At 70.8% G+C, this 56324-nt stretch carries 55 protein-coding genes (2 of these 55 running past the window's edge); 24 read left to right on the forward strand and 31 right to left on the reverse strand.

Annotated elements, in window-relative coordinates; all coding sequences use genetic code 11:
* The 3 genes in view from ACWF7A_RS21840 to ACWF7A_RS21850 are tightly spaced (at most 12 nt apart) and all read left to right on the forward strand, a layout consistent with a single transcriptional unit that may run on beyond the window.
* Nucleotides 1-561, forward strand: the 3' portion of a protein-coding gene (locus tag ACWF7A_RS21840; RefSeq protein WP_452252300.1) for an NADPH:quinone reductase. 414 nt of this gene lie to the left of the window's left edge; 561 of the gene's 975 nt are visible here — the last part of the coding sequence; the start codon falls outside the window, past its left edge; the stop codon is at nt 559-561.
* Nucleotides 562-565: 4 nt separating this feature from the next.
* On the forward strand, nt 566-1792 hold the full coding sequence (locus tag ACWF7A_RS21845) for an FAD-dependent oxidoreductase (RefSeq protein WP_452252301.1): 1227 nt from the start codon (nt 566-568) through the stop codon (nt 1790-1792).
* Nucleotides 1793-1804: 12 nt separating this feature from the next.
* Entirely contained in the window at nt 1805-2350 is a 546-nt protein-coding gene (locus ACWF7A_RS21850; protein ID WP_452252302.1) for an SRPBCC family protein, read from the forward strand.
* A 71-nt stretch (nt 2351-2421) separates the two neighbouring features.
* Here the strand turns inward: ACWF7A_RS21850 and ACWF7A_RS21855 are convergent, their stop codons facing one another.
* The 6 genes from ACWF7A_RS21855 to ACWF7A_RS21880 form a co-directional block, all read right to left on the reverse strand.
* On the reverse strand, nt 2422-3444 hold the full coding sequence (locus ACWF7A_RS21855; RefSeq protein WP_452252303.1) for a Gfo/Idh/MocA family protein: 1023 nt from the start codon (nt 3442-3444) through the stop codon (nt 2422-2424).
* A gap of 1 nt (nt 3445) precedes the next feature.
* Entirely contained in the window at nt 3446-5032 is a 1587-nt protein-coding gene (locus tag ACWF7A_RS21860; RefSeq protein WP_452252304.1) for a carboxylesterase family protein, read from the reverse strand.
* The gene (locus ACWF7A_RS21865; protein WP_452252305.1) at nt 5029-6597 is read right to left on the reverse strand and encodes an FAD-dependent monooxygenase; all 1569 of its coding nucleotides are present in this window, start codon (nt 6595-6597) and stop codon (nt 5029-5031) included. The genes ACWF7A_RS21860 and ACWF7A_RS21865 overlap by 4 nt, the downstream gene beginning before the upstream one ends.
* 26 nt (nt 6598-6623) lie before the next feature.
* On the reverse strand, nt 6624-7409 hold the full coding sequence (locus tag ACWF7A_RS21870) for an arylamine N-acetyltransferase family protein (protein ID WP_452252306.1): 786 nt from the start codon (nt 7407-7409) through the stop codon (nt 6624-6626).
* Nucleotides 7410-7455: 46 nt separating this feature from the next.
* The gene (locus tag ACWF7A_RS21875; RefSeq protein ID WP_452252307.1) at nt 7456-8436 is read right to left on the reverse strand and encodes a 3-oxoacyl-ACP synthase III family protein; all 981 of its coding nucleotides are present in this window, start codon (nt 8434-8436) and stop codon (nt 7456-7458) included.
* Between the two features lie 169 nt (nt 8437-8605).
* The gene (locus ACWF7A_RS21880; protein ID WP_452252308.1) at nt 8606-9163 is read right to left on the reverse strand and encodes an NADPH-dependent FMN reductase; all 558 of its coding nucleotides are present in this window, start codon (nt 9161-9163) and stop codon (nt 8606-8608) included.
* A 194-nt stretch (nt 9164-9357) separates the two neighbouring features.
* Between ACWF7A_RS21880 and ACWF7A_RS21885 the strand changes: the two genes are divergently transcribed.
* Complete coding sequence (locus ACWF7A_RS21885; RefSeq protein ID WP_452252309.1) at nt 9358-9861, forward strand: MarR family winged helix-turn-helix transcriptional regulator; 504 nt, start codon at nt 9358-9360, stop codon at nt 9859-9861.
* A 6-nt stretch (nt 9862-9867) separates the two neighbouring features.
* Here ACWF7A_RS21885 and ACWF7A_RS21890 read toward each other — a convergent pair whose 3' ends face one another.
* The gene (locus ACWF7A_RS21890; RefSeq protein ID WP_452252310.1) at nt 9868-10524 is read right to left on the reverse strand and encodes a TetR/AcrR family transcriptional regulator; all 657 of its coding nucleotides are present in this window, start codon (nt 10522-10524) and stop codon (nt 9868-9870) included.
* Nucleotides 10525-10656: 132 nt separating this feature from the next.
* On the opposite strand from ACWF7A_RS21890, the gene ACWF7A_RS21895 reads away from it, so the two are divergent.
* From ACWF7A_RS21895 to ACWF7A_RS21905, 3 genes are read left to right on the forward strand one after another with little or no spacing between them, the layout of a single operon-like run.
* On the forward strand, nt 10657-11868 hold the full coding sequence (locus ACWF7A_RS21895; protein WP_452252311.1) for an MFS transporter: 1212 nt from the start codon (nt 10657-10659) through the stop codon (nt 11866-11868).
* A gap of 55 nt (nt 11869-11923) precedes the next feature.
* On the forward strand, nt 11924-12772 hold the full coding sequence (locus tag ACWF7A_RS21900; protein ID WP_452252312.1) for an arylamine N-acetyltransferase family protein: 849 nt from the start codon (nt 11924-11926) through the stop codon (nt 12770-12772).
* The gene (locus tag ACWF7A_RS21905) at nt 12772-14334 is read left to right on the forward strand and encodes a class I adenylate-forming enzyme family protein (protein WP_452252313.1); all 1563 of its coding nucleotides are present in this window, start codon (nt 12772-12774) and stop codon (nt 14332-14334) included. Before ACWF7A_RS21900 ends, ACWF7A_RS21905 begins: the two co-directional genes overlap by 1 nt.
* A gap of 4 nt (nt 14335-14338) precedes the next feature.
* Here the strand turns inward: ACWF7A_RS21905 and ACWF7A_RS21910 are convergent, their stop codons facing one another.
* Entirely contained in the window at nt 14339-14989 is a 651-nt protein-coding gene (locus ACWF7A_RS21910) for a hypothetical protein (protein WP_452252314.1), read from the reverse strand.
* A 241-nt stretch (nt 14990-15230) separates the two neighbouring features.
* Here ACWF7A_RS21910 and ACWF7A_RS21915 point away from each other — a divergent pair, with 241 nt between their 5' ends.
* Both ACWF7A_RS21915 and ACWF7A_RS21920 read left to right on the forward strand, forming a co-directional pair.
* Complete coding sequence (locus tag ACWF7A_RS21915; protein WP_452252315.1) at nt 15231-16307, forward strand: helix-turn-helix domain-containing protein; 1077 nt, start codon at nt 15231-15233, stop codon at nt 16305-16307.
* Nucleotides 16304-17425: a hypothetical protein gene (locus ACWF7A_RS21920; protein ID WP_452252316.1), complete on the forward strand. Its 1122-nt coding sequence runs from the start codon at nt 16304-16306 to the stop codon at nt 17423-17425. Before ACWF7A_RS21915 ends, ACWF7A_RS21920 begins: the two co-directional genes overlap by 4 nt.
* Here the strand turns inward: ACWF7A_RS21920 and ACWF7A_RS21925 are convergent.
* Complete coding sequence (locus ACWF7A_RS21925) at nt 17382-17903, reverse strand: GNAT family N-acetyltransferase (RefSeq protein ID WP_452252317.1); 522 nt, start codon at nt 17901-17903, stop codon at nt 17382-17384. The two genes, ACWF7A_RS21920 and ACWF7A_RS21925, sit on opposite strands and share 44 nt — an antisense overlap.
* A gap of 116 nt (nt 17904-18019) precedes the next feature.
* Here ACWF7A_RS21925 and ACWF7A_RS21930 point away from each other — a divergent pair, with 116 nt between their 5' ends.
* The 5 genes from ACWF7A_RS21930 to ACWF7A_RS21950 all read left to right on the forward strand — a co-directional run bounded on the left by ACWF7A_RS21930 (nt 18020) and on the right by ACWF7A_RS21950 (nt 22116).
* Complete coding sequence (locus tag ACWF7A_RS21930) at nt 18020-19126, forward strand: TIR domain-containing protein (RefSeq protein ID WP_452252318.1); 1107 nt, start codon at nt 18020-18022, stop codon at nt 19124-19126.
* Nucleotides 19127-19206: 80 nt separating this feature from the next.
* Nucleotides 19207-20622, forward strand: a complete 1416-nt coding sequence (locus ACWF7A_RS21935; protein ID WP_452252319.1) for a 5'-methylthioadenosine/S-adenosylhomocysteine nucleosidase family protein — start codon at nt 19207-19209, stop codon at nt 20620-20622.
* Nucleotides 20623-20824: 202 nt separating this feature from the next.
* Nucleotides 20825-21349, forward strand: a complete 525-nt coding sequence (locus tag ACWF7A_RS21940; RefSeq protein ID WP_452252320.1) for an RNA polymerase sigma factor — start codon at nt 20825-20827, stop codon at nt 21347-21349.
* A gap of 21 nt (nt 21350-21370) precedes the next feature.
* The gene (locus ACWF7A_RS21945; protein WP_452252321.1) at nt 21371-21721 is read left to right on the forward strand and encodes a hypothetical protein; all 351 of its coding nucleotides are present in this window, start codon (nt 21371-21373) and stop codon (nt 21719-21721) included.
* 116 nt (nt 21722-21837) lie between these two features.
* Nucleotides 21838-22116 (forward strand): hypothetical protein, encoded by a 279-nt coding sequence (locus tag ACWF7A_RS21950; protein ID WP_452252322.1) that lies wholly within the window; start codon nt 21838-21840, stop codon nt 22114-22116.
* Nucleotide 22117: 1 nt separating this feature from the next.
* Here the strand turns inward: ACWF7A_RS21950 and ACWF7A_RS21955 are convergent, their stop codons facing one another.
* Complete coding sequence (locus ACWF7A_RS21955) at nt 22118-22879, reverse strand: SDR family NAD(P)-dependent oxidoreductase (RefSeq protein WP_452252323.1); 762 nt, start codon at nt 22877-22879, stop codon at nt 22118-22120.
* A gap of 85 nt (nt 22880-22964) precedes the next feature.
* Between ACWF7A_RS21955 and ACWF7A_RS21960 the strand changes: the two genes are divergently transcribed.
* Complete coding sequence (locus ACWF7A_RS21960) at nt 22965-23807, forward strand: helix-turn-helix transcriptional regulator (protein WP_452252324.1); 843 nt, start codon at nt 22965-22967, stop codon at nt 23805-23807.
* Between the two features lie 40 nt (nt 23808-23847).
* Here the strand turns inward: ACWF7A_RS21960 and ACWF7A_RS21965 are convergent, their stop codons facing one another.
* The 10 genes from ACWF7A_RS21965 to ACWF7A_RS22010 form a co-directional block, all read right to left on the reverse strand.
* Nucleotides 23848-24876, reverse strand: a complete 1029-nt coding sequence (locus ACWF7A_RS21965) for a hypothetical protein (RefSeq protein WP_452252325.1) — start codon at nt 24874-24876, stop codon at nt 23848-23850.
* 11 nt (nt 24877-24887) lie between these two features.
* Complete coding sequence (locus tag ACWF7A_RS21970; protein WP_452252326.1) at nt 24888-25442, reverse strand: RNA polymerase sigma factor; 555 nt, start codon at nt 25440-25442, stop codon at nt 24888-24890.
* A 126-nt stretch (nt 25443-25568) separates the two neighbouring features.
* A complete protein-coding gene (locus ACWF7A_RS21975; RefSeq protein ID WP_452252327.1) occupies nt 25569-26231 on the reverse strand; it encodes a GntR family transcriptional regulator in 663 nt (220 codons plus the stop codon).
* Between the two features lie 4 nt (nt 26232-26235).
* Nucleotides 26236-27462, reverse strand: coding sequence for an MFS transporter (locus tag ACWF7A_RS21980; protein ID WP_452252328.1), 1227 nt, complete (start codon nt 27460-27462; stop codon nt 26236-26238).
* 11 nt (nt 27463-27473) lie between these two features.
* Nucleotides 27474-28232 (reverse strand): DeoR/GlpR family DNA-binding transcription regulator, encoded by a 759-nt coding sequence (locus ACWF7A_RS21985; RefSeq protein ID WP_452252329.1) that lies wholly within the window; start codon nt 28230-28232, stop codon nt 27474-27476.
* A gap of 73 nt (nt 28233-28305) precedes the next feature.
* On the reverse strand, nt 28306-29586 hold the full coding sequence (gene melA, locus ACWF7A_RS21990) for an alpha-galactosidase (protein ID WP_452252330.1): 1281 nt from the start codon (nt 29584-29586) through the stop codon (nt 28306-28308).
* 11 nt (nt 29587-29597) lie between these two features.
* The gene (locus tag ACWF7A_RS21995) at nt 29598-30488 is read right to left on the reverse strand and encodes an SIS domain-containing protein (RefSeq protein ID WP_452252331.1); all 891 of its coding nucleotides are present in this window, start codon (nt 30486-30488) and stop codon (nt 29598-29600) included.
* Nucleotides 30489-30511: 23 nt separating this feature from the next.
* The gene (locus tag ACWF7A_RS22000) at nt 30512-31318 is read right to left on the reverse strand and encodes a carbohydrate ABC transporter permease (protein WP_452252332.1); all 807 of its coding nucleotides are present in this window, start codon (nt 31316-31318) and stop codon (nt 30512-30514) included.
* Nucleotides 31315-32202 carry a carbohydrate ABC transporter permease gene (locus ACWF7A_RS22005; RefSeq protein ID WP_452252333.1) on the reverse strand — a complete coding sequence of 296 codons (888 nt, stop codon included), beginning with the start codon at nt 32200-32202 and terminating at the stop codon, nt 31315-31317. Before ACWF7A_RS22005 ends, ACWF7A_RS22000 begins: the two co-directional genes overlap by 4 nt.
* Complete coding sequence (locus ACWF7A_RS22010) at nt 32199-33467, reverse strand: ABC transporter substrate-binding protein (RefSeq protein WP_452252334.1); 1269 nt, start codon at nt 33465-33467, stop codon at nt 32199-32201. Before ACWF7A_RS22010 ends, ACWF7A_RS22005 begins: the two co-directional genes overlap by 4 nt.
* A gap of 173 nt (nt 33468-33640) precedes the next feature.
* Between ACWF7A_RS22010 and ACWF7A_RS22015 the strand changes: the two genes are divergently transcribed.
* Nucleotides 33641-34483 carry an endo alpha-1,4 polygalactosaminidase gene (locus ACWF7A_RS22015; protein ID WP_452252335.1) on the forward strand — a complete coding sequence of 281 codons (843 nt, stop codon included), beginning with the start codon at nt 33641-33643 and terminating at the stop codon, nt 34481-34483.
* Between the two features lie 49 nt (nt 34484-34532).
* Here ACWF7A_RS22015 and ACWF7A_RS22020 read toward each other — a convergent pair whose 3' ends face one another.
* A complete protein-coding gene (locus ACWF7A_RS22020) occupies nt 34533-35768 on the reverse strand; it encodes an extracellular catalytic domain type 2 short-chain-length polyhydroxyalkanoate depolymerase (protein ID WP_452252336.1) in 1236 nt (411 codons plus the stop codon).
* Between the two features lie 222 nt (nt 35769-35990).
* Between ACWF7A_RS22020 and ACWF7A_RS22025 the strand changes: the two genes are divergently transcribed.
* The 4 genes from ACWF7A_RS22025 (at nt 35991) to ACWF7A_RS22040 (ending at nt 40251) form a co-directional block, all read left to right on the forward strand.
* Nucleotides 35991-36821 carry a PhzF family phenazine biosynthesis protein gene (locus ACWF7A_RS22025; protein ID WP_452252337.1) on the forward strand — a complete coding sequence of 277 codons (831 nt, stop codon included), beginning with the start codon at nt 35991-35993 and terminating at the stop codon, nt 36819-36821.
* Nucleotides 36822-36922: 101 nt separating this feature from the next.
* The gene (locus ACWF7A_RS22030; RefSeq protein WP_452252338.1) at nt 36923-38359 is read left to right on the forward strand and encodes a PP2C family protein-serine/threonine phosphatase; all 1437 of its coding nucleotides are present in this window, start codon (nt 36923-36925) and stop codon (nt 38357-38359) included.
* Nucleotides 38356-39369 (forward strand): cobalamin B12-binding domain-containing protein, encoded by a 1014-nt coding sequence (locus ACWF7A_RS22035; protein WP_452252339.1) that lies wholly within the window; start codon nt 38356-38358, stop codon nt 39367-39369. The genes ACWF7A_RS22030 and ACWF7A_RS22035 overlap by 4 nt, the downstream gene beginning before the upstream one ends.
* A gap of 111 nt (nt 39370-39480) precedes the next feature.
* Entirely contained in the window at nt 39481-40251 is a 771-nt protein-coding gene (locus ACWF7A_RS22040; RefSeq protein WP_452252340.1) for an MHYT domain-containing protein, read from the forward strand.
* Between the two features lie 3 nt (nt 40252-40254).
* Here ACWF7A_RS22040 and ACWF7A_RS22045 read toward each other — a convergent pair whose 3' ends face one another.
* Nucleotides 40255-40509, reverse strand: coding sequence for a Smr/MutS family protein (locus tag ACWF7A_RS22045; RefSeq protein ID WP_452252341.1), 255 nt, complete (start codon nt 40507-40509; stop codon nt 40255-40257).
* A 100-nt stretch (nt 40510-40609) separates the two neighbouring features.
* Here ACWF7A_RS22045 and ACWF7A_RS22050 point away from each other — a divergent pair, with 100 nt between their 5' ends.
* The 3 genes from ACWF7A_RS22050 to ACWF7A_RS22060 are packed head-to-tail and all read left to right on the forward strand — an operon-like array spanning nt 40610 to nt 42849.
* On the forward strand, nt 40610-40906 hold the full coding sequence (locus tag ACWF7A_RS22050; protein WP_452252342.1) for a hypothetical protein: 297 nt from the start codon (nt 40610-40612) through the stop codon (nt 40904-40906).
* Nucleotides 40903-42261: a hypothetical protein gene (locus ACWF7A_RS22055; protein ID WP_452252343.1), complete on the forward strand. Its 1359-nt coding sequence runs from the start codon at nt 40903-40905 to the stop codon at nt 42259-42261. The genes ACWF7A_RS22050 and ACWF7A_RS22055 overlap by 4 nt, the downstream gene beginning before the upstream one ends.
* Before the next feature lie 9 nt (nt 42262-42270).
* Nucleotides 42271-42849 (forward strand): hypothetical protein, encoded by a 579-nt coding sequence (locus tag ACWF7A_RS22060; protein ID WP_452252344.1) that lies wholly within the window; start codon nt 42271-42273, stop codon nt 42847-42849.
* Here the strand turns inward: ACWF7A_RS22060 and ACWF7A_RS22065 are convergent.
* A complete protein-coding gene (locus tag ACWF7A_RS22065; protein WP_452252345.1) occupies nt 42846-46925 on the reverse strand; it encodes an FtsK/SpoIIIE domain-containing protein in 4080 nt (1359 codons plus the stop codon). The two genes, ACWF7A_RS22060 and ACWF7A_RS22065, sit on opposite strands and share 4 nt — an antisense overlap.
* 74 nt (nt 46926-46999) lie before the next feature.
* Between ACWF7A_RS22065 and ACWF7A_RS22070 the strand changes: the two genes are divergently transcribed.
* Nucleotides 47000-48343: a serine/threonine-protein kinase gene (locus tag ACWF7A_RS22070; RefSeq protein ID WP_452252346.1), complete on the forward strand. Its 1344-nt coding sequence runs from the start codon at nt 47000-47002 to the stop codon at nt 48341-48343.
* Between the two features lie 3 nt (nt 48344-48346).
* On the opposite strand, the gene ACWF7A_RS22075 is transcribed toward ACWF7A_RS22070, so the two are convergent.
* The 8 genes from ACWF7A_RS22075 to ACWF7A_RS22110 all read right to left on the reverse strand — a co-directional run.
* Nucleotides 48347-50404, reverse strand: coding sequence for a DUF3488 and transglutaminase-like domain-containing protein (locus tag ACWF7A_RS22075; protein ID WP_452252347.1), 2058 nt, complete (start codon nt 50402-50404; stop codon nt 48347-48349).
* Nucleotides 50401-51525 (reverse strand): DUF58 domain-containing protein, encoded by a 1125-nt coding sequence (locus ACWF7A_RS22080; RefSeq protein ID WP_452252348.1) that lies wholly within the window; start codon nt 51523-51525, stop codon nt 50401-50403. The genes ACWF7A_RS22075 and ACWF7A_RS22080 overlap by 4 nt, the downstream gene beginning before the upstream one ends.
* Nucleotides 51522-52475 carry an AAA family ATPase gene (locus tag ACWF7A_RS22085; protein WP_452252349.1) on the reverse strand — a complete coding sequence of 318 codons (954 nt, stop codon included), beginning with the start codon at nt 52473-52475 and terminating at the stop codon, nt 51522-51524. The genes ACWF7A_RS22080 and ACWF7A_RS22085 overlap by 4 nt, the downstream gene beginning before the upstream one ends.
* Before the next feature lie 27 nt (nt 52476-52502).
* A complete protein-coding gene (locus ACWF7A_RS22090) occupies nt 52503-55097 on the reverse strand; it encodes a fibronectin type III domain-containing protein (RefSeq protein ID WP_452252350.1) in 2595 nt (864 codons plus the stop codon).
* A 181-nt stretch (nt 55098-55278) separates the two neighbouring features.
* Complete coding sequence (locus tag ACWF7A_RS22095) at nt 55279-55443, reverse strand: hypothetical protein (protein WP_452252351.1); 165 nt, start codon at nt 55441-55443, stop codon at nt 55279-55281.
* Nucleotides 55425-55586: a hypothetical protein gene (locus ACWF7A_RS22100; protein WP_452252352.1), complete on the reverse strand. Its 162-nt coding sequence runs from the start codon at nt 55584-55586 to the stop codon at nt 55425-55427. Before ACWF7A_RS22100 ends, ACWF7A_RS22095 begins: the two co-directional genes overlap by 19 nt.
* A 70-nt stretch (nt 55587-55656) precedes the next feature.
* Nucleotides 55657-56322 (reverse strand): DUF1345 domain-containing protein, encoded by a 666-nt coding sequence (locus ACWF7A_RS22105; RefSeq protein WP_452252353.1) that lies wholly within the window; start codon nt 56320-56322, stop codon nt 55657-55659.
* Nucleotides 56315-56324 carry the 3' portion of an STAS domain-containing protein gene (locus ACWF7A_RS22110; protein ID WP_452252354.1) on the reverse strand. It continues 332 nt past the right edge of the window, so only the last 10 of its 342 coding nucleotides appear in the window; its start codon lies beyond the right edge, outside the window; the stop codon is at nt 56315-56317. Before ACWF7A_RS22110 ends, ACWF7A_RS22105 begins: the two co-directional genes overlap by 8 nt.

Consider the following 56324-nt stretch of genomic DNA (forward strand, 5'->3'; position numbering starts at 1 on the left):
TCCGCGCGGATCCGGCCGACGGAGACGGTCTTCGTCGCGGGCGCGGCGGGCAACGTCGGCAGCGCGCTGGTCACGCTCGCCGTCGCGGCGGGGGCCAGGGTCGTCGCCAGTGCCGCCGCCCGCGACTCGGCGCACGTGCACGAGCTGGGCGCCGCCGAGGTGCTCGACTACCGCGACCCGGCGTTGGCGGAGAAGCTCGCCGGCGCGTGTCCCGAAGGTGTCGACGTGTACGTGGACTCCTTCGGCACCAACGATCTCAGCCTCGCCGTGCCCACCCTGGCGGCACGCGGCCGGATCGTGCTGCTGGCCGGGGTCGCCTCGCGTCCGCAGCTGCCGGTCGGCCCGTTCTACATGAAGGACGCGACGATCCACGGCTTCGTCATCTCGCACGCCACGACGGACGAGCTGGCCGGCGCGGCGTCGGCGATCAACCGGCTGCTGGCCGCGGGCGCACTCGCCTCCCGGCGGACCGAGACGGTCCCGTTGAGCGCGATGGCCGCCGCGCACCGCCGCATGGAGAAGGGCGACCTGCGCGGCTCCCGGCTCGTCGTGCGTCCCTGACCCCTTGCGCTTCAAGGAATCCGAGGAGATCTCAATGGCACACTTCGCGGTTGTCGGGGGTGGCATCGGCGGGCTCGCGGCCGCGGTGGCGCTGGCCGACCGCGGGCACCGGGTGACCGTCCTGGAACGGCGCCCGGAGTTCACCGAGCTCGGCGCGGGGATCCAGCTGGCGCCCAACGCCTACCACGCCCTGGACCGCCTCGGGGTCGGTGACGCGGTGCAGGCCCGGTCGGTGTTCGTGGACGCGTTGCGGCTCTACGACGGGACGACCGACCGGCTGATCACGAGCATGGACCTGACCGGCGACTACCGCGACCGGTTCGGCAAGCCGTACGCCGTGGTGCACCGCACGGACCTCTACCACCCGTTGCTCGAGGCGTGCCTGGCGCAGCCGCGCATCGACCTCGTCACCGGCATCGCGGTCACCGGCTACGCCCAGGACGAGGCCGGACCGGCCGTCCTGCTCGCGAACGGCACGGCGTTCCTGACCGACGGGATCATCGGCGCGGACGGCCTGCGGTCGGTGATCCGGGCCCAGCTGGTCGGCGACGGCGAGCCCAGGGTCTCCGGGCACACCATCTACCGCTCGGTCATCCCCATGGACCAGGTGCCGAAGGGGTTGCGGGCCAACGCCGTCTGCCTGTGGGCCGGGCCGAAGTGGCACTTCGTGCACTACCCGATCAGCGGTGGTGAGGCGCTGAACCTGGCCGTCACCAAGGACGACGGCGCCACCGAGGCCGTCGCCGGGGTCGTCGCCGACCGCGACCACGTGCTGGGCGAGTTCCCCGGTCTCGGCGACGTCGCGGGGCGGCTGCTGCGGCTCGGCACGCACTGGCGGCGCTGGGTGCTGTGCGACCGCGACCCGGTGGAGACCTGGGTCGACGGCCGGGTCGCGCTGCTCGGCGACGCGGCGCACCCGATGCTGCAGTACGCGGCGCAGGGGGCCTGCCAGGCACTGGAGGACGCGGTGCGGCTGGCCGAGGCCGTGGGTCCGGCGGGGTCGTTCGACCGGGACGAGCTGCCGCGGCGGTTCGCCGAGTACAACGCGTCCCGGCGCGGCCGTGCGGGCCAGGCCCAGCTGGTGGCGCGCGAGATGGGCAGGCAGGTCTACCACGCGGCCGGGCACGAGGCCGCCGAACGCAACGAGGTCCTCGGTGCCCTGAGCGCCCGGGACCTGCACGACAAGGTCGAGTGGCTCCACGGCGACGCCGAGTTCAGCCGGACCGCGTGAGGAAAGGGAATCGTGGAAGAGTACGAGGCAGAGGGCGTCACCACCTTCGAGGTGCGCGCCGAGGTCCAGCTGGACGCCACCCCCGACGAGGTCTACGCCGTCGTCAGCGACCTGCCGCGGTGCGGGCAATGGAGCGAGGAGTGCACCGGCGGCGCGTGGATCTCCGGTGAGCCTGCGGCGGTGGGTTCGGTCTTCCGGGGCACCAACTTCCGCCTGCCCGACCCGGTGGCGTGGGCACCGGTGATCCGCGGTGACTGGACGACGGACGCCGAGGTGGTCGAGGCGGTGCCGGGCAAGGCGTTCCGCTGGGTGATCCTGAGCTCCGCCGGGGAGCGGCAGGAAAGCACGTGGTCGTACGAGATCGAGCCGCGCGACGGCGGCACCCGGCTCGTGCACCACTACCGCCTGGGAAGGCTCACGGAGGGTCTGTCGAAGATCTTCCGCGCCGGTCTGGACGTGGACGGCCGGCGCCGCTTCGTGAAGGAGTGGAACGCGAAGCTCGCGGTCGACGTGGAGCACACCCTCGAACGGCTGAAGAAGGTCGTCGAACAACACTGATCCGCCAACGGAATCCGCCCCGGACGCGAGTGCGTCCGGGGCGGATTCCGTTCGGGGCGGATTCCGTTCGGTCAGGCCAGTTCCACCGGCACGTGCTTCGCGCTCGACTCGAACAACGCCGCCACCGCACGGGCCTGGGCCACCGCGTCGGCACGGCCGAACGGCGGACGGGCACCCTCCATGATCGCCTCGGACACCGCGTCGAACTGCAGCCGGGACCCGGCGTAGGGCTCCGCGCACCGGGCAAGACCCTCGGGGTCGACCGGCAGGTGCTCGGACACCGGGTCCAGGTGCGGCGGCGGTCCCTGCCGTTGCAGCTCGACGGTGCTGACGTCGCGGCAGAACCACGGGTCGCGCAGCACCAGCCGGCCGGTGGTGCCGACGACCTCGAGCGCGTCGCCGCGGCAGACCTCCTGGCCCACCTCGAACTGCGCCAGCACGTCACCGGGCATCCGCAGGGTCGCGCAGAAGTTGTGGTCCGCGGCGGCGCCGTGCCGCACCTCCTCCGCGTACACGCGCCGCGGTTCCCCGGCGAAGTACCGGATCGCCGCGAGCGCGAAGACCCCGAGATCGAGCATCCCGCCGCCACCGAGCTCACGGCTGCGGCGGAAGTAGTCCGGCGGCAGCGACGCGGTGCAGGCCGCGTAGACGTACCGCAGGTCGCCGATCTCGCCGTCGTCGACCATCCGGCGAGCGAGCTCGAACTGCGGGTGGTGGCGGTACATCATGCCCTCGGCGCAGATCCTGCCGGCCGCCTCGGCGGCGGCGAAGACCCGTTCGGCGTCGACCACGTCGAGCGCCAGCGGTTTCTCGACCAGAACGTGCTTTCCCGCGGTGAGGGCCTGGATCGCGCGGTGGGCGTGGTCGGCCGGGTGCACGGCCACGAAGACCGCGTCGACGTCCGGATCGGCCAGCAGTTCGGCGTAGCTCCCGTGCGACCGCGCGATCCCGTGTCTGCCGGCGTACTCCTGCGCGGACGTGCTGTCGTCACAGGCGACCGCGGTGAACTCGCCCGCGGCGGCGGTCTTGCCGGCCTTCACGGCGACGTCGGCGTACCCGCCCGTCACCAGAAGACCCCAGCGCACCTTGCTCATCTCAGTTCTCCTCTCCCGCTCCGGGAACCCACGCGAGGTCGTCCCAGAAGCGCAGCTGGCCGAGTTTCGAGGCGGTGCCGACCCGTGCCGTACCGGGACCGCCGAGGATCAACGTGCTGGGCCGGTCCGGTGAGAACTCCGGCCAGGCGGGGGTGAGCGCGCTGCACGGCGCCGACCCGTGGGCGAACGACGCCACCAGGTCGACGAAGGCGTCCGACACCTTCCGTTCCTGCGGGCCGTCGCCGAACTGCGCGACGAAGTCCGGGTGCGCGTGCGAGCCGAAGAGGAACTTCGACGTCGCGTCGTGCGGTGTGCCGAGGTACGGCGGCCGCACGGGATGCGCGAACTCCATCACGTACTGCGGTGTGCGGCCCTCCCGCGCGTGCCGTTCGGCGAGCCGCACGATCCGGTGGCGGAACAGCAGATCGCCCCAGACCTCCGTCCACAACGACAGCGGGTCGGCGGGCAGACCTTCGTCCGCCGCCGCTTGCCGGTACGCCGCGAGGCAGTCCGTGACGACCTCGGCGGGCACCTCGCGCACGCACTTGGCCAGCACGTCGTGCACCGCGCGGCGCAGCTGCTCCTCGGTCGCCGGAGCCGGTGGAGCGGGCGGGAACGACAGGGTGCGCGGGTCGGTGAAGAACGCGCCCTCCGTGCTGTTGTGCACGGACATGACCGGTACCGGAGGCAGCGGTGACCAGGTGTCCGGCAGCAGCACCGGATCCGCGATCGGACCGCGGTACTCGAGGCCGGTGGCGAGCCTGCGGTCCGCGGGCGGCCCGGAGAAGAGCCGCGTCCAGGCCTCCTGCAACAACTCCGCGGGGACGTCCCGCAGCCCGGTGACCGTGGTGCCGAACTCCGCCGCGAGGTGCTCGTGCGCGACGGTGGCGTCGTCCGGGCTCAGGCAGAACGCGGGCACCCACGGGAGTGCGGCGCTGATGGTGATCAGCCGCCGCACCGCGCCCTCGGTGTAGCCCGCGCAGGCCAGCACGCGCGCGGTGACGGCGCCGGCCGACGTGCCGCACAGGGTGATGGCGTCCGGGTCGCCCCCGAACACCTCGGCGTTCTCCCGGACCCAGCGCAGCGCCGCGACCTGGTCCTGCAGCCCCCAGTTGCCCGCGAGACCCGTCTCCGCGTCGGTGAGGTCGTCGTGCCGTCCCCAGCCGAACACCCCGAGCCGGTAGTTGAAGTTGACGACCACCAGGTCGCCGCGTGCGGCGGGCTTGGCGCCGTTGAACGTGGGCACACTGCCCGCGCCGACCTGCCAGCCGCCGCCGTGGACGTAGAGCAGCACCGGCCGCCGGCCGCCGACGTCCGGGGTCCAGACGTTCGCGTACAGCCCGTCCTCGCGGCTCGCCGGGGTGCGGGGCTGCAGGAACGGCGGCCCGAACGCGGTGGCGTCGCGCACTCCCGTCCAGGGCTCGGCGGGTGTGGGAGAGGCGAACCTCCGCGCTCCGACCGGTGGACCGGCGTACGGGATCCCGCGGAACACGTGCAGCGCGCGATCTCCGTGGCGCTCCAGGGTTCCGCGCACCAGTCCGCCGCTGGTGCGCACCACCGGGTCGGCGGCAACGATCCCGCGCGTCACCGTTGTCCCTTCAGCAGCACCGCGGCCAGTTCCTGTTCGAGCCGGCCGAGGTCGTTCTCGTGCCCGTGCGCGGCGATGTGCCCGTCCGGCCGCACGAGGTGATAGCCGGGCCTGCCACAACCGGTCGCGGCGGACGCGTCCTTGCGGCCGAGCTTGACGACCCGCACCGCCGGGTACCGGTCCGTGACACCGCGGACGTTCGCGAGCCTGCCGACGCCCTGCGAGCCGACCGCGACGACCGTCCACGTCAGAGGTTCGGTGGCGGCGCGCACGATGCCGTGGCGCAGTGCCGCCTCGCGCGGGACGAGCCCGCCGACGCCGGGGACCCCGGGCAGCCGGCGCACGACCTGGCAGCGGGACCACCCGGACGGCAGCTGGGTCTCGCGTTGCGGCGCGTAGAACTGACGGCGTCCGGCGAGAACCGGTGCGTAGAACCGGGCGACGGCGCCGGTGCGGTCGCCGAGCCGGAAGCCCGCGTCCCGCACTCGGGTCCTGGCCCTGCCCTTGGTCATCCACGCCTTCGTCTGCAGGTCCGTGTCGCGCACGCTGCGCCGCGTCGCCGCGACCCGTTCCGCGCTGTAGGTCGCGAGCAGCGAGGACGGGGACAGGCCGCGGAGCACCGACGCGAGCTTCCAGCCGAGGTTGTGCGCGTCCTGCATGCCGTTGTTCATGCCCTGCCCACCGGCGGGACTGTGCACGTGGGCGGCGTCGCCGATCAGGAAGACCCGGCCCAGCTGGAAGTCCGCGGCCATCCGGGCGTGCACCCGGAACACCGAGGTCCACACCGGTTCGCCGATCCGGACGCCACGCGGTCCGCGTTCGTCCACGATGGACTGCATCAGGTCCACGCCCGCCGACTGCGAGCCACGGGGCAGCACCGACAGGAACCGGAACACACCGCCGGGCTGGGGAACGACGGCGAGCGTGCCCGCCTGTCCCTGGTAGTAGAGGATCTGCTCCGGGTCCAGGTCGCCCTGCACCCGTGCGTCGACGAGCGCGAACTCCAGCCCGTAGGTGGAGCCGGTGAACCCGATGCCCAGCTGGCCGCGCACCGCGCTGCCCGCGCCGTCGGCACCGACGACGAACGGGGCGAAGGTCCGTTCGATCACCCCGTCCTGGCCCTCCAGCACGGCCGTCACACCGTCGGTCGCGTCGATCACGCCGGAGAAGTCGACGCCTTCGAGACACAGCAGCCGGACACCGCGTTCGACCTTGCCGCCCAACGCCTCCAGCCGTTCGACGAGGATGCGCTCGGTCTCGTACTGCGGGAGCGTGCGGGCGGCGTGCTCGGCGGGGACGCGGAACGACGCGAGGTGCTCGCGTTCGGAGAAGTAGCTCAGCGTGCGGATGGTGCCCGAGACCTCGAGCACGGCCTCGCGCAGTCCCTGGTCCTCCAGGACGTCCAGGGCGCGCGGGTAGATGGACAGGGCCTTCGGCACGTCCATCGGTTCGAGGGCGCGGTCGATGATGCGGACCCTGGTCCCCCGGCTCAGCAGCTCGCACGCGAGGAGCAGTCCGGACGGACCCGCGCCGACCACGAGCACGTCATAGCCCGACTCGGTCATCGCCTTTCCTTTCTGGTAACGGGCTTTCAGGCCGTGGCGGGCATCGGGGGAAGCTCGGGCAGCTCCGGCAGGTCGATGCCGAACCACTTGCGGCACGCGGGCAGGAACGCGTCGTCGTCGAGGACCTCCTTGACGCGCTCGCCGTTCTCGACCCTGCTCAACGTGCGGTCCAGCAACGTGATCCGGCCTTCCGGGGTGACGATCGACGCCCACACCGAGCCACCGGTCACCGGCGAGTCCGGGGAGCTCGAGAACCACCAGAGCGTCGGGCCGAAGTCGCCGACCTCGCGGGCGCGGGTCTCGAGCCGCAGCCGGGGCACGCCGTCGTGCACCAGCTCCACGTCGCCGTTCGCCACCGGGACGACGCGGTAGACGCCGTTGCGGTCGGTCTGCTCGCCGGTGTCGGCGAACCGCAGCGGGCGCTGGCTCGCCCAGCGGAAGCCGACGTCGACGAGCCAGGCCTCGCCGTCGATGCGGACCCGGAGCACCATGTGCCCGGAGTGGATGCCCAGCAACGCTTCCTTGCCGTTGTGCAGGGTCCGGCCGGGCAGCAGCTCGACGTCGAAGCCGAGTCGTCGCAGCAGCACGGCGAACGCCGTGTTGAGCTCGTAGCAGCCGCCACCGCGGCGGCGGTCGACGATCTTCTCCAGGACGTCCTCGCCCATCAGGATCGGGACGCCGGTGTTGAAGTCGATGGTCTCGAACGGCACGGTCAGCAGGTGCCGCTCCTGCAGGTGCGTCAGCGCCGCGAGGTCCGTCCTCTCCGGACGCGCGGCGCCGATCCGGGCCAGGTAGGAGTCAACGTCGGTCATCTTCACTGCTCTCCTCGTGGGACAACGACTTCGGCGGGGCTCGGCGTCACCAGCCGAGCAGGGCGTAGCCGAAGGAGAAGCCGCCCCCGAACGCGGCGAGCAGCACCTTCTCCCCCGGCAGCAGGGCGTTCGCGCGTGCGGCCTCGTCCAGCGTGATCGGGATCGACGCGGCGCTGGTGTTGCCGTAGCGGCTGACCGTGGTGTGCAGGACGGCGCGGGGCAGTGCGAGCTCCGCCTCCAGCTCGGCGAGCATCACGCCGTTGCCCTGGTGCGGGATCACGTGCGCGATCTCGTCGTGGCCGACCCCGGCGGAGGCGAGGAAGTCCGCGATCGTCGACGGCAGGTGCGCGCCGACGATCTCCTTGACCCCGCGCCCGTTCATGGCGAAGTGGTGCAGGCCGCCGGCGATGGTCTCGTCCGTGGTGCCGAGCCGGGAGCCGCCGGCGGGGACGCCGACCAGGTCGCGTCCGTCGCTGTAGGTCAACAACCTGGTGTGCAGCACCTCGCGGCCGCCGGGACCGAGCACGACCGCGCCCGCGCCGTCACCGAACAGCACGCGCGTGCGCCGGTCCTGGGGGTCGGTGATGCGGCTGTACATGTCCGCGCCGACGACGAGCGCGTACCCGCCTCCGACGACCATGCGTTCGGCCACCGCGAGTGCGTAGACGAACCCGCTGCAGACGGCGTTGAGGTCGAACGCGGCCGCGGAGGGCGGAGCTTCGAGCGCGTGGGCGACGTACGCGGCGGTGGGTGGCTGGGGCGCGTCGGGCGTCGAGGTGGCCACGACGATCACCGACAGGTCGCCCGCGGACACCCCGGCGTCGCGCAGCGCGGCCCTCGCGGCGAAGGTGGCCAGGTCGGACGTGGCCTCGTCGTGCTTGCCGAACCGCCGCTGCCGGATCCCCGTCTTGCGGACGATCCACTCGTCGTCGACCCCGGCCGGCCTGCCGACCTCGTCGTTGGTCACCACGTGCGACGGCAGGTAGGAACCCGTGCCGAGCACACCCACAGCCGTTTCGCGCGTCATGTGCGCCCCCTTCTCCGATTCGCCGGGCCTGCGGTCACACCGCTCTGCCCTGAATGCTCATCGGAATCACCAGCGAGAACAACGAATCGAGCGCGAGTTCGTCATGTCGCTCCACGCAAAAAACGACCGGCCATCCGAAAATGGCCGGTCGTCTATTCTTTCGAATGCGTCAGGCGGCTGCCTTCACGCGGTTCGAGAGCGCGACGACGAGGTCGTCGAGCAGCTTGAGCGTGAACGCGTCGGTCACGTCGCCGGTCTCGTCGATGCGGTCGTGGCAGTGGAACACGGCCACCTCGGGCTTGCTCAGCGTGTCGGCGCCGATGGACGCGAGGATGCTCCGCAGCATCGTCTGCGCCCGCGCGGAGCCGAACGCGCCCGGTGAGCCACCGGCGATCGCCACCGGCTTGTGCACCAGGATCCCGCCGGCCTGCTGGGTGCTCACCCAGTCGATCGCGTTCTTGAGCGCCGCCGGGACGCACGCGTTGTGCTCCGGCGTGACGATGAGGAGCCCGCCCGCGGCCGCGACCCGGCGGCGCAGGTCCGCGACGACGGCCGGCGGCTCGTCGGTGTCGAGGTCCTGGTTGTAGAGCGGCAGGTCCCCCAGTTCCTCGTAGACGTCGAAATCAACGACCCCGGAGGAGTTCTTGACCGCCGCGCGCATCAATGCGGTGTTGAAAGAATTCGCCCGCAGACTGCCAGAAAGGGCAAGGATCGTTACCTCGGCCATGATGAATCGAATCTCCCTCGGTTCCGGATCAGCACGGACCACCCAGGTCACGACGGAGTCACCGGGTCCCGCCCTCGCGAACCGGTGCCGTCTCCTGCACTGTATCTTCCGGTAACCCATAGAACTACACTAGTCTCTGAGTGTCAAGTATCTGAGCGCTCAACGACTTACGTGCACGCCAGAGGGAGCACCCGTTGCCCGACGCCATCGACCTGATCAGAGAACTGTGGGAGCACGAGCGCCCCGACCTCGACACCGAGCCGGTCGCGGTGCTCGGGCGGGTCCAGCGACTGGCCCGGCTGATCGACCGCGAGCTCAAGGCGTTCGACACCCGGCACAGCCTGGAGGCGGGCGAGTTCGACGTCCTCACGACGCTGCGGCGGTCCGGTGCGCCCTACCAGATGTCGGCGGGCGCGTTCATCAAGGCGTCCATGGTCACGTCCGGCGCGATCACCCGGCGGATCGACCGGATGGAGGCGAAAGGCCTGGTCGAACGGGTGCGCGTGCCCGGAGGCGACCGCCGCGCCGTGCTGATCCGGCTCACCGACAAGGGCATCGAGCTCGTCGACGACCTCTTCGCCAAACACCTCGACAACGAGGCGCGCCTGGTGGCGCCGCTGACGGCCGAGGAGATCACCCAGCTCAGCGACCTGTTGCGCAGGCTGCTGGAGTCGCTCGGCGACACCACCCTGACCTGAGCCGCGTCACTTCCCGGCGGGAACCCCGTAGAGCCGCAGGAAGGTGTGGACACCGGAGGAGACGATGGCCGCCACCTCGGCCTCCGGCAGGGGCAGCGCGCCGTAGAACGTGCGCTGGTTGACGTCGGTGATCGTCAGCAGGTTGAAGTGGTTGGCCGCCTGCTCGGCGTCGTCGAGGACGAGCAGGCCCCGCTCGGCGATGCGCCGCAGGTAGGGGGCGAGCTTCAGGTGCGACGACAGCGGGCCGACCTCGCGCCAGACCTCGAGCACGGCCGGCGGGATCCAGGAGACCTCCGCCTCGATCGTGCGGACGAGCGCGAAGTGGTCGGGGAACTCGTTGACCGCCGCGGCCCGTTCCATGCCGAACGCCGTGAGGTCCTCGCGCAGGTCGACGATCTTGCGCAGGTGCCGTTCGAGGATCGCCGCGATGGCGTCGGTGACCTGCTGGGCACCCTCGATCGCGACCGACTGGAACAGCTCGTCCTTGTCGGTGAAGTGGTTGTAGATCGTCCGCTTCGACACCCCGGCCTCGACCGCGATGGCGTCGAGACTGGCGCGGCTGTAGCCCTCCCGGCCGAACAGCACCCGCGCGGCCTTCGTGATGGCGGCGCGCTTCTCCGGCATGCCGCGGCGCACGCCACCGGCGACGGTCCCCGCGGACATGGTGCCTCCCTGACTGCCGATGCTGGGTCCGAAGCCTACCGAAGAGCCAGTTTGCACTCACTAGTGCAATCACTGCCCTGCACGGTGTAGTGTCGATCGGGTCTGGTAGACCGGCCGACCCTGGGGGTACCGATGAGCCGAAGTTCTTCCACCGCAACGGAAACCACCTCCCCGGCCCGGCCTGCCGCCGCCGTGCTCGGGCTGCTGGCCACACCGACGGCGCTCAGCGCGAACGCCACCGCGATGACCTTGCCCGGCATCGCGCGGGACGTCGGGGTCTCGGTGCCGACGGTCACGTGGATCGCGACCGCGTTCGGGCTCGCCGTCGCGGTCAGCACTCCCCTGATGGCGAACCTGTTACGCCGCAACGGTCCTCGGCTCGTGTTGCTGAGCAGTGCCGCGTTCGTGGCCCTCGGCACGGTCGTCGTCGCGTTCGGCGAGTCGATGCCGTTGCTGATCGCGGGCCGCGGCCTGCAGGCATTCGGCGGTGGCGGTCTCGTCACGCTCGCGATCAACCTCGCCGGCACGCCGAAGCGCATGGGCGTGGTGACGGCGGGCAGCGGGTTCTGCGGCGCGCTCGGGCCGCTGGCCGGCTCGTTGCTCGCGGACCACTTCTCCTGGCACGCGGCGCTTTCCCTGTCCGCGTTGAGCCTGCTCGCCGTGCCGGCCGCGTTGCGCAGCCTGCCTACCTTCGCCGGACCGCGGGCCCAGCCGCCGTTCGACGTCCTGGGCGCCGTGACGCTGGTGGCCCTGATCAGCGCTCTCGTGTTCCTGCCGCGGTTCCCGGTGCCGGCGTTGCTGATCGCCGCCGCGCTGGCAGCTCTGCTCGCGGTGCGGGTGCGGATGCGCCCCGACGGGTTCGTGCCGGCCGTGGTCCTGCGCACGCCCACGTTCCTGCTGGTGAGCCTGCTGGTGTGCGTGCTGTCGACGTCCTACTTCTCCCTGCTGTACTCGGTTCCGCGACTGCTGGGCCACCACCCCGGCTGGAGCACCGGGCAGATCGGTGTGGGCACGATGGTCGTGCTGCTGGCGGGCTCGGCGGCGTCGTGGCTGCTGGCGGCCTACTCCGCGCGGCTGAGCCGTCCGGTGGTGCTCACGATCCTGCTCGTGCTCGGGGTGGCGGCCCCGCTCTCCGTGCTCGTGTCGCCGTTCGCGCTGGTGCTGCTGGCGGCCGCCGGTGTCGCGGTGTTCGTCGCCGCGGCCGGTCAGGCGACCCTGTCGTTGATCGCCGGGGGGTCCGTTCCCGCCGAGCAGCGGCCGACCGCGCTCGGCCTGTTCACCCTGTGCTACCAGCTCGGCGGTGCGTTCGGACCGGCGATCGCGGCGTTGCTCGTGACGACCTGACGGAGTCCGTCCGCGTCGATTGCCCGGACCTCCTTCTCCGGCCGAGGATTCCGGCATGGCACCGAACAGGCCGGTCACGGCGGCCGATCCACAGTGGAACGTCGACCTGCTGGACCCCGTCGCGTACCTCGGCCGGATCGGTCACCCCGCGCCCGGCCCGGACGCGCTGGCCTCCGTGCACCGCGCGCACAAGGCCGCCATCCCGTTCGAGAACGTCGACGTGGCCCTGGAACGAGGCGTCTCGCTCGATCTGGCGGACGTCCAGGCCAAGCTCGTGCACGCCCGCCGCGGCGGTTACTGCTTCGAGCACAACCTGTTGTTCGCCGCGGCACTGGAGCACTTCGGTTTCACCGTCACCCGGCTGCTCGGCCGGGTGCGGCTGAACCGGCCGGTCGTCCGCTACCGCGCGCACACCGTGCTGCTCGTCGAGGCCGAGGGGACGCGTTTTCTCTGCGACGTCGGCTTCGGCGCACAGGGCCTGCTCGTGCCGATCCCGTTCGAGGACGGAGCGATCGTCACCGCGGGCGGTTTCCGGTGGCGCCTGGTGCGGGAAGCCGGCCAGTGGGTGCTGCAGATCCGGCAGGACGGCGCGTGGTTCGAGCTCTACTCGTTCGCGCTGGAGCAGCACCACGCGGTCGACTTCGAGGTCTCGAACTACTACACCTCGCACCACCCCCGTTCGACGTTCACCGGCAGGCTCGTCGTGATGCGCGGCGACGAACAGGTCCAGCAGACCCTCACCGGCACCGAGCTCTCGACCCGTCACGCGGACGGGCGCACGGACCACAGCACGTTCGCCCCGGCCGACGTCCCGGCGGTGCTGCGCGAGGTCTTCGACCTCTCACTGTCCTCTTCGGACAGCACGCGGCTGGTCCGGTTCCTCGACCCCTACCAGGAGGCATGATGGTGCTCCACCTGCCCGCCAGCAAGCGACCCCTGCGACTGGGGCTGATCGCGGACCGGGCGGCGGCCCGGCACCCCGGCGTCCCGGTCACCCTCGACCACGACCTCGACGTGGCCCCGGAGGCAGGGCGCGACCTCACCGTCGGCAGCCTGGCCGAACTCGTCGACGACATGTCGGCCCGCCTCTGGGCCGCCGGTGTCCGCGCGGGCGAGCACCTGGCCCTGTACAAGGCCCACAACTTCGACATCTGGGTGCTGGCGAGCGCCGCGTCCCGCCTCGGCGCCGTACCGGTGCTGCTCTCCCCCGCCCTCGACGGCCGGACCGTGGCCGCGCTGCTGAACCGGCTGGAACGCCCGCACCTCCTCACCGACGAGGGCAAGCTCGCCGCGGAACTGGCCGGCCTCCCGCTGGTCGACATCGCGGCCACGGTGATCGTCCCGTCCGGCGGCCGCCTCGGCACGACCGCGCTGGACTCCCTGGCGGGCTCACCGCGCCGCGCCCCGATGAAGCTCGCGGGCGACCAGGCGGCCCTGATGACGCACACGTCCGGCACCACCGGCGTGCCGAAGCTGGTGGTGCACACGGCGTTGTCCCTGCGCGGCAGGTACCGCCCGCAGGAACAGCTGGTGAAACTCATCCGCCGCAAGGAAACCTATGCCGTGCATGTGTCCTTTGTGCACTCACGGATGTTCATGGCCATGGCCGTGATGCTGGAACACGGCATGCCGGTGGTCGTCATCGAACACGGCGAGCCGGAGAAGGTGGCCCCGCTCCTCGCGCGCACCCGTCCCGGCATCATCGAGACGCACCCCAACTCGTTCGTGGAGTGGGAGGTCCTCGCCGAGCACGAGCTGCGCCCGTTGTCGAGCGTGCGGTTCTTCAGCGGCACCTTCGACGCGATCCACCCGCAGACCATCCACCGACTGCTCTCCGCCTCGCTGCGCCACAAGCCGCTGTTCTTCCAGTTCTACGGCCAGAGCGAGTGTGGTCCGCTGGTAGCCCGCTGGTACACCCCGAAGACGGCGCTGACCGCGAACGGCCGCTGCCTCGGCTACCCGTTGCCGGGCATGACCCACGTCCGGGTCGTCCCCCGCAACGGCCGGCGCCCGTCGAAGAGGACACCGGGCTTCATCGAGGTGATGAGCGACGGCCGCGCCGTCACGTACTACGCCGAGGACGAGCGCTACCAGCAGGAGGTCTCCGGCAAGTGGTGGCGCACCGGCGACGTGGGCTACCGCGACCGCTTCGGCCGCGTGCACGTGCTCGACCGCGCGGTGGACGTGATCGAGAACGTCGACTCGACCCTCGAGGTCGAGGACCACGTGCTCGGCAAGATGGACGAGCTGATCGAGCTGGTCCTCGTCGCCGGCCCGGCCAACGAACCCGTCCCGGTGGTGTGCACCAAGGACAACGCGCCCCTCGACCTCGACCGCTGGCGCCGCGCCGTGGCGGAGTTCCCGCAGCTGGCCGCGCCCGTCCAGCTGCCGCTGGCCGAGTTGCCGCGGACGGCGACGATGAAGGTGCAGCGCCTGGAGCTGGCCCGCCGGCTGGCGAACGGCTGACCGTTCACCCGCTGAGGCCCGCCGGGACGTTCCCGGCGGGCCTTTCGCCGCTGGGCGGTTCACCGGGTACGTGCACCCAGCCCCGGCACTCCAGGCCGGCCACCCTGAGCGAGATCAGCTGTTCGTACGCTCCGCTGTCGATGCCGTCGTACCCGCGCCTGATCACCGAGCGGTGGATCTGTTCGGACACCACGAGGATCAGCGGTGACGCGATCTGCTGGAAGCGCAGCCGCAGCGCGGGGGCGGAGAGCAGCCGGTCGGCGATCTCGATCTCCTCGCCGAACCACCCCGCGTCGTCGCACGCCACATCACCGGTGTGCACGGCGATCCTGAGCCGCAACGGGTGGTCCTGCCCCGCGTTGCGCTCTTCGAGCAGTCTCCGGAGCCTCGGCGCGAACCTCGTCAGCAGCCAGGTCTTCGGGAAGCGGTCCGTCGGGTGGAGCAGCACCATCGGGCCACCGACCCGGTCCACGTAGCGGTCTCGGAGATCGGTGGAGCTCCCGCTGTCCAGCAACGCCTGCTCGACGAGCGCGTACGTGTCCCAGCGCAGCTGGGCCTTGACCGAGTCGCTGATCTCCGCGGCGCACTGGAACGCGGCCGCGAGGATCACTCGCTGTATCGGGTAGAACGGCTGGACCGACGACAGGGTACTCATGCTCCCCGCCTCCTGACTTCGTCAGCTGGGAGGACGGACGGACTTCAGAAAACTTCAGTTTGATCTAGCTACAAGGTCTATACTTCAGGGTAAGGCCCGCGTTAAGTCCTAGCAATAGGCGAGATGAGTTGCCCGGAGTCGTTCGGGATCGTCTGAAGTTGGCTGTAATGCGGGGGTGGAGAGCTGCGATGAACGAGCATGCAGTACCTTGCACTGAATTTCAGCTGAAGGACGTGATGGCGTGACCTCCGCCAAGGATCCGGCAGTGGAACTGGCGCGGCGACTGCGGTCCCTGCGCAAGCAGGGCTGGCCGGGCAAGCGCATCACGCAGGAACGGCTGGCCCAGGCGTTCGACGTCAGCGTTCCGTTGATCTCCTCGTGGGAACGCCAGCAGAACCCGGTGCAACCCCCGCAGCACCGTCTGGACGCCTACGCCACGTTCTTCGCGACCGTCCGGTCCGTCGAGCGGCAGCCGTTCCGGCTGATCGACGATCTGCTCCCGGACGAGGAGAAGCGCAGGGTCTCGTTGGCCGCGGAGCTCACCAGCCTGCGTGACCAGGTGGCGGCCGCCAGTCCCGCCGAGAGCATCGCGCCTGCCACCGACAACCTCTGGCGGTTCCCGCCCAACGAGAACATCACGATCGTCTGTTCCGAACTGCCTCAACGACTGTCCGGCGCACTTCCGTACACCGATCCCGAAGACCCGGACTACGTGGAGGCGTACCAGTACTCGGACCTCGACTCGCTGCTGGAGCTGCACGGGCACATCCGTGCGCTCAACCCCGGCAACCTCGTGGAGATCCGCGCCGGATCGCTGACGCTCACCGCGGACGAGTACACCAGCCACCTGGTGCTGCTGGGCGGCGTCGACTGGAACAAGGTCACCGCCGAGGTGCTGCACCGCATCGATCTCCCGATCCGGCAGCAGTCCCGTCCGGAGGACTCGGACCCCGGCGGGTTCGAGGTCGTGGAACAGGGTGTGCGCAAGACGTTCCGGCCGGTGCTGCGCGAGGTCGAAGGCCGACGGGTTCTCGAGGAGGACGTCGCACACTTCTACCGCGCGCCCAACCCGTTCAACAGGAAGCGCACCGTCACCATCTGCAACGGCCAGTTCTCCCGGGGCACCCTCGGCGTGGTCCGCGCCCTCACCGACGCGCGGTTCCGTGATCGCAACAACGCGCACCTGCTCGGCCGTTTCGCCGGTCGCGACACGTTCAGCATCATCAGCCGGGTGCTGGTGCTGAACAAGTCCGTCGTGACCCCTGACTGGACGACCCCCGAAATCCTTCTACACGAATGGCCAGAGCCCACCCAGTGACCAGAACCCGTTCACAGCACCACCACGGCTCACACCGCGGGCTGCTGTACACCGCGCCGAGGGACTCCCCCGAGGCCGACGTGGACGCGATCATCGTGCCCACCGCCCGCAACCCGCTGGCGCTGCAGCACGCGATCGACCTCGCCGCGGAACTCGGGTGCACCCTGGTCGCGCTGTGCAGCAAGTACTCGTCCGCCGAAGCCGTGTTCGCCCGCGCGGCGGCCTCCGACGTGAAACTCCTCGCGATCGACACGGGCACGCACACCGAACGCCTGCTGCCGCGGTTTCAGACGTGCGACCTGCTGAAGGGCACGAGGTTCGGCAGGCACACCGACACCAGCCACAAGCGCAACCTCGGCCTGACGATCGCGCGGATGGCGGGCTGGAAGCGGATCGTCTTCCTCGACGACGACATCGTGATCCCGGAGCCGGCCGATCTCCGCAGGGCGGCGCACCTCACCGGGCGGTACACGCGCGTGGGCCTGAACATCCACGGCTATCCCGACAACTCCGTCGTGTGCCACGCCTACCGCGAAGCAGGTGGGGCGCAGGACGTGTTCGTCGGCGGCGGCGCACTGGTCGTCGACGTCAGGACGACCACCTCGTTCTTCCCCAACATCTACAACGAGGACTGGTTCTTCCTGCTCAACGGCGAGTGGCTCCCTCCGACCGCCGTCACGGGCGTCGCGTGCCAGAAGCCCTACGACCCGTTCGCGCGCGAAGAGCGGGCCCGGATGGAAGAGCTGGGCGACGTCCTCGCGGAAGGGCTGCTCTGGCTGCTCGACGAGGGAAGGTCGCTCCGGGAGGCCGATACCGGCTACTGGAGTCGCTACCTGGCCAAGCGGCAGAACTTCATCATCGAGACCATGAACATGGTGCGTGACATGAAGACTTCCGAGTCACAGCAGAGGATGCTCAACTCGCTGAAGGCTGCGTGCGGACGTTCCCAGTACATCAGGCCCGAGCTGTGCGAGAACTACGTGCACGCCTGGCGCGTGGATCGCCGGACCTGGCACGACCACCTGGAACGGACTCAGCCGAGCCGGCGGGAGAACCACCGCTCGGGTTCCGTCGTCAAGGTGATGGCCGATCTGGGTGTGCCGTACCGCAGCAGGTGACCAGTTCCTTGACCAGAACCTTGCAGGTCTCCACGGCTCGGTGGCCGTTGCCGTCGCTCGCCGCATAGCACTTCACGGTCTCGTGCGGCCACTCCCGGAAGCCGAGATCCGCGTAGAGCCGTTCGGCGTCGTCGTTGCCGACCTCGACCGCCAGCGCGACATCCGCGCATCCCCTGCTCGTCAGCAAGCGTTCCGAGGCTCGGATCAGACTGGTCCCGACGCCCTTGCGCTGCCAGTCGGGGTGGACCTCCAGGTGCGTGATCAGCGGGGTGAGGGGCAGGTGTGCGCGGATCTCCGGCTCCTCGGCCGGTTCCAGCCACAGGTAGACGACGCCGATCACCTCACCGCCGTGCCACGCGGTGAGCAGCACCCCTCGGTCGTCGCGCTGCCGGTCGAGGCGATCGGCGAAATACCGCCGCTGGCCCAGTCGCCGGGCCAGTGACGGGAGATCATCGGGACGCGCCGGTCTGATACGCAAGCCTCGCATGACACCCCTCTCGGCCAACTGTACAGAAACGTGTCAGTTGATCAGCCAGCTCGCCGAACAGTCCACAGTGGACATACAGCCGCGCGTGATCACCGTACGCTGGTCTCATGGCCGCTGTGTTCGTGAACTACCGCGTCCTGGACCAGCCCGGATACGCCACGCTGGTCCACCAGGCGCTGGCCGCGCACTTCGGCCCCGGCCAGGTGTTCCTCGCCTCCCGCTCGATCCGGGCCGGCGACGACTTCGTCGACCAGGTCTTCGACACCCTCCGCCGGTGCGAAGTGCTGATCGCGGTGATCGGGTCCGGGTGGCGCGACCTCCTCGGCGACCCCCGGCAGGACTGGGTGCAGCGGGAGATCAGCGATGCCTTTTCCCGTGGAATAAGGGTGATCCCGGTGCTCGTCGAGGACGCGGAGGTGCCCGCGGAGGCGGATCTTCCCGCCGGCATCGCCGCGCTCGCGCGCTGCCAGCACCTCCGGCTGAGGCACTACACGATCGAGAACGACCTGGCCCACCTCGTGCGGGAGCTGACGGAGCTCCTTCTGGCCGACGAGACGCGCGCCTCGGGCGCGCCGTCCTCCTACCGTCTGGCCGGAGGTCCGGCCTGCGAGTTGACGATCGTGCCCGGTGACATCCTCCGGTGCACCACCGCCGACGTGTGGGCCAACAGCGAGAACACCGAGATGCGCATGGCCCGTCCGACCGACTTCAGCGTGTCCGGTGTGATCCGGTTCTGGGGCTCACGGCGTGACGGCGCGGGCCAGGTCGTCGACGACCTGATCTCCGGCGAGCTCGACGCGAAGGTGGAGCGGCGGCCGGTCGCGCCCGGCACCGTGATCGCCACTGGCGCCGGTGAACTGACGCGCTCGCACCAGGTCCGGCACGTCGTCCACGTCGCCGCGGTCCACGGCGAACCCGGCGCGGGCTACCGGCAGGTGGGCGACGTGGGGCGCTGCGTCCGCAACGTCCTCGCGGTGGCGGAGGAACTCGACCCCCTGCCGTTGGGCAGCGTCCTGTTCCCCTTGCTGGGCACCGGTGCGGCCCGTGCGGATGCCGTCAGCACCGCCGAGTCGATGGTGTCGGCCGCCGTGGACCACCTCGTCGACCATCCCGGCACGCGGCTGCGGCGCATCCAGTTCCTCGGCTACAACCGCCGCGAGCACGACGCTCTCACGAGGACTTTCCGGCTGCTGCCGCTGGTCGGACTTCATTGACAATAACCTGACACACCAAGGAAGTGCGGCGCGCAGCGGGTAGCTTCCGGGCAGGAGTGACCGGTCGAGGCAGGATCAGGGTGACGGCTGAACCGACGGACACCGTTGTAGTGCTGACGGCTCTGGAAACCGAATACGCGGCTGTGCGGGACCTGATCGAGTCCCCCACGACGCATCGCCACGCCGCCGGCACCCACTTCGAGGTGGGCACGATCGGAGGCGGTGAGGGACGGGTCGCCCTCGTCCTCGTCGGGCCCGGCAACCAGTCCGCCGCGGCACTGGCCGAGCGCGCGATCGCGGAGTTCCGGCCACGCGCGGTGTTCTTCGCCGGGATCGCCGGTGCGCTGCACGACGACCTCGCCCTGGGCACGGTGATCGTCGGCACCAAGGTGTACGGCTACCACGGCGGTTTCGAGGAGAACGCGGGTTTCGGTGCGCGGCCCCAAGCCTGGGACGCCGATCACGAGCTGGAGCAGATTGCCCGTGTCGTGAGCCGCGGCAACGCCTGGCACGGCGGAACACCCGACGTCCCCGCCGTCCACTTCCGCCCGATCGCGGCCGGCGAGGTGGTGCTCAACTCCCGCGAGACGACGCACGCCCAACGGCTGCGGCTGCACTACGCGGACGCCGCCGCCATCGAACTGGAGAGCGCGGGCACCGCGAGGGCCGCGCACCTCAACCGCGCGCCGTACCTCACGATCCGCGGCATCAGCGACAAGGCGGACGGGCACAAGCACGAGACCGACGGCAAGGGCTGGCAGGCGATCGCCGCGAGGAACGCCGCCGCCTTCACCATCGCCGTCGCCACGCGACTCCTCGCACCGCCGCGCACCGGCTTCTCCCCCAAAGCGATCAGGTGGAGCGGGCTGAACAGGCACCTGGACGTCCAGTGGCGCACGGATCTCACCGGGACCAGGCCTGCGGTCGAACGCTCCGCCGTCGAGCTGCACATCGTGCCGGTGGACGAGCACGGCCGCCTGGCACCGCCCGGACTGGAGCTCCTCCGCGACAGCCTTCCTCCGCACGGCCGGGCGCACCGCCTGTTCACGGACGCCGAACAGCTGACCACCTCCGTCACGGGCGAGGTCGCCTGGGTGCGCTCGCCGCCGAGCCCGTCGGGCCACAGCGGGCTCGCCGTGCACCACACGGGCCAGCGCACGACGTGGTCCCCGTTGCCCAACGACCACCTCGGCTCCGTGCTCGACCGCGACGACCTGGCCGAGCGGATCGCGAGGTCGTTGCGACTGCTGGCGGAGATCCCCGATCTCCCCGCCCCCGCCTCGGTGGCCTTGGCCGCCGGGCTGGAACCGGTGGCAGGTCTGACGGAGGACAGCGCCCGCGGGCCGAGGCGGCAGGCGAGCACCTCGCGCGTCGCACCGCACGTCCGGGTCCACCCCGCGGACGCGCTGCCGTTCACGACGCTGCTGGCGCACCTGACCGAGGCCGCCGAAGAGATCGCGGCCCGGCTGCACCTGGCGTTCCAGCAGGCACGCTGATGAGCGAACCGCCGGCCATCTGCTCCGTTCGGGTGAAGTCGGCGGAGAGACGCTGAGATCGGGGTCCTTCGCGGCGTTGATCCAGGTGGTTCCGTAGTTCACGGTCCTCAGCCTGCCTGGTTCCACCAGGGCAGGCAGGCCTCGTCTCGAGTGCCCTAGGAGGATCAATGGCTCCAGGTCGTTGCGCGTTGGCGGTGACCAGGTGACCACGCACCAGGAATGCCCTCGGGACAGGGCGCAGTTCGCAACGCGCGTGATGGACGTGTACTGGGATCCGTTCTACCGGTACGCATACCGCAGTCTGGGTGACCACCACGCTGCTCAGGACGTCCTCCAGGACGCCGCGCTGAAGACCTTCTCGGCGTGGTGCTCCCAGCCTGAGCTCATCGAGTCGAGCAGTAGGTACTGCTGGACGATCTTCCGCAACACGCTGCGCGACCACGTCGTGAAGCACAGCCGGGAGATCTGCGTCTCCGATCCGAGCGATGACGTTCACGGCACCGGATCGGCAAGTCCCACGGAGAACGGCGTCGTCGCCCGAGACGTCCTCGGTCGTGCTCTTCGTGCACTCCCCGAACGGCATCAGGAGATCTTCTTCCTGAGGCACTACGCGGGGTTCACGACGGCTGAGATCGCCCAGATGCTGGGTCTCGGCGCGCCGACGGTGAGCGCCTACCTCTCCAGCGCGAAGACCCGGCTGGGCGAGTGGTTCTCGAAGCTGGACTAGCAAGGGAGACGAGGTATGGGCTTGGACGACCTGCTGGCCAGGGATGTCGAGGAACTGCATCAGGAGATCGCCGAGCTCGAAGGGAAAGCGACCCTGATGCACGCCCTGGGCTGCCCTGGCCGGGTCGAGATGCCTCGATCCGTCACACCGGACGGCCGGCGACACCGTTCACAGGACGTACCCGCGGCCAGGGTGGTCGCGTGGTACCGGGAGCGCGCGGAACAGGGCGACACCCTGAGCGCTCGACGTCTTGCCGAACTGCTGGAGATGGCCGGACAGCACACCGAATCCGCCGCGTGGTGGCAGCGCGCGGCGGACCTGGGTGATCAGGACGCGGTGGCCTACCTCGCCGAGGTGGGCACCCGCCACTGATCCGCGCTCGACGTGTGGATCGTGACCAGAGGAACCGAAGTGGGGGACAGATGGGCCGTCGTGTCAACGAGGGGCGACACGGCGGCCCATCTGCGAAAGAGGAAGGACGAGTCCGCATGAGCGCCGGCGAGAAGGGCGTCCAGGAGGTGACCTGGCGGCACGTGGTCGACGGATGGGTGACGCGGACGCAGGTCCGCCGTGACCTCATGATCGCGCTGGCGATGACGCTCCTGGCCACCGTCGCCGTGGTGGCACTGCTGACCGGTTTCCTCGGAGTCGTTGTGCCGCAACTGCTCTCGACACCGGTGGCGAAGGCGGTCGCCGCCGGGGCCCTGGCGAGCGGATCCATCGGTGCCGGGCTGGTCCTCCGCCGGCGCCGGGCCTCGTCCCGCTGACTCAGGCGCCCGCGCCACCGTCCACCGGCACGATCGCCCCGTTCACCATCGACGCCCGGTCGCTCAGCAGCCACGCCGCCACCTCCGCGACCTCCCTCGGTTCGGCCATGCGCCCCACCGGGCTCGACGCGGTGATGTGCGCGACGACACCGGGCGTCGCCGCCTCCCACTGGTCGATCATCGCGGTCGCGGTGCCGCCGGGGGTGATGCCGTTGACCCTGATGCCCTCCCGCGCCCACGTCACGGCGGCGGTCTCGGTGAGGCTGTTGAGTGCGCGCTTCATGGCGCCGTACGCGGGCAGGGCGGGGTTGGCGCGACGGCTGCCGATGCTCGAGGTGTTGACGATCGCGCCTCCGCCGTTGCGGCGCATGAGGGCGGCCTCCGCCGTCATGGCGGTCCAGTGGGCGCGGAAGTTCACCTCGAACTGTTCGTCGATCTCGTCCTCGGTGGTCTTGTCGAGCGGGCCGGGCTGCTGGACGACGGCGGCGTTGTTGAAGGCGCCGTCGAGGCGTCCGTGCAGCTGTTCCACCTGGTCGATGGCCTCGCGGATGCCGTTGCGGTCGGCGAGGTCGAGGGTGATGGCGTCGGCGGTGCCGCCTTCGGCCCGGATCTCGGTGACGATGCGGGTCAGGGCGTCGGCGCCGCGGGCGGCCAGCACCACGGAGGCGCCCTCCTGGGCGAAGAGGCGGGCGGCGGCCTCGCCGATGCCGCGGCTGGCTCCGGTGATCAGAACGACCTTGCCGGCGAGAAGTGGGTTCGTCATGGCTCCAGCGTCGAGCGCGTCCGCGTCCTGAGGCAGGCACAGGCTGTACCAGGCTGGGGAACGGGCGGGCGGCCATACTCGGGGTATGGACAAGCAGCAGCTCGGAGCGTTCCTGCGGAGCCGGCGTGAGCGGCTGCGGCCCGAGGACGTCGGCCTGACGGCGGGCCCTCGGCGGCGCACGGCCGGGCTGCGGCGGGAGGAGGTCGCCGTCCTCGCGCACATCTCGACCGAGTACTACGTCCGGCTCGAACAGGGGCGGGCGCCTCGGCCGTCCGCCGAGGTGCTGGCCGGGATCTGCGGGGCGTTGCGGCTCACCGACGCCGAGGCCGACCACCTGCACGTGCTGGCGGGCACGGCGCCCAGCCGCACCGGGCGGCACCGGCGGGACGTCCGGCCGAGCATCCTCGCGCTGCTCGAACGACTGCCGCTGACGGCCGGGTTCGTCACGTCGGCCACGTTCGAAGTGCTGGCGTGCAACGATCTCATGGCCGCGTTGATGGAGGACTTCCGCGAGCTCGAACCGCACGAACGCAACCTCGCGCGCCGCGCGTTCCTCGAAGAGCGGGAGCTGTACGGGGTCTCGGACGCCTCCGAGTTCCGGCACCACGTCGTCATGCAGCTGCGCAGCACGCTCGCGCGGTATCCGGCCGATCCCGAGGTGTCCGGGCTGGTCGAGGAGCTGATCGAGGGCAGTCCCGTGTTCGCCCGACTCTGGGAACGGCACGACGTGCAGGCGGGCGCGGTGCTCACGAAGACGTTCCGGCACCCGGTGGTCGGGGAGATCACCGTCGACTGCGACTCGCTCGCGCTCACGGACTGCGACCAGCACCTCGTGCTCTACAGCGCGGCGCCCGGTTCGAGGGACGCGGAGGCGCTGGCACTGCTGAACGTGCTGGGAAAGCAGACCTTCTCCACGACGGACAAATAGTCCTAAGAGGACCACAACTGGTCCTCTTAGGACTATCAGGTCAGATCTTGCCCGCCACCACGTCGGCGAGGGTCACGCGGGACGACTTGTAGTACGCCACCGGAGGCTTGGTCTCCGACGCGTCGACCGGGAAGATCTCGGACCGGATAGGCAGCCCGTTGTCGGCGTTGACGGACACGACGTGCGTGCCGCTGATGCCCAGCACAGGAGCCGCGGACAGGGTCAGCGCGGGTTGGCCGTCGACGTCGGCCTTGCCGGTGGTCACGTCGGAGAGCGTGGCGATCAGCTTCAGCACGCCCGTGCGGACCTCGGTGTTGGCCGCGCCGATGAACAGCGCGTACGTGCTGTTCATCCACAGGAAGTGGTTGACGCGGTCCTCCAGTTCCTTGCCCGTCGGGCGGGGCTTCGGCGGAGGCACCGGCAGGCCCTTCAGGCGGTAGACCTCGGCGGTCTCCTCCTGGTTCCGCGCCCACGCCTTGTCCTGCTCGGCGGGACTCATGCCGAGCGCCAGGCCGGGCGAGGCGTTGACCATCGCGTTCTTGGCCTTCTCCAGGTCGCCGGTCGCCGCGAGGCGGGCAGCCGCCAGCAACGCCGCGTCGTGCGGGGTGGCCAGGTCCTCGCCCTTGGCGGCGGCGGCCGAGAGGTTCTTCGCCGTGTCGCCGACGAAGGTCTGGCCCTTGTCGGTGTAGACGGTGTGGAACACGGTCGGCGTCCCGTTCGGCAGGACCACCGAGCGGACGATCAGCGACGAGTCACCGGGCTGCGCGCCCGCCGCCTTGACGTCGGAGGCCAGCTTCACCAGCGGGGAGTCGACGACCTGCGGGGCCGCGACCGGAGGGGCGACCGGCACGCTGCCGCTCGTCGTGCTCATCACCACGGCCGTCGCGACGGCGGCCGCGCCCACGGCGGCGATGCCCGCCCTGGTCCAGGAGAACCACCGCTTCGGCCGGACTACCGTGGCCGCCGGCTCGGCCATGGCGGTGCTGAGCACCGCACGAGCACGGTCGTAGGCCTCGGTGCTCGGGGGCGGCACGTCACGCATCTTCTTCATCAGATCCATCTCATCCATGGGTCGTCTTTTCACGTTGTCGGTACTTGCAGCAGCGCGACCACCTCGGGGGCCTCGCGCAACGCCTTGCGCGCCTGGTGCAGCAGGCGGCGGGCCGTGCCCGCCGGGATGTCGAGCACCCGGCCCGCCTCGGCGGCCGTCAGGTCCTCCCACGCGACCAGGCCCAGCACCTCGCGCTCGTCGGGCTTGAGCCGTGCCAGTGCCTGCCGCAGCAGCGCCTGGGTGTCCACGCGGGTGTCCACCTCGGGCCACGGATCCCACTCGTCCGCCACGAGCGCGACGTCCAGAACCGGCGTCTCGGCCGGTTCGGACCGCCAGTGCCGGCGCAGCTTGTTCAGCGCCACGCCGTACAACCAGGGCCGGGCGTCGTCGTACGAACGGTCGTAGCTCGCACGGGACTCGAAAGCCGCCACCCACACGTCGCCGAGAACGTCCTCGGCGGTCTGGCGTCCCACTCGGCGCGCGAGGTAGTTCCCGATCGCGGTCTCGTGCCGGCCGATCACTTCCACGAAGGCATCGGTGTCTCCGCTCAGCGATCTGCCGATCAGTTCCGCGTCTGACGACATGAAGCTCCTCGGGTTTCGCCTCGCCTTGCACCCCGTCTTTGCCAACGCGCGCCGAAAGCGTTCAGGTTGCTTTCACGCGGGACGAAGATCGCTGGTCAGGGCGTTGCGAACGACCGAGGAGGCCGGTCAGCCGCAGGAGCGCATGCGGGTGAGGAGGTGCTGTTCGGCGACGTCGAAGTACCGGCGCAACGCGTCGCCCGCCTCGGCGACGGCACCGTTGTCGGCGAGCGCGAGGATCTCGCGGTTGAGGTGCACGTAGTTCTCGTGGAACTCCCGCGGGTCGCCCATGTGGTGGAACATCAGGCGCAGTTCGGCAAGCAGCCGCTGCACCTCCTCGTCGAGCCGCGCGCTGCCCGCCAGGCCGGTGATCGCGAGGTGGAACCGCATGTTGCCGGTGGCGACGTCGTTCCAGCGCTCAGCGAGCGCGGACTCCTTCTGGAACAGCACGGCGTCGCGGACCTTCTGCCGCTTCGCCTCGGCCGCCTCGGGCCACGCCTGCAAGGCACCGCTCTCGATCACCCGGCGCGCGGCGTAGAGGTCGACGACGTCCTCCACGTCCGGCGTGCGCACGAACACTCCCCTGCTGTGCTCGTGCACCAGCAAACGTTCGCGCGTCAGGAGCCTGAAGGCTTCCCGCAGCGTGTTGCGCGCGACGCCGAGCGCGGTGCGCAGTGCTTCCTCGGACAGGCGGGTGCCCGGCGGGAGATCACCTTCCAGGACGCGGGTGCGGACGAAGTCGGCCACGCGTTCGGCCGTGCTCACCCTGCCGAGCCAGTCCGCGCCTGTCATGCGCTCACCTTATGGGCTCCACCGAGCGGAAGCCGTTGGTCCAGTAGAACGCCGGGGTGGCCGCGGCGACGGCGGCGAGCACCAGCATCGCCGTGGTGACCCCGGCGATCTCGGCGAGGACCGTGCCGATCACGGCCCCGAGCGGCACCGTGGCGACGGTGACGGCGTTGACCAGCGCGCTCACCCGGCCGAGCAGTGCGGGCTCGGTCCGGCGCTGCCGCAGGGAGAGCAGGATCGTCGCCCACGCGGTGGCCGCGGCGCCGAAGAGGAACTGGTACCCCAGCAGGACTTCGAACGGCCTGCCCAGCGAGGCGGCCGGGATGAGGAACAACGCCGCCGCCGCGACGGACGCGCAGACCGCGCACGCCAGCCCCGTCCCGAGCCGGCGGGACACCCACGCCGAACCCGCGGCACCGAGCACGGCACCGAGGCTGAACGCGGACATCGTCAGGCCCACCTGGCCGGGTGGCAACAGGAGCTGCTGGTAGGCGTAGACGAAGAACAACGCGCCGATGCCGCTGCCGGCGAGGTTCAGCGTGGCGGTGCCCAGCAGGCTGCGGCGGAGCACGAAGTCCTTGCGCAGGTACCGGATCGCGTCGCCGAGCTGGCGGTGCACGCGTCCCGGGACGCCGCTCCGGGTCCTGGTGCGCAACGCGGGCGCGGTCGCGGCGGCGATGACGGCGGCCGAGGCCAGGAACGTGGCGGCGGTGAGCACGAGGGCCACCCACGCCGACGCCGCCGCGATGATCAGCCCGCCCAGACCCGGCCCGGCGACGCGGACCAGGTTGAGCAGGCCGGAGCGGGTGGCGTTGGCGCGGTCCAGGTCCTGGACCAGCTGCGGGATCGCCGTCTCCGCGGCGGAGTCGAACACCGCCGACGCGACGCCGAGCACCGCCGCGAGGACGTAGAGGATCCAGACCGACTGGACGCCCGAGGCGATGGCGGTGGCCGCGGCACCGAGCGCGCAGGCCCGCACGAAGTCCATCGACACCAGCACGGAACGCAGCCGTGCGCGGTCGACGAGCACGCCGCCGAACGGGCCCAGCAGCGCGGCCGGGAGGAACTCCGCCACGAGCAGCAGGGTGGCCGGGCCGATGCCGGACCCGAACGCGAGGATCGCGACCGCGGGCAGGAGGACGACGGTGATCTGGGTGCCGGTGGTGCTGATCGCCTGTGCCACCAGCAGAAGCCACCAGTCACGCGAGAACCGCACGGTCCTCTCCCCCGTCATCCGAGAACCACCTAAGCGACGACCACCTCGACGCCCGCCGCCCGCAACCGTTCCAGCTCTTCGGCGGGCGCGGAGGAGTCGGTGATGACGACGTGGACGTCCGTGATCCCGGCGATCCGGGAGAACGCGCGCTTGCCCACCTTCGACCCGTCCGCGAGGACGACCACGCGGTCCGCGGTGCGCAGCAGGCAGTTGTCGGTGTGGGCCTCGACCTCGTCGTGCGTGGTGATGCCGCCGCGCGCGTCGATGCCGTCGACGCCGAGGAAGACCAGGTCGAGGCTGATGCCGGCGAGGGCCCGGTCGGCGATCGGGCCGACCAGCTCGTAGCTCTCCGGCCGCACTCCGCCGCCGGTGACGACCAGGTCGATCGTGGGGCGGGGGCACAGGTCCGAGGCGATGTTCAGCGCGTTCGTCACGACCTTGAGCTGCCTCGTGCCGGCGAGCAGGCGGGCGAGCTCCGTCGTCGTCGTGCCCCCGTTGAGCCCCACCGAGTGCACGGACTCGCCGACGAACTTCGCGGCGGCCTCCGCGATCTGGCGCTTCTCCTCGCGGCGGCCCACGCGGTACCGCAGCGGCAGCTCGTAGATGACCTCCGCCGCCACCGCGCCGCCGTGGGTGCGTTTGAGCAGCTTCTGCTCCTCGAGCGACTGGAGGTCCCGGCGGATCGACGCGACCGACGTGCCCAGGTCCTCCGCGAGCCCGGTCACCGTGACCGAGCCCGCGTCCGCGAGCTTCCCCAGAATCGCAGCAAGGCGCTGCTCTTGACGCATCCGATCACTATAACGCAGGAATCATGCTCGTTTTAGCGCCACTTGAGGCCAAATCACGCATGTCATCTGCTCGTTATCGGAGCGCGGCGGGCAGGAGATCACCGTGGGCGGCGGTCATCGCGGCCACCAGCTCGTCGATCTCGGTGACGGTGAGCGCGGCGGCCGTGGCCGGGTCGCACAGGGCCGCGTGCCGGACGTGGCCGGGATCCCCCTCCACCGCGGCGGCGACGGTCAGGTCGACCACGTTGAGGAAGCTCCTGTTCAGGGCAGCGAGCTGACGGGGCAGGGCGCCGACGCGGTGCGGGTGCACGCCGAGCCGGTCCAGCGTCGCCGGAACCTCGACCGCCGCCCCCTCGGGCAGGTTGGAGATCAGTCCGTGGTTCGCGACGTTCACCTGGATCGTGCGCCGCTGCCCGGTGACCAGGCTGTGGATCACCTGGGGCGCGTACTCGACGGCGTCGTCGGTCAACGGCGGCGGCGGGTCCCCGGCGGCGAGCGCGTCACGGGTCTTCTCGTACGTGGCGACGTTGTCCGCGCTGATCGTCGCGTAGTCGCGGACCGGGAGGCGCAGCCGGTCCACTTCGGACTGGTGCCGCAGGTACCAGGGCACGTACTCGGACGAGTGCTCGCTCGTCTCCGTCGGGTAGAAGCCGAACCGGCGGTACAGGTCGACGCGCACCCGCCGCGCCAGCCCGGGATCGGCCTCGATCGCCGCGTCGAGCGCCGGGTACAGGTCACGGCCCTCGTGCTGCCAGCGCAGGATCCACGCCTGGTGGTTCACGCCGGCGGAGAGGAAGTCCACCTCCTCGTGCGGCACCCCGACCAGCGCGCTCAGGTCGTGGATCGTCCAGTGCACGGAATGGCACAGCCCCGCCACCTTGAGCCGGGGCGCGACGGTCGCGAGGTACTGGACGTTCATGGCCATCGGGTTCGTGTAGTTGAGCAACCACGCCTGCGGGCACACGGCGAGCATGTCCGCGGCGAGCCCGTCGAGGAACGGGAACGTGCGCAGCCCGCGGAAGATCCCGCCGATCCCGAGGGTGTCGCCGATGGTCTGGCGCAGGCCGAACGACTCCGGCACGTCGAAGTCCCTCAGCGTCGCCGCGTGCCCGCCGATGGCCACCATGTTGACGACGACGTCGGCGCCCTCCAACGCCTCCCGGCGCGACAGCGAGGTGCGCAGGTGTGCCGCACCGGCCAGGCGGGTGAGTGCCGCGGCGACCTCCAGGCGTTCGGAGTCGATGTCGTGCAACGAGATGGTGACGTCGGCGAGCTCCGGGAACGACAGCACGTCGCGCAGGAGCTGGCGGGTGAACTCGACGGAACCCGCGCCCACGAAGGCGATGGTGAACATGGGAGAGCCTTTCAGGACGAGGAGTTCAGGATCACCGAGCGGGTGAGGTTGCGCGGGGTGTCGGGGTCGAGCCCGCGCCGCAGCGCGATCTCCACGGCGAGCCGGTGCACCGCGACGAGGTCGGCGAGCGGGTCCCGGTCCCGGGCGACCCACCGGCCGCCCGCGCCCGCCACGTCGAGGTCGAGGCCTTCGGGCGGGGTGCCGAACACCCAGACCACCGAGCCCTCGTCGGTGATGGCGATCGGGCCGTGCCGGTACTCGGTGGCCGGGTAGGACTCGGTCCAGCTCAGCGACGCCTCGCGCATCTTCAGCGCCGCCTCGGCCGCGAGGCCGGTGGTCCAGGGCGCGCCACCGAGGAACGTGAACTGGTTGCGCTCCACCAGATCCGCGTCGACCGGCTCGGCCAGCACCTGGTCGACGTCGAGCAGCGCGAGGTCGAGCCGCTCGCCGAGGTGGGAGCGCAGCAGCACGAGCGCGCTCGTGGCGAACCGAGTCTGGACGACGGAACGTTCGTCGGCGAACTCCAGCGCGACCACGTGATCGGCCAGTTCCGTCGCGGGTGTGCCCGGAGTGCCGACGACGACCGTGCTGGGAACCTTCAGCCGCCGCAGCACGTCGAGCACCTCGGTGGTCGTGCCCGACCTGGTCAGCGCCACCACCCGGTCGTAGGTGCGGGCGAACGGGAACTCGGACGCGGCGAACGCGTCGGTCTCCCCCAGCCCCGCGTCCTCCCGCAGCCGGGCGTAGGCCTGGGCCATGAACCAGGAGGTGCCGCAGCCGACGACCGCGACGCGTTCTCCGTGCGCAGGAAGGGCGGCGACGGTCTCCGGGTCGGCGGCGAGTGCGATGGCGCGGCGCCAGCAGGCGGGCTGGGACGCGATCTCGGCGGAGGTGTTGTGCATGGCGGAGTCCCTTGGTCGTTGCGTCACTTGATGCCCGCCGCGGCCACCGACCGCACGAAGAACCGCTGGGCGAAGAAGAACACGAGCAGGACGGGCAGCTGGCTGAGCACCGTGCCGGCCATGAGCTTCGGCCAGTTCGTGGTGTGGGCGCCCTGGAAGCTCTGCAGTCCTACCTGGACGGTCAGCGAGTCCGGGCTCTGCAGGACGATCAACGGCCACAGGAAGTCGTTCCAGGTCTGCAGGAACGTGAGCACCGCCAGGGTCGCGAGCGTGGGCCGCATCAACGGCAGCAGCACCTGCAGCAACGTCCGCAGCCTGCTCGCGCCGTCGATCCGCGCGGCCTCCTCCAGCTCACGGGGCAGCGTGGTGAAGAACTGCCGCATCAGGAACACGCCGAACGCGGTGGCGAGGTTGGGCGCGATCAACGCGCCGAGCGTGTCGACCAGTCCCAGCGACCGCATCATGATCAGCAACGGCAGCATGACGATCTGGAACGGCACCATCAGCGTCGCGAGCATCAGGAAGAACGCGACCCTGCCGCCGAGGAACCGGATGCGCGCGAAGGCGTACCCCGCGAGCGAGCAGAGCAGCAGGTTGCCGGTCACGCAGACGACCGACACCACGAAGCTGTTGACCAGCCACGATCCCAGCGGCGCGTCCCGCATCGCCGCCAGGTAGTTCTCCCACTCGAACCCGCTCGGCAGGCCGGGAGGGAACCGCCGCGACTCCTCCCTGGTGGAGAACGACACCAGCAGCATCCAGACCAGCGGGGTGACCATCACGGCGGAGAGCGGCACCAGGACCAGGTGCAGTGCGCTGGGCCTTCTCATCGAACCTCGTAGTGGGACCGGCGGTTGAACCGCAGCTGCAGGAGGGTGAACGCGGCGATCAGCACGAAGACCGCGCAGCCGATGGCCGCCGCGTAGCCGCCGTCGAAGCTCACGAAGGCCTCGTTGTAGAGGTGGTAGACGAGCACCGTGGTCGCGCGCAGCGGCCCGCCCTTGGTGGTCACGTACACGGCGTCGAAGAGCTGCAGGCCGTTGATCGTGAGCCACACCAGCAGGAACCCGGTGGCGGGCGACACCAGCGGCAGCTCGACGTGCCAGAACGACCGGGCACGCCCGCACCCGTCCAGCGAGGACGCCTCGAGCAGGTCCTTCGGCACGTTCTGCAGGGCGGCCAGGTAGATGATGACCGCGAAGCCGAGCCAGCCCCACACCGTCATCGCCACCACGGCGAACAGCGCCTGACCGGGGTCGGAGAAGAAGCCCTGCTCGGGCAGGCCCACCGCGTCCAGCGCGGCGTTGACCAGCCCGAACTGCGGGTTCGCCAGCCAGCTGAACATGATGCCGGTCGCGACCGTCGACGTCACCAGCGGCACGGACACGGCGAGCCGGTAGATCACGACACCGCGGATCTTCTGGTTGAGCATCACCGCGATCGGCAGGGCGAGCGCGAGCGTGACCGGCACGAACAGCGCCACGTAGACGAGCGTGCGGCGGGCGGCGTCCCAGAACAGCGGGTCCGCGACGAGCTTGGCGTAGTTCTCGCCGCCCGCGAACGTCCCGGGCGAGGTGAGGTCGGTGTGCTGGAACGAGAGCACGAACGACCACACGACGGGGACGAGTCCGAACACCCCGATCAGCACCACGGCGGGGGCGGCGAACCCCCACCCGGCGGCGTGGTCGGCGAGCCTGCGCCGGTCGAGCGTCACGATCCCGCCAGCGCCTGGTCGACCTCGCCGCGGGCCTGCTCCAGCGCGGCCTTCGGTTCGGCCTGACCGAGCAGGACGGACTGCACGGCGGTGCCCAGCACCTGCGAGATCTTGGGGTACTGCGGGATGTTGGGCCGGGACTTCGTGACGTTCTTCGCCAGGTTGTCGACGAACACCTTGGTGCCGGGGTACCTGGCCTCGAACTCGGCGTAGCCCGAGAGGTCCACTTCGGACTGGCGGATCGGCAGGTGGCCGGTCTCCATCGCGAACTCGAGGTGGATCTCCGCGGAGAGCAGCCACTTCAGGAACGGCAACGCCTTCGTGCGGCCGTTGTCACCGAACACGACGAACGTGTCCGGGCCGGCGATCGTCGCGTGCGTGACCTTGCCCGGCAGGATCTGCACGCCGTACGACACGTCCTCGTTGATCGAGCCGAGGTCCCACGGCCCGGTCCACAGCATCGCGACGCGGCCGGAGTTGAAGAGGTTGAGGTACTGCTGGTCCCCCGCGTCCAGGTACACCGACTTGTCCGTGACGGCCATGTCCCGCAACAGTTGCATGGCCTGCTGCCCGGCGTCCGAGGCGAACGCGGCCTTCTTGCCGTCCGCCGAGAGCAGGTCGCCGCCCGCCTGCCAGAGCAGCGCGAGGAACCGCCACACGGTGTCCTCGGTGCCGTCGTTGACGTACGCCCAGCCGAACCGTCCGTCACCGCTGAGCTTCTGCGCGGCCGACCGGAAGTCGTCCCACGTCCAGGAGTCGGTGGGGTGCGCGATCTTGGCCTCGTCGAACAGCTTCTTGTTGTAGACGAGGGAGAGGTTGTCGACGAGGGCGGGGACGCCGTAGATCTTGCCGTCGACCGTCGCGGCCTCGCGCCCGGCCGGGAAGAGGTCGTCCCAGTCGAACGCCGCGTCACCGCGCAGGAGGTCCGTGAGGTCCTGCGTCTGCGGGCGGCCGGTGAGCCCGGTGATCGAGGAGCCGTACTGGTACGCGACCTCCGGCGGGTTGCCCGAGGCGAACGACGCGAGCGTCTTCTGCAGCGCGTTGTCGTTGCCGCCGTTGAACACCAGCTCGACCTGCTGGTCGGGATGTGTGGTGTTCCAGCGCGCCGCGAGCTTGTCGAACGCCGCCGCCTCCTTGTCGGTGTAGCCGTGCCACACCTTCACCTTGCCGTCTCCACCGGAGCCCGTGCCGCACGCCGCCGTCATGACGAGCGCGGCGCCCATGGTCAGCACCGTCCGGCGACCCAGCCCTCTGCCGTGTGCCATGTCGACTCCTCAGGGGTGGGGGCGGCTGTGTGGTCGGGGACACTAAGCCGGAATCGCTCAAACACGCAAGCACCGTGACCGATTGAGATTGCTTTCTAGCCGCAGAGGTCGCTTCTCGCTAGAGTCGCTCACACTCAATCACCACTCATGAGCGATCAAGGAGTAAGGCGCCTATGACCTCCCCTGCACGCGCCCTGGCCGGGACCGCCCTCACCGCGCTCGCCCTCGCGGCCTGCGTCGCCGGTCCGCTGGCCTCCAGCCAGGCGGACACCTCGGCCGCCGCGATCGAACCGCCTCCGGTCGGCGCGGTCCTCGACTACCAGCTCGGTGCCGCGTACACGCCTCCCCGCGGCGTGACGCTGGTGACGCGCGACGCCACCGCCTCGCCCGCCGCCAGCCTCTACACCATCTGCTACGTCAACGGGTTCCAGTCCCAGCCCGCCGACCGCGACGTCTGGCTGAACCAGCGCGGGCACCTCGTGCTCAAGGACTCGTCCGGCAGGCCGATCATCGATCCGAACTGGCCCGACGAGTTCCTGCTCGACACGTCGACGTCCGCGAAGCGCACCGAGCTCGCCTCGATCATCGGCCGCACGATCGACCAGTGCGCGTCGAAGGGCTTCAAGGCGGTCGAGGTCGACAACCTCGACTCCTACCTGCGTTCCCGGGGCAGGCTGAGCGTCGACAACAATCTCGCCTACGCGAAGCTGCTCGCCGACCGCTCGCATGCCAAGGGCCTCGCGATCGGCCAGAAGAACTCAGCCGAGCAGGCCGCCCGCGGACGCTCCGAAGTCGGGTTCGACTTCGCGGTCTCCGAGGAGTGCCACCGCTGGGAGGAGTGTTCGTCCTACTCGGACGTGTACCTCGATCACGTGATGGACATCGAGTACACCGATGACCTGCGCGGCACGTTCGAGGACGTGTGCAACGACCCGGACACCCCGGCCACCACGACGTTGCGCGACCGCTACCTCGTCGGGCCGGGCCAGTCCGGTTACGCGTTCGACCACTGCTGACCGCGTCCGGGGTGGCGGCGTGCGCCGCCACCCCGGGTTCGCTCGCAGGTCAGCACTTCACCCAGTGGTTCGGGGTGGTCTGCCGGATCGTGCTGGTGGTGAAGGTGTTCCACAGGCCCAGGGCCTGGTTCGAGCCCAGTGCGTACGTCAGGCCCGCCGTCACGTAGGCCCGGCCGGCGACGGTGTGGGCGTAGTTGCTGGCGGTCACGCACTGCGAGACCGGAGGCGTGGTGGTGGTCGTCGTCGTGGTCGTGGTGGTCGGCCCGCCGGTGCTCAACGCCTTGACCATGTTCATCACAGCCGTCATCTGCGGGCCGGTCCTGAGCGCGTACTGCGGCGACTGGTAGCCCCACCAGTCCCAGCAGCCGCGCGGGTTCCCGGTCATCGTCGTGGCCTGCGGATAGAGCACGATCATGTTGTTGGTGTCGGCGTACTCGTTGAGGTAGGCCTTGTCCATCAACGCGTTGCCGACCAGTCCGAAGTACTGGTAGCACCCGTGCAGCGTCACCATCAGCTTGCAGGGCCCGGTCTCGCACGACCGCGGCACGTAGGCGAACCCCTCACGCCCCATGCTGATCGACGCCGCGTTTCCGCCGGGCGCGTACTGGCCCTGGTCGAACTGGACGAGCTTGCCGGACAACGTCGAGGCGGCCGCCGCGTTCACCGGTCCGAACAGGTGTCCCAGCATCTCCCCGACCGGGTCGGTCGTCCCGCACTTGTTGACGTACGGCGAAGTCGTGACACCGCAGGCGTTCGGGCCGATCGGACTGACCCACGCGTGCCCGGCACCGCTGGTGTTGTTGTAGGCGACACGAGCGCCGAAGTCGCGGTAGTAGGTGGCGAGGTCGTCGTTCACGACACGCGCGACGGTGTCGTCCGCGGTGCCGTGGAAGAGCCAGACCGGGTCGCCGGAGAGGTTCTGCGGCGAGTCGAGGGTGCCCGCCGAGGCCCGGTCGCGGGTCAGCTGCTCCAGCTGGGCAGGCGTCTTGCGGGCCTGGACGGTGTCCATGCACGCGAGGAGCGCGGTGTTCACGTTGTTCTGCGCGCAGTCGTAGGCGCCGGCGGAGAAGATGCCCGCGCCCTGGAACACCCCGGAGTACGCGACGTGCAGCTGGTTCGCCATGAAGCCGCCGGACGACAACCCGCTGACGTAGGTGCCGGTGACGTTGTACTTGGTGAGAGCGCCGGGCTGCGGTGGCGGGACCGCCGCGAGCGAGATCGACAGGGATGCGGCGGCCAGGCCGGTGGCCGCCGCGAGTGCCACGAGCACGTTCCTCAATCGCATGTGTTCGCCTCCGTCGTTGCAGGCAGGACGTGCGTTCGAGGTTAAGAGCCGGTAAATGGACTCCACCACGTGTGCGGCCACCACCTCGCGGCGAGGTCAGACGTCGGACGCCACCATTGACCAGGCCCTGTCCTGCAAGTCTCGTCCGCGACAGTCGTGGACAAGTGCCGCGGCCGTGACTCTCATCGAACAGACTTGCAGGACAGGGCCTAGCTTGGGCTCATGCGGACGTTCAGCCAGGTAGACGTGTTCACCGACGAGTTCATGAAGGGCAACGCGCTCGCCGTCGTCCACGACGCGGAAGGCCTGTCCACGGAGCAGATGGCGGCGTTCGCGAACTGGACGAACCTCGCGGAGACGACGTTCCTCCTGCCCGCCGAGGACCCGGCCGCCGACTACCGCGTGAGGATCTTCACGGTGAGCCGCGAGCTGCCGTTCGCGGGCCACCCGACGCTCGGGTCGGCGCACGCCTGGCTGTCCGCCGGGAACACCCCGCGCGACCCGGACCGGCTGGTGCAGGAGTGCGGTGCCGGGCTGGTGGAGGTGCGCCGGGACGGCTCGCGGCTGGCGTTCGCCGCCCCGCCGTTGCTGCGCGGTGGCCCGGTCGAGGACCGCGCCGCCCTGGCCGCGGCGCTCGCGATCACGCCGGAGGAGATCGCCGATGCCCGGTGGGCCGACAACGGGCCTGGCTGGGTCGCCGTGCTGCTGCACTCCGCCGAGGCCGTTCTCGCGCTGCGGCCCGACTACCAGCGGTTCGGCGCGTTCACCGGCATCGGCGTGGTCGGGCCGCACCCCGACGGCGGTGAGGTGGCGTTCGAGGTGCGGGCGTTCGTCTTCGAGGGCAGCCGGTACGAGGAGGACCCGGTGACGGGCAGCCTCAACGCCTCGATCGCGCAGTGGCTCATCCCGGCGGGGATCGCCCGGTCGCGGTACGTCGCGGCGCAGGGCACGGCGCTCGGCCGGAAGGGGCGGATCCACCTCGCGCAGGACGGCGGCGAGATCTGGGTCGGCGGGAACTCCGTGCTCGGGATCACCGGAAAGGTGACGCTGTGATCGTCCTCTGAGGACCTCATACCCGCTCTACGGGGTTTCAAACGTTGTTCTTGATCCGCTTCGGATGAGACAATCCGAACGTGGTCGCGGTTTCCAGTTGGTTGCGTTCACCGTGCCCCGCGCTCGTCGTCGACGCCGCCGGCGCGGTGCACGACATGAACGACGCCGCCAAATCCCTCTTTCCCGAGCAGATCGCGCCGCGATGGCGGCACGGCGAGTCCGTGAGCGTCGCGGAACGCAGCTACGCCGTGCACCGGGCCGACAACGAGGACGGCTCGGTCACCTGGTGGCTGCTGGACGAGACGGACCTGCTGCTCGAACGCGAACGCGCCGCGTTGCTGACGCAGATGTCCAACGCCCTGATGATGTCGCTCAACCCCGAGCGGTGCATGACCGTCGTGGCCGAGATGGCCGCCGCCCACCTCGCGGACGAGGCGCTGGTCATCGCGCCGCCGTCGGTCGGCGGGCACCCCGTCACGCGCTGCCGCCGGGGTGAGGAGCCCACGTACGAGCTGCGGGACGTCGACGTCCAAGCTGTCGCGGGGCTCAGCGAGGTGCTGCGCGGGTTCCCGCCGGTGCCGTCGCAGTGGATCGACCCGGCCGTGGCGCCGGAGTGGCTGGCCCGGGACGTGTCGTCGATCGTGGTGACCCCCCTGCCCGGTCACGGCGTCCCCGCCGGAGCGTTGATCTTGATGAGGCGGGGCGAGCGGTTCACCGAGGACGAGGAGGCGTTCGCGCGGCTCTTCGCGTCCCGTGCGGGCGTGGCGATCTCGGCGGCGAGCCTGTTCACGCAGCAGGCCGCGATCACCGACAGGCTGACGCGCGACCTGCTGCCGCCGAGGCTGCGCCGCTACGACCACGTCGAGCTGGCCGGCCGCTACCGCGCGTCCGGTGAGTCCGAACGGGTCGGCGGCGACTTCTACGACGTGCACGAACTGCCGGACGACGAGCTGTTCGTCGTGCTCGGCGACGTCTGCGGCAAGGGCCTCGACGCGGCGACGCAGACCGGCAAGGTCCGCACGGCCGTGCACGCGCTCCTGCAGGTCGTCACCGATCACGACAGGATGCTGCACGCCCTCAACCAGGCGCTTCTCACGACGGACGAGTCCCGCTTCATCACCACAGTCGTCGGCACGGTCCGCCCGGTGGACGAGGGTCTGCACGTCACGCTGACCTCGGGCGGGCACCTGCCCCCGCTGGTCGTGCGGGCGAACGGCACGGTCGAGGTGGCCGCCACGAAGGGCACGCTGGTCGGCATCCTGCCCCAGATCACGACGGCGACGGACGAGGTCGTGCTGGCGCCGGGCGACTCGTGCCTGCTCTACACCGACGGCATCACCGAGGCCTGCGGCGGACCTCTCGGCGACGAGGAGTTCGGCGAGGACCGGTTGCGCCGGGCGCTGACGGGCTGTGGTGGCATGCCGGCCGAGGCGCTCGTCGAACACGTGCACATGCTCGCCTCGCAATGGGTCGGCACGGGAGCACACGACGACATGGCGGTGCTCGCGATCACCGCGCCGCGCAGGAGGGCTTCGTGAAGGCTGTCGACGACCTGTGGGAAGCAGTCCTCGACGGCAACGAACACCGCGCGACCGACGTGGTGCTCGCCGCCGCCGAGGACCTCGGCCACGAGGTCGTGCTGCTCGACGTGATCGGCGCGGTGCAGCAGCGGGTCGGCCGCGAGTGGGCGACGAACCGGATCAGCGTGGCCCAGGAGCACGCGATCACCGCGATCAACGACCGCGCGGTCACCGCGTTGTCGATCACAAGACCCCGGCGGGAACCCGTGCACGGCCGCGTGACGGTGGCGTGCGTGGACGGTGAGTGGCACGCACTGCCCGCCCGCCTGCTCGCGGAAGTGCTGGCGTCCCGCGGTTTCGCCGTCGACTACCTCGGCGCGCAGGTGCCGGCGACGCATCTGATCACGTACCTGCACCGCACCGGGCCGGACGTGGTCGCGCTCTCCAGTTCGATCGCGACGAGGCTGCCCGCCGCGCACGCCACGATGACGGCCTGCCAGGCGACCGGCGTACCGGTGATGGTGGGCGGGGCGGCGTTCGGCACGGACGGCACGCACGCGAAGCGGTTCGGCGCGAACGCGTGGGCCGCCGACGCACGCTCGGCCGCGGACATGCTGATGTCGCAGACGCTGCCGCGACCGGCGGCGCCGCACCAGCCGATCGACGACCTGCCGCACCTCGCCGACCAGGAGTACACGCTGGTGTCACGCAGCGCACGCGACCTGGTGCGCTCGGTGTACCGGGAGCTGGAGGGCTGCGTGCCCGCCATGCGGTCCTACAGCGACGAACAGCGTCAGCACGCCGCCGAGGATCTCGCGCACATCGTCGAGTTCCTCGCCACCGCTCTGTACGTGGACGATGACGCGTTGTTCCACACGTTCCTTTCGTGGACGGGCGAAGTGCTCGACGCGCGCGGCGTGCCGAGCCGCGTCATGCAACCGACGCTGGACCTGCTCGCCGCGCAGCTGCGTGATTTCCCACGGGCACAACGGATGCTCAAACTGCGGTCCTACGCAGACGCACAGTAGTCCTGTGTAGACAGACGCACGGTGTGCCCGTCCGATCGCGCTTCGTGTTGTCATCTTCCTTTGTCCACAACGGCCTTGTGCTGAATAGATTCGAAATGTTTTCATCTCGGCATGGAGATGGGGACGATGACGCCGCTCGCGGCTTACGCGGTGGCGTGCCTGGGATCTGTTCTGGGCCTCCTGTCCGCCGAACGTGCCCGCCATGCGACCAGGACGACGCGCAACTGGTGGATCGCCGTGGCCGCGGTGTCCATCGGTGGACTCGGCATCTGGGGCATGCACTTCACCGCGATGCTCGGCACGTGGATGGGTGCGAACGTCTCCTACGACATCCCCATCACGTTGCTGAGCATGGTCGTCGCCATCGTGGTGGTCGCCGCCGGTCTGTTCCTGGTGCGCCGCTACGGCATCGACGGGGACACGCGCTTCTGGCCGCTGGCCGCCGGCGGTCTCGTCACCGGACTCGGCGTCGCCGCGATGCACTACACCGGCATGGCCGCGATCGTGATCAACGCGGACGTCTCCTACAACCCCGGCATCGTGGCGCTCTCCGTCGTGATCGCCGTCGTCGCCTCGACCGTCGCCCTCTGGTTCACCCGCAAGGTGAGCGGCTTCGCGGCCGTCATCGGCGCGGCGCTGGTGATGGGTGTGGCCGTCACCGGCATGCACTACACGGGCATGTACGCCATGAGCATGGCTCACGACCACAGCGCGTCGGTCGTCATCGGCAACTCCCAGGAGCTGATCACGTCGCTGATCATCGGCGGGGCCGGCGTCAGCGTCGTCATCATCTTCCTGCTCGCGCTCACGTCCTCGGACGAGGAGAGCCGCGAGGAGGCCGAGCTCCTCGACCGCGTGATGCGGCGCACCAGCCAGAGCTGAGCCCTACCGCAGGTGCACGAGCACCATCCCGTCGTTGCCCGGAGCCGTCTCGACGCGCCGGTAGAGCTTCTTCACGTGCGGCTGCTTCAGCATCGCCAGCACGCGGCTCCTGAGCTTGCCCGACCCCTTGCCCGTGATGATCTCGACGAGCGGCACCTTCTGCCCGGCCGCGCGGAACAGCGCGGCGCGGATGGCCTGCGCGATGTCCTGGTCGCTGCGGAAGATCGGGTGCAGGTCGACGGTCAGCTTGTCCGGCACCCCTCCCATTCTGCCTGACCTGGCATGAGTTCCGCGCGCGGTAACGCCCGCGCGCGAGCCTCCGATCTGACTGCTGCGACTGTCACCTCGGGAGGCATGCTTGACGGGCACCGGCTTCACCCTCGACCCGGCCGCGATCTCGGAGCTCGTCTCCACGATCGCCTCTCTCAGGGACGATCTCGAGGCGCGCACCGGAGGCCACCACGAGCTTCCCGCCGACGTCAGCGGTGATCACCGCGTGAGCGCCGCGCTCGACGAGTTCGCGGCGAACTGGCGTGACGGACGTGCCCGCGTCATCGAGAACCTCGACCGCTGCCTGGACGCGCTGCGGGACACCGCCGCCACCTACGACCTCGTGGAGAACGAGGTCCGCCAGTCGGTCGGAGGCGCCCAGTGAGCTGGGAAGCGTTGGGGCACAACCCGGTTCCGGGCGATCCCGCCGGCGTGAAGCAGGTGGCGCACCGCCTGGGCACCGTGAGCCTGGGAGCGACCGAGGCCTCCGACCGCCTGGACGCGATCAACCGAGGCCTCTCCTCGGCCCAGTGGACCGGCGCCGCCGCCGAGGTGTTCGGCAGGAGCGTCGCCGACCTGGTCCCCGATCTGCGCAAGCTCAGCACCTCGTTCACCCTCGCCGAGTCCGCGCTGCTGCGCTACGCCGACGAGCTGGAGAGCGCCCAACGCACCGCCGCCCAGGCCGAGACGGACGCACGCGACGCCGGGACCGAACGCACGGGAGCGTTGGCGCGCAAGGCGATCGCCGACCAGGAGAGCGCCCAGCACCGCCGGGCAGCCCAGGCCGCGTTGGCCGCTTTGACGGCCGCGCGCACGGCCCAGACGCTCGCCGTGGCCACCGGGGACGCCGCCGGAGCGGCTCGGGAGCAGGCTCGGGCGGAGCAGAGCGAGACCCAGCGGGTGCGGGCTGGTGCCGCCGAGGCCGCCGCCCGCAGCCGTTCCGGTGTCGCGGCGGGGCAGATCGCGGGGGCCGAGGCGCGGCAGCAGGCCGCGCGCCGCCTCGCGGAGGCTGCTCGGGAGGTGCGGGAGGACGCCGGGCGGCGGGCTGTCGCGGAGATCGACGACGCCAGTGACGCGGGGATCCAGAACAAGAACATCGGCGACCACGTCGGTGAGTGGTGGAACGGGGTGGTCCGCTCCCCCGAGTTCGACCAGTTCCTGAACGTGTTGGACAAGGTCAGCGACGTGCTGCTCGCCGTCGCGCCGCTGATGCCGATCGTCTGTGCCATCGGTGGCGGGATCATCGGCCTGGTCGGTGGTCCCGCGAGCTTCGCAGCCGGATACGCCGCCGGTAAGGGTATCGGTGCCGCGATGAGCGGCATCGGACTCGCCGGCAAGGCCGTCGTCCTCGCTGGTCGAGCCGAGCAGTACCGGACTGGAGCACGCGGCGCCGAAGCCGTGTCGGCCGCGGCGCTCGGGGTGGGTGCGGCGGCGATCTCCTTCGGAGCGGGCAAACTCGGCGGACCATCGGACCTCGACAGGCTCGGCGCTCCGATCACGCGGATGTTCTCCGTGACATCCGGGCCCGTCACCACTGCCGAAGCGGTGAAGCTCTCCACCTCCGCCGGGATCGGCGCACAGAACATCGTGATCGATGTGCACGAGGCCACCGAGAAGATCAGCGAGCTCCGGGACGGCCCGTCCGACGACGAAGAGATGCTCGACGACTCCGTCAAGGACGGCTGGAAAGACGGCTGGCTGGGCGCTCGCGACATCATCATCCACAACAAGTTCAAGTAGGGAACCCTCATGACCTCCGCCGTGACGCGGTCCGTCAGCATCCGAATGCCGCGCGGCTGGCTGGAGATCGACCCGCGCAACCCCGACGTCACCGCCGAGCTCACCCGAACGGCGCGGGAGCAGTGGGGCGAAGGCGTTGACGCGCAACGGATCGCGCAGCACGTGGCGCCGGTCGCGTCCGGGTTGCGCGCGCTGGCCGACGAGACGGGGCTCGTGCTCGCCGGGTTCTACGCGGACTTCCTCACCGGCGAGAACGACACCACGTCGCTCCTCACCGCCAACGCCACGCTCGCGATCTCACCGCCGGTCAGCATCACGGACCTGCGGCACGACCTGTACGCGCGGTCGGCGGAGAAGATCAGCATCCGCACGGTCGGCCTGCCCGCAGGCGAAGGCGTGCTGGCGTCGTGCGAGGTCGACCTCCGCGGCACGGCGTGGACCGGCAGCGGGCTGATGCACCGCTACTTCGTGCCCGTGCCGGACAGCAGCCGGTTCGCCGTGTTGTCGCTGTTCACGCCGAACCGCGATCTCGCCGACCTGTTCTCGGACGTGTTCGGCGCGATCGCGGAGTCGTTGCGCTTCGACTAACGGGGCACCTGGCCCAGCACCATGTCACCGTCCTGCACGAGGTAGGCGCGTCCCGGCGGGGTCGAGAAACCCGCTGGGCGCGGCACCTTCACGCCCAGCGCGGTCGTGCCGCCGGGCGGCGACAGCAGTACGCCTGCTCGTGCGGCCACCAGTCTCTTCATCAGTTCGTTGCCGTACGGGGCCATGCCGGCGCGTTCGACGTCGACCGCCCCGATCAGGACCGGCGCACTCGCCACCGCGGCGTCGTCGGCCGCGAGGTCGGCGTCGTCCACCACGACGACGTCCACATCGGACGGAAGATCTCCGGCGGAGACCAGGTCGATGCCGTGCGCCACCGCGTTCGCGTACGCGGCCGACTTGCGCCCGCCCACGAGAGCGACGCGCATCCCTGATCTGGCAAGGGAGATCGCGATCGAGCAGACCGCCGTGCTGCGGCCCGATCTGCGCGGTCCCGCGACGAGCAGCGTGCGGTGCTCACCCAGCACGTCGACGGCGACAGCGCCGAGCCGATCCCCCGCCACGCCCAGCACCGCACGGCCACGACCGTCCACAGCGGACATGACGGGGTGGTCGAGCGAGAGGTCGGCGGGCAACCGGTCCACGGCGATCGGCGCACGACGCACCGACGGCCACCGGGTCCGGGCGGCCTCGGCGGCGGCGATCACGGCGTCGCGCTGCGAGGGGCCCGTCAGCAGCGGCGCCTGCACCTCGGTGAGGTCCTCGACCCACACGCCGCGGCCCGCCGGGTTGCCGACGGTCCTCACCTTGGCGGGCAGGCCCACCGTGCTGCCGCGCGAGTCGTCGGTCAGCGCGAGCACCAGGCGGTGCGGGCACAGTTCGAGCAGCTTCTGCTTGGCCTCCGACTCGCGCAACGCCACGCACGCGGTCAGGCCCGCGGCAACACCCCGGCGCAGGAGCCGCAGCACGCGGTCGGTGCGGTCGTAGTCGTCCATCAGCACTTCCGGCCCGTCGACGAGCAGCACCAGGTGCGGCGGCGCGTCACCCCCGGCGGTCCACAGTTCGGCGACGCTCGACACTCCCCTGCTCGCGAGCAACGACATGCGCTCGTCCACCTCGGCCTCGAGCCGGGTGAGCAGGCGGTCGACCCGCCAGGTCTCGTCGGCGTCGACGGCCACACCGCAGTGCGGCGCCGACGTCAGCGCACCCGCGAGGCCGCGGTACGAGTCGATGACGTGCAGGTGCACCTCGTCCGGGCCGCTGGTGGTCATCAGCCCCACCGCCATCGCCCGCAGCGCGCTCGTGCGACCGGACTGCGCGGCACCGACGATCGCGAGATGCCCGGTGCCGAGCGGCAGCGTCAACGGCCGGTGCGCCTGCTCGGTGAGAACCTCCTGCACACCGATCGGAAGCTGGTGGCGTGCCAACGGGATCGCGTCCAGACCGACCGTCGCGGGCAACGGGCTGACCCACGTCTCGAACGGAGGGGTGAGCCCGTCCGCCGCCTCCCTGATCGCCTCGACGAGGTCGTCCACGTCGGTGCGCGACGCGTTCGTGGGGGCGCCGTCGTGCAGGGGAACGCCGGTCTGCCACCACTCCCGCGGGTGCAGCAGCCTGGTCGCCGCCTCCGACTCGACCACCGGGGACGACGAGAACGCGGTCTGCACCTCGTGCAGCACGCCGGAGCGCAGGACGAACGCCCGGCCGCGCTGGTGCTGCCCGATCGCGGCCGCGTGGGGCTTTCCGATGATCTCCACGCTCTCCGCGCGTTCCTCGACGCGCAGGCACACGCGGAGGGCGACGTTGCCGGTGATCCTGCCCGCGACGTCGCCCGGAAGCTGCGTGGCGAGGACGAGGTGCACGCCGAGCGTCGCACCGGTGCGGGCGACGGAGATGAGCTCGTCGACCGCCTTGTCCAGACGTGCGTTCAGCTCGGCGAGCTCGTCGACCACCACGACGAGCCGCGGGAACGGGGGCAGCGCGGGGTTCACCGACGCCTTGGCCCGGTACTCCGCGATGTTCTCCGCGTTCGCCGTCCGGAGCTGCCGCTGCCGGCGTTCCAGCTCGGCCCGCAGCACGGCCAGCACCCGCGTGGGGTCACCGCTGAGGTTGTCGGCCACACCGACGACGTGCGGGAGCTGGGACAACCGCCGCACGGTCGCGCCGCCCTTGTAGTCGATGAAGAGGAAGTTCAGCTGTTCCGGGGTGCTCGCCGCGGCGAGACCGGTGATCAGCGTGACGAGGAACCCGCTCTTGCCCGCGTGGGTCGTGCCGACGACGACCGCGTGCGGGCCGTCCCGCACGATGTCCAGCACGAAGTTCCCGGAACCGCCGACACCGACGCACACCGCGGTCTCCGCGGGCTTGAGCCGCCACGCCGCGCGCACGGCCTCCGCGTCCGGTTTGCCGATGAGGTCCCGCGACCGCACGATCTCCGGAAGACCACCTCCGGCCCGCTGTCCGACCACCCGCAGCGGCGCGAGACTGCGCGCCACCCGTTCGGCATCGGCACGGGAGACCCGTTCCGGCGTGAAGGGCAGTGGATCGTCGCGGTCCCGGCGCAGCACACCGCCGGCGAGATCGAGCACGGCACGGCAGACCGACGGCAGCTGGTGCGCCGCGCTGTCGACGCAGAGGAACCGCAGCCCCGCCTCCGGTCCGCGGTCCAGCAGGTCGGCGACACCGGGAACGCGCACCAGGTCCGACGCGCCCACCAGCACGACCACCTGCTGCGGCGCGACGGTGGCCTCGCGGTCCCCGACCAGGTCGAGCAGCGCCTGCACGAGCGGCTCCACCTGCTCGGCACGCCACGCGGCCCGCAGCTCACCGGAGTCGGCCTGCACGTGCGGCAGCCAGCGCGCCCATCCGAGATCCTCGGCTCCGGGCGCGATCACGGAGATCCGCAGCTCGTCCGGGCCGTGCAGGACGGACGCCTGGACGAGCAGGGCGGTGAGCACGGGGAGGGTCTGGTGCGGTGCACCGGAGAGGCCCCACGCCGGGTGTTCGGCGAGCGACAGGCCCACGGGCGCACCGACCAGCATCGGGATCTCGCACCCGGCGGGCTCGTCGCGCAGCCGCACGGACGTCTTCCGGTTCGTCGTGCCGATCCGCAGGTGCAGCCAGTCGTCGTCGAGGCGTTGCCGTTGCCAGAGCCGGTGGTCCCGGTCCGTGCCCACGGCGATCAGGCTCGCTGTGGACGGCAACGAGGCGTGCAGGTGCGCGCTCTCCTCGTCGGCCGCGGCCTGCAGTTCGGTCCTGCGTGCCCGCACCTTGTTCTCGTGGGCGGCGAGCCGGGCGGCCGTCTGCCTGCGGTGGGATCTCTTGTACCACCAGCGCATTCCGAACGTGCCGATCAGCCCGACGGCGATCGAGATCACCACGTACCCGAGGTGGCGGGAGATGACCAGCGCGCCGATGGCGAGCGCCGCGGTGCCCAGCAACGGCACGAGGATCGGGAACTCGTTCTCCTGCAACGGTTCCGGCTCGTGCGGGAAGTCGACCTGGGCGCCGGTCCACGGTCTGGGCCGTACCCTCGGCGCGCGGCCCACCCGCAGGCCGCCCTCCCCGTCGTCCTCGACCTCGGCGGGACGGAAGCCCGTCCGGTCCACCACCATCCGGGTGCCGCCGGCCTGCAGGTACTCGTCGGGGCCGATCACCTGTTCCGCGGTGACCTTCCGGCCCGCGACGAAGGTGTGGTTGCGGGAGCCCAGGTCCGCGACCCGCGCGGTCTGGCCGTCCCACCGCACCTCGCAGTGCAGACGGGAGACGTCGCGGTCGGCGAGGTCGGCGTCCACTTCGGACCCTCGCCCGATCCTGACGGGGACGCCGGGTCTCAGCGGGACCGCGAGATCGGTGTCCGCGCCGGAGACCACGCGCAGCACCGCACCGGACGCGGCGGGACGGCGCACGGGTGACGGTTCCGTCGTGACGACCGCGCCGTTCTTGAGCGGTGACGTGGAAACCCGCTGGGCGGGATCGAGCGGGAGGCCGTCGACCAACGGCACACCGCCACCACGCACCTCCGCGCGCAGGAGGTGGAGCACGTCCCCCACCAGGTCGCCGGAGCCGCATTCGAGCACCACGTCCCGCGCGGGGAAGCCGTTCTCCTGAACGGTCATGCGGACCCGCATCCACCACCTCCGGTCGTCGCAAGGCATATCGCCACAAGGGTTCCTGGCGCTACGCTCCTCGCGTGTCACAACCGGAGAACTTTCCCGAGATCCCGGACATCCAGCTCACGCGGGTGCTGGGCAGCGGCGGTTTCGCCACGGTGTACGAGGGAGTCCAGCAGCAGTTCGGCCGGCGCGTCGCGGTGAAGGTCTTCCGCGCGAGCGCCCGCGACCGTCACACCCGCGCCCAGTTCGAGGCGGAGTGCAAGTCCGTCGGCAAGGTGTCGAAGCTGGACGTCGTCACGGTGTACTCGCACGGGTTCGTCCCGGTCACCGCGCAGCCGTACCTCGTGATGGAGCTGTGCCAGGGATCGTTGCGCGACAGGGTGGTCCGCTCCGGACCGCTGCCTCCGGCCGAGGCCGCCGAGATCGGGCACCTGATCGCCGCGACGCTGGCGGAGCTGCACGGCACGGGCCTGGTACACCTCGACGTGACGCCGGGGAACATCCTGTTCCAGGACGGACGCCCGCTGCTCTCCGACTTCGGGCTGTGCGCCGATTCCCAGGCGGGTCAGGAGGACGAGCAGCTCGCGAACTGGGAACACGCGGCACCGGAGCTGTGGAAGAACGAGCCGAGCGCGTTCTCCGACGTGTACGGCCTCGGTTCCACGCTCTTCTACGCGCTCACGGGTCAGGTCGCGTTTCCCCTGCACCAGGGCGAGAGCGACATCGTGGCGAGGCACCGGGCGATGTCCGGGGTGCTGCCGCAGGTCCACGATCCCGCTGTGCCGCAACGACTCGTCGCCCTGATCGGCGAGATGATGACCCCCGAGCCCGCACGCCGGCGTCCGGACGCGGGCACGGCCTCGCTCCGGCTGGCCGAGTTCGCGGTCGAGGTCACCCCGGCGCCACGGGTGGCGCAGGAGACCGGTGTGCGCCCCTTCACCGACCACGGCGGTACCGCCGGGACGTTCGCTCCGGGCGTGACGGGGGTCCGTCCCGGTTCCGCGGATCCCGTGGAACCTCCCCAGCGCGGCAAGGGAGTCGTCATCGCCGCGAGCGTGCTCGGCGTCCTGGTGCTCGGCGCGGCCGCACTTCTGCTGTGGCCCGAGGACAACGCCGCCGCACCGCCGGCCCAGCCTTCGTCCAGCGCACCCGCGGGCTTCACGATCACCTTGGCGCAGCCCGTCGACGAGGGCGGCTCCGTCCGTCTGCAGTGGACCGGACCAGCGGGCCTGGACTATGCCGTGGTGGTGGCCGAGGAGGGCGAGCCCGAACCGAAGACCACGCTCGTCGCCCGGGACACGAGCTACACGGCCGAGATCGACCCGCAGGCGAAGTACTGCTTCTCGGTCCAGGGCACCGACGGACAGCAGACCGTGGAGAGCGACCCGATCGGCGTCCGCGGCGCCCGTTGCCGGAACTGAGGATCATCTCCTCCGCGCCGGCGCGACGGCGGCGCGAAGACGGACCTTCCGCGGCAGCACCCGCACGCCCTTGCGCACGGAACCCACCACCTGCCAGGCACGTTCGACGTGCCGGGCGTCCGGTGGGCGGCCGGACCAGAGCGCGTGGTCGACCACCCCGCCCAGTTCGCCGAGCTCGTGGCCCACCCGGGGATCGAGGACGTCCGCCGTCTCGCGGGCGATCTCGCGCATCGTCATTCCCGTGGTGACGGGCAAACCGTGTTCCCGCAACACGTCGTGCACCTCCTGCGCCGCGCCGACGACCGCCTTGCGCGGATCTCCCCGGCGACGGCCGCGTCGCCGGAGCACCTTCGTCAGGGGTACGGCGAGAGCGGCGAGGACCACGAGCACACCCAGCACGAACGCGATGAGCAGCACCCAGTTCATCGGCTCCTGAACCGGAGGCGTGGGGAGCTGAGGCGTCGTCGGCTGGACCTGGTCCTGCTCGATCGTGTCGCTGGCGTCGGGGATCTTCTGCTGTTCCGGGGGTTTCGGCCGGGCGGTGTCCTGCTTGACCGCCGCCACCGTGCCGCTGGGGTCGAGCGGGACCCAGCCGACGCCCGCGACCGCGATCTCGGGCCACGCGAAGGCGTCCTTGTTGCGCACCACTCGGTTGCCGTCCCCGTCGAGCGCTTCCGCACCACGATCGCGGAACCCGACCGCGAGCCGGGCGGGGATCCCGTGCAGCCGCGCGAGAACGACGTACGCCGACGCGAACTGCTCGGTCGTGCCGCGCTTGCTGGCGGTGAGGAAGTGCAGCAGCTGCGGGTACGCCCTGCCGGTCGGCAGGTCGTCGCCTTCCGCGACCTTGTAGTTGTCCTGGAACCACTTCTCCATCGCGAGAGCGCTCGCGAACGACGGCCCGGTGTCGCCCACCGCGTCCTTCACCAGCGCGTCGAGTCCCTCCGGGACGTCGTTCAGGCCACCGGCCCGTGCTCCCAGCGAGTACGACGAGTAGTCCTCCCGCCGGGTCTGCGGTGCGCGCCAGAGGAGTTCGTAGGTGCCGGTCGCGGCGGCGGTGATCAGAACACCGGTCTCGGGGTCCACCGCCGGGTCCAGGCCGTGCACGGCCGCGGTCCGCGACTGGGTCGGCAGCCACAGCGGTGCGGCGGCGTCGCGGATGATCGTGGCCTGCGACAGGCGGGTCGGCACGGTGACCGCGGGGTCGGCGGGAAGCTCGGCGCCCAGTGCGCGGAACCCGCCGTCGCGGTACCAGGTCACGCCGTCGAAGCGGTCGAAGACGGCGAGCGTCCACCGGTCGACCTCGGCCTGGCTCCGGACCCGGAACACGGCCTGCTCCGGGTCGGCGAGCCGGCCGCCCATCTCGTCGAGCGGGCTGACCAGTGCGGCGGGCAGCTCCGGCGGCTTCCGGTCGTCGTGCAACGAAATCGGCGTGCCCAGCGCGGGCATCAGCACGCCCGCGGCGACCAGTGCGACCGCCGTCGCGGCAGCCGCTGTCGCCCGCAGGGTCGTCCGCGACAGCACGGCCGAACCGAGCACCAGCCCGGCGACCGCCCCGTACGCCAGCGCCCACGCGACGGCGTCCGCACCGCGCATCGCCACGAAGGCCTGAGCCAGCACCAGCACGGTGACGCTCGGCAGGAGCGCGAGCAACGGACCGGTGCGGCGCAGCAGTTCCAGCCCCAGCACGCAGGCCAGCAGCACGAGCACCGGCACGAACAGGACCAGCCGGGGTTCCGGCCGCGCCGGCCACGTGCTCTCCAGCGCGGCACGCCACCCGTTGAGCACTCCGTCGCCGAACACCGCGAGGTCCCCGAGACCGGGCACGCCGCGCGCGACGACGAGCTCGAACACCACGACCAGTCCGGCCACGAGCACGATCGCCGGGCGCCAGGCCGCGAGCGAGGGCTTGCGCGTCGCGAGTTCATCGGCGAGCACGGCGACGACCGCCACGCCGGCCAGCGGCAGGATCAGCGCGCCGAGACTGAAGACGGGGGCGAACAGCAGGCCCGCGACCAACGCCGCCGCCACGACACCCCAAGCGCCGACACGCGTTCTCATCCCCGGCCTCCCCGGTTCCACAGCGCCACGGCCGAGGCCGCGTCCGCCGCGACGATCCTCCGCACCCCGGCGTGGTTCTCGGCCGCCGGATCACCGGCCAGGTCGATCACGGTCGTGGTCGCACCCCAGCGCGTCAGCGACGCGATCACGTCCGGCGTCGCGCGGTGCGTCACGAACACCAGGTGGCCCGCGGACCCGCCGCCGAGCCCGTCGAGCCGGAAGCCCTCCGCGGACTGCCCGACCTCGCTCAGCACCTCGAGGATCCGCCGGCTGCCCGCCGCGCCGCCGGTGGTGTCGACCCCCGTGCCGGTCGCCATCCGGACCGTGGTGTGCAGGCCGTCGGACGCGGACGCGTGGGCCAGCGACGCCACGACCTCCACGGCGGCCTCGAACAGCGCGGGATCGAACACCTCGGCGCGGTCGTCCAGCACGACCGTGCAGCGCACCTCGTCCGGGTCGACCATGTCCCGCACCATGAGCTTGCCGGTGCGCGCGGACGCCTTCCAGTGCACGTGCCGCGGTTCGTCGCCGGTCACGTACTCCCGCAGCGAGCGCAGCTCGGCCGCGCCGCGCTGGGACGTCAGCTCGACCAGTCCCTCGTGGCTGTGCCTGCGCACGCCCGCCGCGACGCTTCCGGCCGCGTGCAGCCGCGGATGCACGTGCAGGACCGACGTCTCGCCCTTCAGCACCCTGTTGCGCGCCAGCCCGAAGGCGTCCTCGCGCTCGAACGCGACAGGACCGACGACCAGCTTGCCGCGCTTGTGCGTCGGCAGGGAGTAGGTGTGCCGGGACGACCTGCCCGGCGCGAGCCTCGGCACCGGGACCAGCTCCTCGCCACCGTCACGCCGGTCCCGGGCCACCACGGCGGGCGATCGCCGTGAGGACGCGTTGCGCACGATGATCTGGGCCACCGCGGCCTGTCCCGCCTCCACCCACGCGGGGTGGATGTCGCGTTCGGGTTCGACGTCGACCTTGCCGCTCGTCACCACGAGAGACGCGAGAACCGCGGCCGCTCCGGCGACACCGAGCAGCAGCACCAGCGTGTGTCCGAAGTGGACTCCGAGGACGCCCAGCACCACCGAGGACAGGCCGAGGCCGACACCCCGGGCGGTGAGTCTCATCGGCGGCTTCCGACCGGGCTGATCATCGCCAGCACCGACCGGACCACGTCGGCGGCGGTCCGGCGGGCCAGCTCCGCCTCCGGGGTGAGGATGAGCCGGTGCTCGAACACGGCGTGCGCGACCTGCTTCACGTCGTCGACGACCACGAAGTCCCTGTTCTCGATGGACGCCCACGCCCGTGCCGCGCGGAGAAGCGCGACGCTGCCTCGCGGGCTGACACCGTGCAGGACGTCGGCGTGCTCCCGCGTCGCCGTCGCGAGCTGCACGATGTACGCGCACACGTCGGAGTCCGCGTGCACCCGCCGCACGCCCTCGATCGCCATGGCCAGGTCGCGCAGCTCCACGACGGACGGCAGGCGGTCCGGCGTCATCTGCTCGCTGTCGGCCAGCAGCACCTGCACCTCGGCATGCGGCTGCGGGTACCCCATCGACACGCGCATCAGGAACCGGTCGAGCTGCGCTTCCGGCAGGCGGTAGGTGCCGGCCAGCTCGATCGGGTTCTGCGTGCCCACCACCATGAACGGCCGCTCCAGCTGGTAGCGCTGCCGGTCGTTGGTCACCTGGCGCTCGGCCATGACCTCGAGCAGCGCCGACTGGGTCTTCGGGGTCGCGCGGTTGATCTCGTCGGCGAGCACGATGTTCGCGAACACCGGACCGGGGTGGAAGCGGAACTCGCCCTCACCCTGGTGGTACATCGAGGTGCCGGTGATGTCGGAGGGCAGCAGGTCCGGCGTGAACTGGATGCGGCTCCAGCTGCCGTGCACGCTGCGCGCGACGCAGTGCGCCAGCGTGGTCTTGCCGAGGCCCGGTTTGTCCTCGATCAGCACGTGGCCCTCGGCCAGCAACGCCGTGAGCACGAGCCGCACCACGTCGGGCTTGCCCTGGATGACCCGCTGCACGTTGGCGGCGATCCGGTTGTACACGACAGCCGGGTTGATGGCGGCGTCCATGACGTGACCGTCCTTTTCAGACTCTGCTTACCAGGCGACGACGTTCGACGGGACACCGTCAACCCTGACCGCGACCTGCTGTTTCATGCCGTAGTAGCAAACTGCGCTGCTCGCGCTTCCAGCCCCGTTGGTGGTCAACGTGTAGTTGTAGTAGCTGGCGCCTGGTGGCGAGTCGCAGTTCACCGTGAAAGTCCTGTTGGGAGCGAAGTTGCGCACTTCGACCTGCAGGAAGTTGCAAGGTGCTTTGCAGTTCGACTGGACAGTCGCGCCGCCCTTGGACAGCGTGACTTCCCGTGGTGGTGGGGGCGGGTCGTTGGTGCGCACGGACGCGTGTCCGCTCGCCGGCCCACGACCGTAGGAGTTGCTGCCCTCGACGTAGATGTCGTAGGTCGTCGCGTAGGCGAGGCCGCCGACCGTGATCGCTTGTGCGCCACCACATCCGCCGGTCCACCGCGTGGCGCCGTTGAACACGACGTGGCACGTGACCGCACCGCTGCCGCGGGCGTCGACGTTGACGTTGACGTTGATCTGCCGGTCGCCCGACGATCCGGCACCCGTCAGGTGCACCAGCGGCGAGGTGCCGGGCGTCGCGGTGGCCGTGGCACTGGCACCCGTCGCCTGCGGTCCTGAAGTCTTGCCCATCTCCCGTGTCAGCGCGTGCACGGTGATGGTGTGTGCGGTGCCGTTGGCCAGGCCGGTGTAGGTCGTGGACGTCGTCGTGACCGTCCGGCTCGGCAGTCCGTTGCCCGCCACGACGTAGCCGACGAGGTCGCCGCCGCCGAGGTCGGGTTCGGTCCACGCCAGCGCCAGCGTGCCGTCGCCCGGGGTCGCGGTGAACGCTCCCGGCGCCGTGGCGGGCTGGTAGGGCGTGACACCGTTGCTCTCGGGCGACTCCTTGCCGGTGAGGCCCAGGTCGTTCGTCGCGGTCACCTTGAACGTGTACCGCTGGCCCACCTGCAGCACTCCGGCGGCGACGGTCGCGCTCGTGCCGGTGCTCGGCTGCGCGGGCGAGGTGCTGCCGTCCGCTCCCGCCGCCGTGACGGAGTACGAGGCGACGTCGTGGCCCTGGCCGTCCGCGGCCTGCCACGTCACGGCCACCGAGCCGTCCGCCGCGGCCTCGGCGCCCACGTCCGACGGCTCGCCCGGGATCTCCGAGCTCGGTTTCACCGGTGACGAGTCGGTGGTCGGCCCGCTGCCCGCGCTGTTGGTGGCGCCGACCGTGAAGACGTACGTGGAACCGTTGCGCAGCCCGTCGATCCGTGCCGACAGGTCGTTGCCGGCAACGGTCCTCGCACCGCTCGTCCCGTTGCCCGCCGTTGCTCTCCAGGTGATCTGGTAGCTGGTGATGGCACCTCCGTTGGCGGGCGCGGCGGCCCACGACAGCGACACCTCGGAGTTGCCCGGCTGCGCCGACACGGAGGCGGGCGCGCCCGGAGGAGCGGCGGGCTTCGCGGGGTCGGCGGGCTTGGGTGCCGGAGGAGGAGGCGGCAGCTGGGCCTGCGGCGGCACGACCGGGGCAGTCTGCGCCTTGGGCGGGGTCTTGGCGTTCACGTCGACCTGGCTGACCTTGCCGTCGACGTCGACGACGAGCAGCCGTTCCCCGGCCACGTCGTCGACGTACACGCGGCCGTCCTCGCCGCGCGTCATCCGCGAGCGCCCCTGCCCGAGTTCCGTGGTCGACCGGGGGCGGCCGTCCGCTCCGAAGGTGAGCAAACGGTTGCGCGTGTGGTCGAGCACGCTGACGGCTTCCTTGGAGGACACCGGTTTGCTGTAGTCACCGGGTTCGAGCGCGATCGGCACGGCGGGCGACGCGGTGCGCCCGGCCCGCACGCCGCTGACGTCGGTCAGCAGCAGCACGTCCCGGTCCTGGTCCAGCACCGGGAGCCGGCCCGCGACACCGTGGTCGGCGACCTGGGCGCGTTCGGGCAGCGTGACGCCGAGCTGGACGGCCTTGCCCAGTCCCGACTCCGACAGGACGTGCGCGGCACCGGACACGACGTCGACGAAGACCGCGTCGTCACCGACGACCGACAACGCGCCGGAGTGTCCATCCGGGACGGACGCGGGGCACTTCACGTCGGACTGGTCCCGCTGCAGACGGCACAACGCGCGGTTGTCCGGGCGGTTCACCCAGACCGTGCCCTCGGGCGTGGCGACGGGATGCGTCACCTCGCCGCCGACGGCGACCTTCGTCATGCCCTTGCCGAACCGCACGATCGTGCCGGCGCGCTGGTACACGAGGTACGGGCCGCCGACGACCTCGATGCCGACCGGCTCGTCCCCGATGTCGACGGCGACGGAGTCGTCCACGGTGAGCTTGGACTTGCCGAACACGACGACCTTGCGCCCGGCCACGAGGTAGACGTCGCGATCCCCTTGCACCGCCTGCGATCCGGGATCGGCGTCGACCCCGTCGATCTTGGCGTCGACCTGCTTCGTGCCACCGTCGACGTGCAGCAACGCCTTCTGCGCCGCGTTGTAGACCCAGTGCCCGACCTGCTGGAACGCGAGGGCGGGCTGTGAGGTCCCGGTCGACAGCACCACGATCACGGTGCCCGCCACCAGCACTACCGCCGTCCACAACGCCACGACCGTGCGAGAAGCCCTCTTAGCCCTGTCCATGCCCTCGATCTCGTCCCGTCGGTCGCCGCATGACCGCTATAGCGTCGGCAGGGGGCGAGCCGTTACGAGGACGACGTTGCTCCATCCGCGTGAACCTCGGCATTCCATTCCACGTGGCAACGATTGTCCTAAGTGGACTGGACAGAGGCCGGGGTCGAAAGTGGACACGGCGTTCGGCCTGCTATGCAAGGGCGGCGGAGCCGTCCCACCGCAGCGCGAACCCCGCGAGCGCACCGGCGGCGGTGACGACGCTGGCGACCACGACGGCGGCGGACAACGCCAACGTTTGCGCGAGCAGCGGACCGGCCACGGCACCGGCCAGCGTCGTCAGCGCCTCGGCGGGCAACGCGACATCGAGCCGAAGAGGACGAGGAACGCCACGGTGGTCACGAACTGGCTCGCCGCGAGCAGGTGGCGTGGCCACACCCGGCCGGCCAGCGGGCGGCCCAGCACGGCGCCGGGCAGGAACCCGACGCCGAGCGCGGACACCACGCACCCGCGCCTGTTCGCACCAGGAATCCCGGGACGTGGCGGCGCGGTTGGTCAGAGCACGCTCTGATCACTGGCTGGAGATGCTCGCGACCAGGTTGATCGTCATCGCCAGCACGCCGGTGCCGAACAGGTACGACAGCAGGGCGTGCTTCAGGGCCGTGCGGCGCATCTCGCGACCGGACAGGCTCGTGTCGGACACCTGGAACGTCATGCCGATGCTGAACGCGACGTACGCGAAGTCGCCGTAGTCCGGCGGTTCGGGCTGGTTGAAGTCGATGCCGCCGTCCGCGCCGTAGTAGTAGAGGCGGGCATAGCGCAGGGTGAAGATCGTGTGCACGACCATCCACGAGAGCACCACGGACAGCACGCCGAGGCCGACGCGCAGCAGTTCGGAACCACCGCTCGTGTGAGCCGCACGGGCCAGCACGAAGCCTACGGACACAAGGCTCGCCAACGCCGCCACGAGCAGCACAACCTCGGTGACGCGGCGGGTGGGGTCGTTGCGAACGGCGTGCTGCGCGGTCTCCTCCGCGTCCATCGGCCAGACGACCATCCACGCCCGGACCAGGTACACGAGCGTCGCGACGTCCCAGCCGACCAGGAGGCCGAACTCGCCCTGGCCCGCCAGTGTGACGGCGAGGCCGCTGGCCAAGCCCGCCGCGATCGCCACTACGACCGTCGTGCGGGCCAGCACGATCCCGTCCGGCAGCGGGCGGGACGGCAGGTCAGGCACGG

This window comes from Lentzea sp. NPDC055074 (assembly GCF_053608005.1).

Coding starts and splice junctions, on each gene's coding strand:
- ACWF7A_RS21855 (WP_452252303.1), bottom strand. CDS start 3,444: ATGAGCAAGGTGCGCTGGGGTCTTCTGGTGACGGGCGGGTACGCCGAC.
- ACWF7A_RS21865 (WP_452252305.1), bottom strand. CDS start 6,597: ATGACCGAGTCGGGCTATGACGTGCTCGTGGTCGGCGCGGGTCCGTCC.
- ACWF7A_RS21870 (WP_452252306.1), bottom strand. CDS start 7,409: ATGACCGACGTTGACTCCTACCTGGCCCGGATCGGCGCCGCGCGTCCG.
- ACWF7A_RS21875 (WP_452252307.1), bottom strand. CDS start 8,436: ATGACGCGCGAAACGGCTGTGGGTGTGCTCGGCACGGGTTCCTACCTG.
- ACWF7A_RS21880 (WP_452252308.1), bottom strand. CDS start 9,163: ATGGCCGAGGTAACGATCCTTGCCCTTTCTGGCAGTCTGCGGGCGAAT.
- ACWF7A_RS21890 (WP_452252310.1), bottom strand. CDS start 10,524: ATGTCCGCGGGGACCGTCGCCGGTGGCGTGCGCCGCGGCATGCCGGAG.
- ACWF7A_RS21895 (WP_452252311.1), top strand. CDS start 10,657: ATGAGCCGAAGTTCTTCCACCGCAACGGAAACCACCTCCCCGGCCCGG.
- ACWF7A_RS21900 (WP_452252312.1), top strand. CDS start 11,924: ATGGCACCGAACAGGCCGGTCACGGCGGCCGATCCACAGTGGAACGTC.
- ACWF7A_RS21905 (WP_452252313.1), top strand. CDS start 12,772: ATGGTGCTCCACCTGCCCGCCAGCAAGCGACCCCTGCGACTGGGGCTG.
- ACWF7A_RS21910 (WP_452252314.1), bottom strand. CDS start 14,989: ATGAGTACCCTGTCGTCGGTCCAGCCGTTCTACCCGATACAGCGAGTG.
- ACWF7A_RS21930 (WP_452252318.1), top strand. CDS start 18,020: ATGGCCGCTGTGTTCGTGAACTACCGCGTCCTGGACCAGCCCGGATAC.
- ACWF7A_RS21950 (WP_452252322.1), top strand. CDS start 21,838: ATGAGCGCCGGCGAGAAGGGCGTCCAGGAGGTGACCTGGCGGCACGTG.
- ACWF7A_RS21955 (WP_452252323.1), bottom strand. CDS start 22,879: ATGACGAACCCACTTCTCGCCGGCAAGGTCGTTCTGATCACCGGAGCC.
- ACWF7A_RS21960 (WP_452252324.1), top strand. CDS start 22,965: ATGGACAAGCAGCAGCTCGGAGCGTTCCTGCGGAGCCGGCGTGAGCGG.
- ACWF7A_RS21965 (WP_452252325.1), bottom strand. CDS start 24,876: ATGGATGAGATGGATCTGATGAAGAAGATGCGTGACGTGCCGCCCCCG.
- ACWF7A_RS21970 (WP_452252326.1), bottom strand. CDS start 25,442: ATGTCGTCAGACGCGGAACTGATCGGCAGATCGCTGAGCGGAGACACC.
- ACWF7A_RS21975 (WP_452252327.1), bottom strand. CDS start 26,231: ATGACAGGCGCGGACTGGCTCGGCAGGGTGAGCACGGCCGAACGCGTG.
- ACWF7A_RS21980 (WP_452252328.1), bottom strand. CDS start 27,462: ATGACGGGGGAGAGGACCGTGCGGTTCTCGCGTGACTGGTGGCTTCTG.
- ACWF7A_RS21985 (WP_452252329.1), bottom strand. CDS start 28,232: ATGCGTCAAGAGCAGCGCCTTGCTGCGATTCTGGGGAAGCTCGCGGAC.
- melA (WP_452252330.1), bottom strand. CDS start 29,586: ATGTTCACCATCGCCTTCGTGGGCGCGGGTTCCGTCGAGTTCACCCGC.
- ACWF7A_RS21995 (WP_452252331.1), bottom strand. CDS start 30,488: ATGCACAACACCTCCGCCGAGATCGCGTCCCAGCCCGCCTGCTGGCGC.
- ACWF7A_RS22000 (WP_452252332.1), bottom strand. CDS start 31,318: ATGAGAAGGCCCAGCGCACTGCACCTGGTCCTGGTGCCGCTCTCCGCC.
- ACWF7A_RS22010 (WP_452252334.1), bottom strand. CDS start 33,467: ATGGCACACGGCAGAGGGCTGGGTCGCCGGACGGTGCTGACCATGGGC.
- ACWF7A_RS22015 (WP_452252335.1), top strand. CDS start 33,641: ATGACCTCCCCTGCACGCGCCCTGGCCGGGACCGCCCTCACCGCGCTC.
- ACWF7A_RS22020 (WP_452252336.1), bottom strand. CDS start 35,768: ATGCGATTGAGGAACGTGCTCGTGGCACTCGCGGCGGCCACCGGCCTG.
- ACWF7A_RS22025 (WP_452252337.1), top strand. CDS start 35,991: ATGCGGACGTTCAGCCAGGTAGACGTGTTCACCGACGAGTTCATGAAG.
- ACWF7A_RS22040 (WP_452252340.1), top strand. CDS start 39,481: ATGGAGATGGGGACGATGACGCCGCTCGCGGCTTACGCGGTGGCGTGC.
- ACWF7A_RS22060 (WP_452252344.1), top strand. CDS start 42,271: ATGACCTCCGCCGTGACGCGGTCCGTCAGCATCCGAATGCCGCGCGGC.
- ACWF7A_RS22065 (WP_452252345.1), bottom strand. CDS start 46,925: ATGACCGTTCAGGAGAACGGCTTCCCCGCGCGGGACGTGGTGCTCGAA.
- ACWF7A_RS22075 (WP_452252347.1), bottom strand. CDS start 50,404: ATGAGAACGCGTGTCGGCGCTTGGGGTGTCGTGGCGGCGGCGTTGGTC.
- ACWF7A_RS22080 (WP_452252348.1), bottom strand. CDS start 51,525: ATGAGACTCACCGCCCGGGGTGTCGGCCTCGGCCTGTCCTCGGTGGTG.
- ACWF7A_RS22085 (WP_452252349.1), bottom strand. CDS start 52,475: ATGGACGCCGCCATCAACCCGGCTGTCGTGTACAACCGGATCGCCGCC.
- ACWF7A_RS22090 (WP_452252350.1), bottom strand. CDS start 55,097: ATGGACAGGGCTAAGAGGGCTTCTCGCACGGTCGTGGCGTTGTGGACG.